The sequence below is a fragment of the Sphingopyxis sp. HIX genome (genome assembly GCF_001468285.1).
Taxonomy (GTDB): Bacteria; Pseudomonadota; Alphaproteobacteria; order Sphingomonadales; family Sphingomonadaceae; genus Sphingopyxis.
Genome location: NZ_LNSB01000023.1, coordinates 1 through 55,553 on the forward strand (window position 1 = coordinate 1; position 55,553 = coordinate 55,553).

At 67.8% G+C, this 55,553-nt stretch carries 57 protein-coding genes (1 of these 57 running past the window's edge); 22 read left to right on the forward strand and 35 right to left on the reverse strand.

From position 1 onward, the window contains the following. The first annotated feature begins 65 nt into the window (after positions 1-65). From ATE62_RS12155 to ATE62_RS12180, 6 genes are all read left to right on the forward strand, one after another. A complete protein-coding gene (locus ATE62_RS12155) occupies positions 66-725 on the forward strand; it encodes a hypothetical protein (RefSeq protein ID WP_058810237.1) in 660 nt (219 codons plus the stop codon). Next, positions 722-1,138 (forward strand): DUF2177 family protein, encoded by a 417-nt coding sequence (locus ATE62_RS12160; RefSeq protein ID WP_058810238.1) that lies wholly within the window; start codon positions 722-724, stop codon positions 1,136-1,138. Before ATE62_RS12155 ends, ATE62_RS12160 begins: the two co-directional genes overlap by 4 nt. A 131-nt stretch (positions 1,139-1,269) precedes the next feature. Next, positions 1,270-1,560 carry a hypothetical protein gene (locus ATE62_RS12165; protein ID WP_058810239.1) on the forward strand — a complete coding sequence of 97 codons (291 nt, stop codon included), beginning with the start codon at positions 1,270-1,272 and terminating at the stop codon, positions 1,558-1,560. Between the two features lie 85 nt (positions 1,561-1,645). Further along, complete coding sequence (gene purL / locus ATE62_RS12170) at positions 1,646-3,901, forward strand: phosphoribosylformylglycinamidine synthase subunit PurL (protein ID WP_058810240.1); 2,256 nt, start codon at positions 1,646-1,648, stop codon at positions 3,899-3,901. A gap of 209 nt (positions 3,902-4,110) precedes the next feature. Then, positions 4,111-4,845: a DUF72 domain-containing protein gene (locus ATE62_RS12175; protein WP_058810241.1), complete on the forward strand. Its 735-nt coding sequence runs from the start codon at positions 4,111-4,113 to the stop codon at positions 4,843-4,845. Then, on the forward strand, positions 4,842-5,243 hold the full coding sequence (locus ATE62_RS12180; RefSeq protein ID WP_058810242.1) for a DUF3052 family protein: 402 nt from the start codon (positions 4,842-4,844) through the stop codon (positions 5,241-5,243). The genes ATE62_RS12175 and ATE62_RS12180 overlap by 4 nt, the downstream gene beginning before the upstream one ends. Positions 5,244-5,314: 71 nt before the next feature. On the opposite strand, the gene ATE62_RS12185 is transcribed toward ATE62_RS12180, so the two are convergent. After that, complete coding sequence (locus tag ATE62_RS12185; protein WP_058810243.1) at positions 5,315-6,112, reverse strand: Coq4 family protein; 798 nt, start codon at positions 6,110-6,112, stop codon at positions 5,315-5,317. A 156-nt stretch (positions 6,113-6,268) separates the two neighbouring features. Here ATE62_RS12185 and ATE62_RS12190 point away from each other — a divergent pair, with 156 nt between their 5' ends. Together ATE62_RS12190 and ATE62_RS12195 are read left to right on the forward strand one after the other, a co-directional pair. Then, positions 6,269-7,513 carry a DUF418 domain-containing protein gene (locus tag ATE62_RS12190; RefSeq protein WP_058810244.1) on the forward strand — a complete coding sequence of 415 codons (1,245 nt, stop codon included), beginning with the start codon at positions 6,269-6,271 and terminating at the stop codon, positions 7,511-7,513. 56 nt (positions 7,514-7,569) lie between these two features. Then, entirely contained in the window at positions 7,570-8,823 is a 1,254-nt protein-coding gene (locus ATE62_RS12195; protein WP_058810245.1) for a DUF418 domain-containing protein, read from the forward strand. Here the strand turns inward: ATE62_RS12195 and ATE62_RS12200 are convergent. The 6 genes from ATE62_RS12200 to panB all read right to left on the reverse strand — a co-directional run bounded on the left by ATE62_RS12200 (position 8,817) and on the right by panB (position 14,074). Continuing rightward, entirely contained in the window at positions 8,817-9,221 is a 405-nt protein-coding gene (locus tag ATE62_RS12200) for an Hpt domain-containing protein (RefSeq protein ID WP_058810246.1), read from the reverse strand. The genes ATE62_RS12195 and ATE62_RS12200 overlap by 7 nt on opposite strands. A gap of 114 nt (positions 9,222-9,335) precedes the next feature. Next, complete coding sequence (locus tag ATE62_RS12205) at positions 9,336-9,569, reverse strand: sulfurtransferase TusA family protein (protein ID WP_058810247.1); 234 nt, start codon at positions 9,567-9,569, stop codon at positions 9,336-9,338. Then, the gene (der, locus tag ATE62_RS12210; RefSeq protein WP_058810248.1) at positions 9,559-10,947 is read right to left on the reverse strand and encodes a ribosome biogenesis GTPase Der; all 1,389 of its coding nucleotides are present in this window, start codon (positions 10,945-10,947) and stop codon (positions 9,559-9,561) included. Before der ends, ATE62_RS12205 begins: the two co-directional genes overlap by 11 nt. 47 nt (positions 10,948-10,994) lie before the next feature. After that, positions 10,995-12,326: an outer membrane protein assembly factor BamB family protein gene (locus ATE62_RS12215; RefSeq protein WP_058810249.1), complete on the reverse strand. Its 1,332-nt coding sequence runs from the start codon at positions 12,324-12,326 to the stop codon at positions 10,995-10,997. Beyond that, a complete protein-coding gene (locus tag ATE62_RS12220; protein WP_058810250.1) occupies positions 12,326-13,099 on the reverse strand; it encodes a tetratricopeptide repeat protein in 774 nt (257 codons plus the stop codon). The genes ATE62_RS12215 and ATE62_RS12220 overlap by 1 nt, the downstream gene beginning before the upstream one ends. 111 nt (positions 13,100-13,210) lie before the next feature. Beyond that, positions 13,211-14,074 carry a 3-methyl-2-oxobutanoate hydroxymethyltransferase gene (gene panB, locus ATE62_RS12225; RefSeq protein ID WP_156420680.1) on the reverse strand — a complete coding sequence of 288 codons (864 nt, stop codon included), beginning with the start codon at positions 14,072-14,074 and terminating at the stop codon, positions 13,211-13,213. A gap of 126 nt (positions 14,075-14,200) precedes the next feature. Here panB and ATE62_RS12230 point away from each other — a divergent pair, with 126 nt between their 5' ends. From ATE62_RS12230 to ATE62_RS12240, 3 genes are read left to right on the forward strand one after another with little or no spacing between them, the layout of a single operon-like run. Then, positions 14,201-14,623, forward strand: a complete 423-nt coding sequence (locus ATE62_RS12230; protein ID WP_058810253.1) for a hypothetical protein — start codon at positions 14,201-14,203, stop codon at positions 14,621-14,623. Positions 14,624-14,626: 3 nt separating this feature from the next. Beyond that, positions 14,627-15,115, forward strand: coding sequence for a hypothetical protein (locus ATE62_RS12235; RefSeq protein WP_231736253.1), 489 nt, complete (start codon positions 14,627-14,629; stop codon positions 15,113-15,115). Continuing rightward, a complete protein-coding gene (locus ATE62_RS12240) occupies positions 15,108-15,329 on the forward strand; it encodes a helix-turn-helix transcriptional regulator (RefSeq protein ID WP_058810251.1) in 222 nt (73 codons plus the stop codon). The genes ATE62_RS12235 and ATE62_RS12240 overlap by 8 nt, the downstream gene beginning before the upstream one ends. Before the next feature lie 299 nt (positions 15,330-15,628). Here the strand turns inward: ATE62_RS12240 and ATE62_RS12245 are convergent, their stop codons facing one another. The 4 genes from ATE62_RS12245 to ATE62_RS12260 are packed head-to-tail and all read right to left on the reverse strand — an operon-like array spanning position 15,629 to position 18,699. Then, positions 15,629-16,567, reverse strand: a complete 939-nt coding sequence (locus ATE62_RS12245) for an aldo/keto reductase (protein WP_058808883.1) — start codon at positions 16,565-16,567, stop codon at positions 15,629-15,631. Further along, entirely contained in the window at positions 16,564-17,634 is a 1,071-nt protein-coding gene (locus ATE62_RS12250; protein WP_058808882.1) for a glycerophosphodiester phosphodiesterase, read from the reverse strand. Before ATE62_RS12250 ends, ATE62_RS12245 begins: the two co-directional genes overlap by 4 nt. Then, entirely contained in the window at positions 17,631-17,978 is a 348-nt protein-coding gene (locus tag ATE62_RS12255) for an ArsC family reductase (protein ID WP_058808881.1), read from the reverse strand. The genes ATE62_RS12250 and ATE62_RS12255 overlap by 4 nt, the downstream gene beginning before the upstream one ends. Before the next feature lie 43 nt (positions 17,979-18,021). Then, a complete protein-coding gene (locus ATE62_RS12260) occupies positions 18,022-18,699 on the reverse strand; it encodes a cyclic nucleotide-binding domain-containing protein (RefSeq protein WP_231736254.1) in 678 nt (225 codons plus the stop codon). Between the two features lie 245 nt (positions 18,700-18,944). Here ATE62_RS12260 and ATE62_RS12265 point away from each other — a divergent pair, with 245 nt between their 5' ends. Continuing rightward, on the forward strand, positions 18,945-20,318 hold the full coding sequence (locus tag ATE62_RS12265; protein ID WP_058808879.1) for a class II 3-deoxy-7-phosphoheptulonate synthase: 1,374 nt from the start codon (positions 18,945-18,947) through the stop codon (positions 20,316-20,318). A 39-nt stretch (positions 20,319-20,357) separates the two neighbouring features. Here ATE62_RS12265 and ATE62_RS12270 read toward each other — a convergent pair whose 3' ends face one another. Continuing rightward, positions 20,358-21,854 (reverse strand): M28 family peptidase, encoded by a 1,497-nt coding sequence (locus ATE62_RS12270; protein WP_231736255.1) that lies wholly within the window; start codon positions 21,852-21,854, stop codon positions 20,358-20,360. Positions 21,855-21,919: 65 nt separating this feature from the next. Then, the gene (locus ATE62_RS12275; protein ID WP_058808877.1) at positions 21,920-22,723 is read right to left on the reverse strand and encodes an HpcH/HpaI aldolase/citrate lyase family protein; all 804 of its coding nucleotides are present in this window, start codon (positions 22,721-22,723) and stop codon (positions 21,920-21,922) included. 79 nt (positions 22,724-22,802) lie between these two features. Here ATE62_RS12275 and ATE62_RS12280 point away from each other — a divergent pair, with 79 nt between their 5' ends. Both ATE62_RS12280 and ATE62_RS12285 read left to right on the forward strand, forming a co-directional pair. Next, positions 22,803-23,723 carry an SPFH domain-containing protein gene (locus ATE62_RS12280; protein ID WP_058808876.1) on the forward strand — a complete coding sequence of 307 codons (921 nt, stop codon included), beginning with the start codon at positions 22,803-22,805 and terminating at the stop codon, positions 23,721-23,723. Between the two features lies 1 nt (position 23,724). Next, positions 23,725-24,174, forward strand: a complete 450-nt coding sequence (locus ATE62_RS12285; RefSeq protein ID WP_058808875.1) for an NfeD family protein — start codon at positions 23,725-23,727, stop codon at positions 24,172-24,174. 96 nt (positions 24,175-24,270) lie between these two features. On the opposite strand, the gene ATE62_RS12290 is transcribed toward ATE62_RS12285, so the two are convergent. Both ATE62_RS12290 and ATE62_RS12295 read right to left on the reverse strand, forming a co-directional pair. Further along, entirely contained in the window at positions 24,271-24,801 is a 531-nt protein-coding gene (locus ATE62_RS12290; RefSeq protein WP_058808890.1) for a GNAT family N-acetyltransferase, read from the reverse strand. A 112-nt stretch (positions 24,802-24,913) separates the two neighbouring features. Further along, positions 24,914-25,819 (reverse strand): metal-dependent hydrolase, encoded by a 906-nt coding sequence (locus ATE62_RS12295; RefSeq protein WP_058808874.1) that lies wholly within the window; start codon positions 25,817-25,819, stop codon positions 24,914-24,916. Between the two features lie 83 nt (positions 25,820-25,902). On the opposite strand from ATE62_RS12295, the gene ATE62_RS12300 reads away from it, so the two are divergent. Next, complete coding sequence (locus ATE62_RS12300; RefSeq protein WP_443028863.1) at positions 25,903-26,508, forward strand: TetR/AcrR family transcriptional regulator; 606 nt, start codon at positions 25,903-25,905, stop codon at positions 26,506-26,508. Positions 26,509-27,076: 568 nt separating this feature from the next. Then, positions 27,077-28,123, forward strand: coding sequence for a GTPase ObgE (obgE, locus tag ATE62_RS12305; RefSeq protein ID WP_058808873.1), 1,047 nt, complete (start codon positions 27,077-27,079; stop codon positions 28,121-28,123). Here obgE and ATE62_RS12310 read toward each other — a convergent pair whose 3' ends face one another. Next, the gene (locus ATE62_RS12310; protein ID WP_231736256.1) at positions 28,124-29,176 is read right to left on the reverse strand and encodes a class I SAM-dependent methyltransferase; all 1,053 of its coding nucleotides are present in this window, start codon (positions 29,174-29,176) and stop codon (positions 28,124-28,126) included. Between the two features lie 208 nt (positions 29,177-29,384). Between ATE62_RS12310 and ATE62_RS12315 the strand changes: the two genes are divergently transcribed. From ATE62_RS12315 to sppA, 4 genes are all read left to right on the forward strand, one after another. Continuing rightward, positions 29,385-30,182 (forward strand): MipA/OmpV family protein, encoded by a 798-nt coding sequence (locus tag ATE62_RS12315; RefSeq protein ID WP_058808871.1) that lies wholly within the window; start codon positions 29,385-29,387, stop codon positions 30,180-30,182. Positions 30,183-30,227: 45 nt separating this feature from the next. Next, positions 30,228-31,331: a glutamate 5-kinase gene (proB, locus tag ATE62_RS12320; RefSeq protein WP_058808888.1), complete on the forward strand. Its 1,104-nt coding sequence runs from the start codon at positions 30,228-30,230 to the stop codon at positions 31,329-31,331. A 17-nt stretch (positions 31,332-31,348) separates the two neighbouring features. Beyond that, positions 31,349-32,248 carry an NAD(P)H-binding protein gene (locus ATE62_RS12325; protein ID WP_058808870.1) on the forward strand — a complete coding sequence of 300 codons (900 nt, stop codon included), beginning with the start codon at positions 31,349-31,351 and terminating at the stop codon, positions 32,246-32,248. Between the two features lie 87 nt (positions 32,249-32,335). Then, complete coding sequence (gene sppA, locus ATE62_RS12330) at positions 32,336-34,318, forward strand: signal peptide peptidase SppA (protein WP_082662781.1); 1,983 nt, start codon at positions 32,336-32,338, stop codon at positions 34,316-34,318. Here sppA and ATE62_RS12335 read toward each other — a convergent pair. The 16 genes from ATE62_RS12335 to ATE62_RS12410 all read right to left on the reverse strand — a co-directional run bounded on the left by ATE62_RS12335 (position 34,315) and on the right by ATE62_RS12410 (position 51,179). Continuing rightward, positions 34,315-35,025: a PepSY domain-containing protein gene (locus tag ATE62_RS12335; protein WP_058808869.1), complete on the reverse strand. Its 711-nt coding sequence runs from the start codon at positions 35,023-35,025 to the stop codon at positions 34,315-34,317. The genes sppA and ATE62_RS12335 overlap by 4 nt on opposite strands. Beyond that, the gene (locus ATE62_RS12340; protein ID WP_058808868.1) at positions 35,022-35,924 is read right to left on the reverse strand and encodes an alpha/beta fold hydrolase; all 903 of its coding nucleotides are present in this window, start codon (positions 35,922-35,924) and stop codon (positions 35,022-35,024) included. The genes ATE62_RS12335 and ATE62_RS12340 overlap by 4 nt, the downstream gene beginning before the upstream one ends. Before the next feature lie 52 nt (positions 35,925-35,976). Beyond that, the gene (locus ATE62_RS12345; RefSeq protein WP_058808867.1) at positions 35,977-37,302 is read right to left on the reverse strand and encodes an oxygenase MpaB family protein; all 1,326 of its coding nucleotides are present in this window, start codon (positions 37,300-37,302) and stop codon (positions 35,977-35,979) included. Positions 37,303-37,348: 46 nt separating this feature from the next. Then, entirely contained in the window at positions 37,349-37,561 is a 213-nt protein-coding gene (locus ATE62_RS12350; protein ID WP_058818520.1) for a hypothetical protein, read from the reverse strand. Between the two features lie 102 nt (positions 37,562-37,663). Further along, positions 37,664-38,290: a trimeric intracellular cation channel family protein gene (locus tag ATE62_RS12355; RefSeq protein ID WP_269433367.1), complete on the reverse strand. Its 627-nt coding sequence runs from the start codon at positions 38,288-38,290 to the stop codon at positions 37,664-37,666. 9 nt (positions 38,291-38,299) lie between these two features. Further along, positions 38,300-39,640, reverse strand: coding sequence for an amidohydrolase (locus ATE62_RS12360; protein WP_231736257.1), 1,341 nt, complete (start codon positions 39,638-39,640; stop codon positions 38,300-38,302). 85 nt (positions 39,641-39,725) lie between these two features. Further along, positions 39,726-40,580 (reverse strand): hypothetical protein, encoded by an 855-nt coding sequence (locus ATE62_RS12365; RefSeq protein ID WP_058808864.1) that lies wholly within the window; start codon positions 40,578-40,580, stop codon positions 39,726-39,728. A gap of 2 nt (positions 40,581-40,582) precedes the next feature. After that, on the reverse strand, positions 40,583-41,980 hold the full coding sequence (gene lpdA / locus ATE62_RS12370; protein WP_058808863.1) for a dihydrolipoyl dehydrogenase: 1,398 nt from the start codon (positions 41,978-41,980) through the stop codon (positions 40,583-40,585). After that, complete coding sequence (locus ATE62_RS12375) at positions 41,980-42,345, reverse strand: gamma-glutamylcyclotransferase family protein (protein WP_058808862.1); 366 nt, start codon at positions 42,343-42,345, stop codon at positions 41,980-41,982. The genes lpdA and ATE62_RS12375 overlap by 1 nt, the downstream gene beginning before the upstream one ends. A 13-nt stretch (positions 42,346-42,358) precedes the next feature. Beyond that, entirely contained in the window at positions 42,359-43,609 is a 1,251-nt protein-coding gene (odhB, locus tag ATE62_RS12380) for a 2-oxoglutarate dehydrogenase complex dihydrolipoyllysine-residue succinyltransferase (RefSeq protein ID WP_058808861.1), read from the reverse strand. A 20-nt stretch (positions 43,610-43,629) separates the two neighbouring features. Beyond that, positions 43,630-46,449 (reverse strand): 2-oxoglutarate dehydrogenase E1 component, encoded by a 2,820-nt coding sequence (locus tag ATE62_RS12385; RefSeq protein ID WP_058808885.1) that lies wholly within the window; start codon positions 46,447-46,449, stop codon positions 43,630-43,632. Positions 46,450-46,532: 83 nt separating this feature from the next. After that, positions 46,533-47,423 (reverse strand): succinate--CoA ligase subunit alpha, encoded by an 891-nt coding sequence (sucD, locus tag ATE62_RS12390; protein ID WP_058808860.1) that lies wholly within the window; start codon positions 47,421-47,423, stop codon positions 46,533-46,535. Positions 47,424-47,470: 47 nt separating this feature from the next. Next, complete coding sequence (locus ATE62_RS12395) at positions 47,471-48,115, reverse strand: hypothetical protein (RefSeq protein ID WP_058808859.1); 645 nt, start codon at positions 48,113-48,115, stop codon at positions 47,471-47,473. Between the two features lie 83 nt (positions 48,116-48,198). After that, positions 48,199-49,161 carry a malate dehydrogenase gene (mdh, locus tag ATE62_RS12400; protein ID WP_058808858.1) on the reverse strand — a complete coding sequence of 321 codons (963 nt, stop codon included), beginning with the start codon at positions 49,159-49,161 and terminating at the stop codon, positions 48,199-48,201. Positions 49,162-49,353: 192 nt separating this feature from the next. Next, complete coding sequence (locus tag ATE62_RS12405) at positions 49,354-49,824, reverse strand: hypothetical protein (RefSeq protein WP_058808857.1); 471 nt, start codon at positions 49,822-49,824, stop codon at positions 49,354-49,356. Continuing rightward, on the reverse strand, positions 49,821-51,179 hold the full coding sequence (locus tag ATE62_RS12410; RefSeq protein WP_058808856.1) for an eCIS core domain-containing protein: 1,359 nt from the start codon (positions 51,177-51,179) through the stop codon (positions 49,821-49,823). The genes ATE62_RS12405 and ATE62_RS12410 overlap by 4 nt, the downstream gene beginning before the upstream one ends. Positions 51,180-51,344: 165 nt before the next feature. Between ATE62_RS12410 and ATE62_RS12415 the strand changes: the two genes are divergently transcribed. Both ATE62_RS12415 and ATE62_RS12420 read left to right on the forward strand, forming a co-directional pair. Then, positions 51,345-51,884: a phosphatase PAP2 family protein gene (locus ATE62_RS12415; RefSeq protein WP_058808855.1), complete on the forward strand. Its 540-nt coding sequence runs from the start codon at positions 51,345-51,347 to the stop codon at positions 51,882-51,884. Between the two features lie 57 nt (positions 51,885-51,941). Continuing rightward, a complete protein-coding gene (locus tag ATE62_RS12420; protein WP_058808854.1) occupies positions 51,942-52,985 on the forward strand; it encodes a polysaccharide deacetylase family protein in 1,044 nt (347 codons plus the stop codon). A 2-nt stretch (positions 52,986-52,987) separates the two neighbouring features. Here the strand turns inward: ATE62_RS12420 and zapE are convergent, their stop codons facing one another. The 3 genes from zapE to ATE62_RS12435 all read right to left on the reverse strand — a co-directional run. Next, a complete protein-coding gene (zapE, locus tag ATE62_RS12425) occupies positions 52,988-54,106 on the reverse strand; it encodes a cell division protein ZapE (protein ID WP_058808853.1) in 1,119 nt (372 codons plus the stop codon). A gap of 99 nt (positions 54,107-54,205) precedes the next feature. Then, on the reverse strand, positions 54,206-54,694 hold the full coding sequence (locus ATE62_RS12430; protein WP_082662782.1) for a PaaI family thioesterase: 489 nt from the start codon (positions 54,692-54,694) through the stop codon (positions 54,206-54,208). Positions 54,695-55,126: 432 nt separating this feature from the next. Then, positions 55,127-55,553, reverse strand: the final stretch of a protein-coding gene (locus ATE62_RS12435) for an MBL fold metallo-hydrolase (protein WP_058808852.1). 554 nt of this gene lie beyond the right edge of the window; the window shows 427 of its 981 coding nt (coding positions 555-981); its start codon lies beyond the right edge, outside the window; it ends in the stop codon at positions 55,127-55,129.

The window sequence follows — 55,553 nt, forward strand, 5'->3', positions numbered from 1 at the left end:
GCCCCCCACCCTCGCGCCATTCATCGCCCCATTGACCCCTGCACCGCTTGGGCTAGGCTCCCGCCATGTTCATCGGCCATTTCGCCCCGGCGCTGGTCGCCGCCGCCCGGCCGAAAGCCGCGGGCCTCGGCACGCTCTTCGTCGCGGCGCAGCTCGTCGACATCGGCTTCGCCGCGCTGCTGGTCCCGGGGATCGAGGCGATGCGGATTGAACCCGGCATCACCGCGATGAACCCGATGGACCTCCATCACATGCCCTATACGCACAGCCTGCTCGGCAGCCTGCTGTGGGCCGCGGCCTTCGGCGCGCTCGTCCTCGCGGCGACGAAGCGCCGCGCCGCGGCGATCGGCGCGGCGCTGGTCGTGCTGTCGCACTGGTTCGTCGACCTCCTCGTCCATATCCCCGACCTCACCCTCTTCGGCGCGCCGCCGAAGCTCGGGCTGGGCCTCTGGAACCATCCCGCGGTCGCGATGCCGCTCGAGCTCGCCTTTATCGGCGCGGCGCTCTTCTATTATGCGCGCCGCACCCAGGCCCCCGCCGGCAACAGGCGCCTCTGGATCCTCGCCGGCCTGCTCGCCTTCGCGCAAGGTATCGACTGGTTCGGGCCGAAGGAGCCCGCCTATTCGCTCGCCATCCCCGCGACGATGCTCTTCGCCTACACCCTGCTCGCCGCCACCGCGGCCTGGGCCGGCGCCAACCGCCAGCTCGCCGGAGCCCCCGCATGACGCTGCACCATGTCGCCGGCTACGGCCTGACCGCGCTGATCTTTGGCATCCTCGACGCGATCTGGCTGACCAAGGTCGGGCCCAAGCTCTACCGCCCCGAAATCGGCGAGCTGCTGATGGACGGCTGGCGCCCCGCGCCGGCGCTGGCCTTCTACGCGCTCTACATGCTCGGCATCCAGATTTTCGCGGTGGCCCCCGCGCTCGAGGCGGGCCGCTGGCAGGTCGCGGCGCTCTACGGCGCGCTGTTCGGCTTCTTCTGCTACATGACCTACGACCTCACCAACCATGCGACGATGAAGATCTGGTCGCTCAAGGTCACCCTCGCCGACATCGCCTGGGGAACTGCCGCGACGGGCCTCGCGGCGGGCGCCGCGGCCTGGCTGGTGCTCGCGCTGCTCCCGCGCAGCGCCTGACCCCTCGCCGCGCCGCGCAATCGCGATTCCATTCTTTGCAATTGCCGCGACTCCGCGGCCCCGCCATGCTGCACCGCACAAGAGAGAGGGGCGTAAAGGCAAGTTTTGTTCAACAAACAAGGACTTGCATCATGAAAAAGATCATCCTCCCCATGCTGACCCTGCTCGCGCTCGTCCCCGCGGCGGCGCATGCCGAAGAGGTCCGCCGCTTCGAGCATGAAGGCCGCATCTACAGCTATACGATCAAGACCGTCGGCGAACGCCGCGTGATCGACGGCGTCGACGAAGCGACCGGCAAGCGCTTCTCGCTGCGCGTCGGCCCGCGCAAGGTGCGCGGCACCGTCGGTTCGCAGCAGGTCGAATTCGCGCTCAAGGACGTCGAGCCGCTCAAGGCCTCGGTCACCGTGCTCGCGGCGCGCTGATCTCAGACCGGAACAGGCCCCATTTATCGCCCGAAAGCGGTCATGGGGTCTGTTCCAATCGCGCGCACCTCGCTAAAGGCGCGCCATGACTCAGACCGCAACCGCGCCCGCCTCCGTCATCACCCCCGAGATCGTCGCCGAACACGGCCTCTCGCCGGAAGAGTATGAGCGCGTCCTCTCCGCCCTCGGGCGCGAGCCGAACCTCGTCGAACTCGGCATCTTCTCGGTCATGTGGTCCGAGCATTGCAGCTACAAAAGCTCGCGCATCCATTTGAAGAAACTGCCTACCGAAGCCCCTTGGGTGATCTGCGGCCCCGGCGAGAATGCCGGCGTCATCGACATCGGCGAAGGGCCCGACGGCAAGAAGCTCGCCGCGATCTTCAAGATGGAGAGCCACAACCACCCGTCGTACATCGAACCCTATCAGGGCGCGGCGACCGGGGTCGGCGGCATCCTCCGCGACGTCTTCACCATGGGTGCGCGCCCCGTCGCCAACCTCAACGCGCTGCGCTTCGGCCGCCCCGATCACCCGAAGATGAAGCATCTCATCTCGGGCGTCGTCCACGGCATCGGCGGTTACGGCAATTGCGTCGGCGTCCCGACGGTCGGCGGCGAGGTCAATTTCCACAAGGCCTATGACGGCAATATCCTCGTCAACGCGATGACCGTCGGCGTCGCCGAGCAGGACAAGATCTTCTATTCGGCCGCATCGGGCGTCGGCAATCCGATCGTCTATGTCGGCTCGAAAACCGGCCGCGACGGCATCCACGGTGCGACCATGGCGAGCGCCGACTTCGGCGAGGATGCCGAGGAAAAGCGCCCCACCGTGCAGGTCGGCGACCCCTTCACCGAAAAACTGCTGATCGAGGCATGCCTCGAACTGATGGCGTCGGACGCGATCGTCGCGATTCAGGACATGGGCGCCGCGGGCCTCACCTCCTCGTCGGTCGAAATGGCGTCGAAGGGCGGCGTCGGCCTCCACCTCAAGATGGACGATGTGCCGCAGCGCGAAACCGGCATGACGGCCTATGAAATGATGCTGTCCGAATCGCAGGAACGCATGTTGATGGTCCTGAAACCCGGCAAGGAAGAGTTCGCGAAGGCGATCTTCCACAAATGGGAGCTCGACTTCGCGGTGATCGGCACCGTCACCGACACCGGCCGCATGGTGCTCGAACATCATGGCGAGATCGTCTGCGATATCCCCCTCGCCCCGCTCGCCGACGACGCGCCGCTCTACGATCGCCCGCACGTGCCGACGCCCAAGCAGGCCGAACTCACTGACGTTCCCGAGACGAAGGACGTCGCCGCCGACCTCAAGACGCTGATAGGCACTCCCGACATCGCCAGCCGCCGCTGGATTTACGAGCAGTACGACAGCCAGGTCGGCGCCGACACGCTGCAGACCGGCGGCGACGCCGCGCTCGTCCGCATCCACGGCACCAACCGCGCGCTCGCGATGAGCACCGACTGCACCCCGCGCTATTGCTACGCCGACCCGGTCGAGGGCGGCAAACAGGCGGTCGCCGAGACGTGGCGCAACATCACCGCGGTAGGCGCGACGCCGCTCGCGATCACCAACTGCCTCAACTTCGCCAACCCGCAGCGCCCCGAGATCATGGGCCAGATCACGGGCTGCCTCGACGGCATGGCAGAGGCGTGCCGCGCGCTCGACTATCCGATCGTCTCGGGCAACGTCAGCCTCTATAACGAGAGCAAGGCGACCGGCGGCGGCAGCGCGATCCTGCCGACCCCCGCGATCGGCGGCGTCGGCGTGATCGAGGATTTGAACCGCGCCGTCGGCATCGGCTTCAAGCGCACCGGCGACATCGTGATGGCGGTCGGCGAACGCGCCGGCCATCTCGGCCAGTCGATATGGCTGCGCGAAATCCACGGCCGCGAGGAAGGCCCGCCGCCGTCGGTGAACCTCCGCTGCGAAAAGCGGACCGGCGACTTCATCCGCACCGCGATCAACGCGGGCTGGATCACCGCGTGCCACGACGTGTCCGACGGCGGCATCGCGGTCGCGCTCGCCGAAATGGCCTTGAAGTCAAACATCGGCGTGCTCGTCAGCGAAGAACAGCCCTTCGGCGTCGCCGAAAGCTTCTTCGGCGAGGATCAGGGCCTTTATCTGGTCACCGTCTGCGACACCTGCCTCGCCGACTTCCTCGACGCCGCGGGCCGCGCCGACGTGCCGGTCGACCCCGTCGGCCGCACGATCAAGGACCGCATCGTCTTCGAACTGCCCGACAGCGACCATCAGGTGACGCTCGCCGAACTGCGCGAAGCCCACGAAGGTTTCTTCCCGAACCTGATGGGCGCCGACGCGGCGCTGGCCTGAGATTCAAGCAAGAAGGACTCGCACAAAGCCACGAAGCCACAAAGAGGGTGCGTAGCTGCGACATCGATATGCGCCGATAGCGCGCAGCGCTATGACGGACGCTCTTGCATGGGGCGATGTACGCCGGATCGGCACGCCCTCTTTGTGGCTTCGTGGCTTCGTGCGAGATAAGGGAACAAGCGCAGCCGTCCGCAGGAGAGAAGCAAGTCATGAGCATCCACATTGGCATCGGCGGCTGGACCTTCGAACCCTGGCGCGGCACCTTCTACCCCGACAAGCATCCGCAGAAGCGCGAGCTCGAATATGCCGGCCAGCATCTCACCGGGATCGAGATCAACGGCACCTATTACAGCAGCCAGAAGCCCGAGACGTTTGCGGGCTGGGCGGCCGCGGTCCCCGACGGTTTCAAGTTCAGCGTCAAGGCCTCGCGCTTCACCACCAACCGCAAGGTGCTGAAAGACGGCGCCGCCTCGATCGAGAAATTCCTGACGCAGGGGCTGACCCGGCTCGGCGATCGGCTCGGCCCGATCCACTGGCAGTTCATGGCGACCAAGAAATTCGACGCCGACGATTTTGCGGGTTTCCTCGACCTGCTCCCCGACACGCAGGATGGCGTCCCGCTCCGCCACGCGATCGAGGTCCGCCACGAAAGCTTCCGCGACCCGGCGTTCCTCGCCATGCTGCGCGAACGCAACATGGCGGTCGTCTACGCCGACAGCGACGAATTCCCGTGCATCGAGGAGCAGACCGCCGACTTCACCTACGCGCGGCTGCAACGCAGCCAGGAGGATGTCGAAACCGGCTATGACGCCGAGGCGCTCGACCGATGGGCCGCCCAAGCCAAGGACTGGGCCAAGGGCGACCGCGACGTCTTCCTCTTCTTCATCTCGGGCGCCAAGGTCCGCAACCCCGCCGCCGCGCAGGCGCTGATCGCACGGCTGTGACCACCGGCTATTCGGGCACCCCGCTAGCGAAGAAACTATCGCTGAAGGACGGCATGACCGCGTGGTTCCACGCGATGCCCGACAGCGTGCGCGAAGAGATCGGGGATGTCGCGCTCGACGAACGCGCCGCGCCCGAAGCGGGCCTGCAGGCCGCGCATATCTTCAGCACCGAGCGCGCCGAACTCACCCGCCTGCTGGCCGAATTGCGGACGCTGATCGATCCCGCGGGCTTCGTCTGGGTGAGCTGGCCCAAGAAAGCCTCGAAGGTCGCGACCGACATCACCGAAGATGTCATCCGCGACATCTGCCTGCCCATGGGCTTGGTCGATGTGAAGGTCTGCGCGGTCGACGCCGTGTGGTCGGGCCTGAAGCTGATGATCCGCAAAGAGCTACGCTGAACTCCGGATCGGCGTATGTTGCCGTTGACCAGATCCTCCCCATCGCTCCGCGAAGGGGAGGATCTATCCGGTCAAGCCGCCACGGCCTGCGCCGCGAGGAAGTTATACGGGTCGATGCCGCGGCTGCGGTACGCCCGGTGCGCTTCCTTGTAGAGCGTCGGCTCGCCGATCCCCAACCGCGCCCGCGCGGTGTCGAGCGGCTCGGCGAGCAGCGCGCGGATATCCTGCTCGATGATCGCCTGCGACGCCTTGCCGTGGCGCTGGCCCTGGCGGATCGCACCCATCACCGGGGCGCCGCCGTCGACGCGGCGCTTGAGCTCGTAACCGCCGGCATAGGCGATGAAGAAATTGCCGTAATTGCCCGTCTGGCCATAGGTGAAGCCGAGCACGCACTGCTCGCCGAGCGCGTCGCGGCCATAGCCGGTCAGGATGTGGAACAGGTCGTGCGTGTCGCGCAGGCGATTGGCATACCACTGGATCTGGTCGTCGAACTTCGGGCGGCCCATCTTGTCGGCCTCGGCGACCAGCCCCGCGGCCGACAGGCCCTCGCGGCGCATGAAGGTCACATAGGCGTGGCCGACCGTGCCCTCGGGCAGTTCGTCGATCCAGCTGTGATCGTCGAGCAGGTCGGGCAGATAGGGCTCGCTCGCCATCAGCTGGCGGCCCTTTTCGCTTTCCACGAAAGCGCGCGCGTCGTCCATGAAGCCCTTGCGCGGCAGATTCTCGAAGATGTGGAACACCTGTTCGGTGTCTTCCTTGTCCTTGATGAGGTTGCGGAAGTGCCGGAGCGCCTTCAGTGGGCGGAACTTCGCGGGCTGGCGGTCGGGGTGGGAGAAGATCGTCGGGATCGTGGCGGTGGTCGCGGTCATGGGGGAGAACCTCGTCTCGAATCGTTGCTGATTGCACCCTAGCATTACTGACATAGATGTCAATAGTTGATGAACGGGGATCCGGTGCCGGAAATAACCGCTCGACGCTGCGCGGGCGGAGCGATAGCTCTACCCCGGTCCTGAGGGGGAACGGGCATGACGAACGGCAGTGCGGCGACACGCTATGAAAGCCTCGACGCGATCCGCGGGGTCGCGGTGATGGGCATTTTGGCGATGAACATCGTCGCCTTCGCGATGCCGATGAGCGCCTATTTCAACCCCGCCGCGGGCGGCGCGCCGAGCGGCAGCGACCTCGCGACCTGGGCGTTCAACTTCGTCTTCGTCGATTCGAAGATGCGCGGGCTCTTCTCGATCCTGTTCGGCGCGAGCACGTTGCTCGTGATCGAAAACGCCACCGCGGGCGGACGCAGCGCCGCGGGCAGCCATTATATGCGCATGCTGTGGCTGCTGCTGTTCGGCCTCGCCCATTATTATTTCATCTGGTTCGGCGACATCCTCTCGCTCTACGCGGTGTGCGGGCTGCTGCTCTTCCTGTTCCGGAACCTCTCGATCCGCGCGCTGCTGATCTGGGCCGGGGTGTTCCTGCTCATCTCGCTCGCCATCCTCGGCTCGACCTGGATTTCCTTCGCCGCGCTCGAGGCGGGCCGCCTGCCCGCCGCCGATGCCGCGGCGATGCGCGAGCAGATGGACCAGTTCAACGCGATGATGGGCCCGAACTCGCCGACCTATGCCAAGGACGTCGCGCATTTCCTCGGCAGCTATGCCCAGATCGCGGGCATGCGCCTGGGCGAAGCCGCGATCGAGCCGCTGATCCAGGTCATGCTCTTCGCGTGGGAGACGATGGCGCTGATGCTGATCGGCATGGCGCTCTACAAGTCGCGCATGCTGACCGGCGAATGGAGCGCCGCGCGCTACGCCAAATGGGCGGGCCTCTGCTTCGCGATCACGGCGCCCGTGCTGGCATGGATGGCGTGGCACAGCATCGAAACGGGCTTTGCGACGATGACGGTCTTTTCGACCAGCCTCGTCTTCTCGCTCCCCTTCGACATCCTGATGGCGGTCGGTTGGGCGGCGCTGATCATGCTGCTGATCCAGACGCGCGCGAGCGACGCGGTGCGCGCCCGCCTCGCCGCGACGGGGCGCATGGCCTTCACCAATTACCTCGTGACGTCGATCGTCATGACGACGATCTTCTACGGCTATGGGCTCGGACTGTTCGGCAGCGTCGGCCGCGCCCCGCTCTATCTCTTCTGCTTCGGCATGTGGGCGGCGATGCTGCTCTGGTCGAAACCGTGGCTCGCGCGCTACCACTACGGCCCGCTCGAATGGCTGTGGCGCAGCCTGTCGCGCCTCAGCCTGCAACCGATGCGCAAGAATTAGGCGCTGGACGCCACGCGCCGCATCTGTATTATATATATAATACAGTGGAGAGCGATATGCGCGAAGATAGAGACATTACGGGCGACCGCCTGATCACCCTCGACGCGCTGCGCGGCTTCGCGGTGATGGGTATCTTGGCGATGAACATCGTCGCCTTCGCGATGCCCGAAATGGCCTATGTCTCGCCCAAGGCCTATGGCGGCGAGACGTCGTCGGACATCGCGGCCTGGGCGATGGGCTTCCTGCTCTTCGACGGCAAGATGCGCGGGCTCTTCTCGATCCTGTTCGGCGCGAGCATGCTCCTCATCATCGACCGCGCCGAGGCGAACGGCCAGAGCCCGCGCGCCGTCCACTATCGTCGCATGGCGTGGCTCGCGGTCTTCGGCCTCTGCCATTTCTTCTTCATCTGGTGGGGCGACATCCTCTTCCTCTACGCGAGCGTCGGCTGCATCGCCTTCGGCTTCCGCAAATGGGAGGCGCGGCGGCTGATCAAATGGGCGATCGGGCTGTTCACGCTGGGCGTGGTGCTGACCTCGCTCTTCTTCGGCGCGCAGCTGTTCATCGCCGCGCAGGCCGACAATCCCGCCTCGCCCATGGCCGAGGCGGGCCGCGACGTGCGCGACGAATATGCCAAGATCGACGCGGAAGTGACCGAGGAACTCGCGCTCTACCGCGGGCCCTATGGTCCCATCCTCGACGAGCGGCTGGGCAGCGCCGCGAACCCCGTCGTCGGCGTGCTGATGACGATGCTCGAAACGCTGCCGCTGATGATGCTGGGCATGGCACTGTTCCGGAGCGGCTTCCTCACCGGGTCATGGACCGCCGAAGCCTATCGCCGCATTGCGCTCCGCTGGTTACCGCCCGGGGTGCTGCTCACCCTGATCGTCGGCTGGCTCCAGTGGCGCTCGGGCTTCGACTATATCGTCGCGGTCAACGCCTTCATGGCCTGGGCGGGTCCGGGGCGGCTGATGATGACGATCGCCTATGCCGCGCTGCTCGTGCTGCTGATCCGCCGCGCGGCGTCGAGCCCCTTCATCGCGCGCGTCGCCGCGGCGGGGCGCGCCGCCTTCTCCAACTATCTCGGCACCAGCATCGTGATGACGACGATCTTCTACGGCTATGGGCTGGGGCTGTTCGGCGACGTCGGGCGCTGGACGCTCTACCTCTATTGCGCCGCGATGTGGGCGGTCATGCTGCTGTGGTCGAAACCCTGGCTCGACCGCTATCGCTACGGCCCGCTCGAATGGCTATGGCGCAGCCTCGCACGCGGGTCGCTCCAGCCGATGAAAAAGGTTGCGCCGGCTCAGTAACCGACGGCGCGCCCGAACCCCGTCGGGCGCCGCTGGACTAGCGGGTTCGCCTCGCGCTCCAGCTCCGCCAGCGTCTTTTCGAACAGCGGGCGCAGTTCGACGACGCGCGGCAGATATTCCTCGGGGCTGATCTGCGCCTCGACGCAGTGGCGCGCGAAGGTTTCGATATCCTCGGCGAGCTCGGCGAGCTTCTCGGCCCCGAACTGGCGCGATTCGCCCTTCAGCGTGTGCGCGGGCATGACGAGGCCGCGGGCGTCGCGGGCGCGCATGGCTTCCTCGATCGCGGCGACCGATTTGGTGCCGTCCTCGCGAAAATAACCCAAAATCCGCACGAAGGCGGCCCCGAGCTGGGTGCGCGTCGCGCGGAATTCATCCCAATCGACCAGGATATCGTCCACTCTTCTGTCCCTTGGCGTTAAAATCGGTCCGTGGTCCCGCGCCCGTCATGCCGCGAACCCGGTAAAAAAGCCGTTACGATTCGCGTGCCCCAGGCGAATGCGGCCCGTTTTGGGTCAGCTGCGGCGGACCAGCCAGCACTCGTCGCTCTCGGCGGCCAGCGACCAGCCGTTCTCGGCCGCCAGCGCCGCGATTTCGCGCCCCGCCTGCGGGTCGTCGGCGAGCAGGATCACCGCGGCATCGCTGCGCATCGCGCGCGCCAGCCGCAACGCGGGCCAAGGACAGCGCATGCCGCGCGTGTCGACGGTTACGACGCTTACCGCGTCGCTCGTCGCCGCGTCACTCGTCATAGGGATTGCGCGAATTGCGGAAATTGAGCCGCACCGGCACGCCCTGGAACCCCAGCTCCTTGCGCATGCCGTTGACCAGATAGCGTTCGTAGCTGCCCGGCAGCGCGTCGGTGCGCGTGCCGAAGACGACGAAGGTCGGCGGCCGCGTCCGCGCCTGGGTGATATAGCGCAGCTTGATCCGCTTGCCGCCCGGCGCCGGCGGCGGATTGGCGTCGACCGCCGCCTCGAACCAGCGGTTGAGCTTCGCGGTCGAGACGCGGTTGGTCCAGATGTCGCGCTGTTCGAAGGCGACGCGCACCAGCGTGTCGATCCCCTTGCCCGTCGCGCCCGAAATGGTGAGCACCGGTACGCCCTTGACCTGGGAGAGCCCGTCGTCGAGCGCGGTGCGCACGCCATTGTACAGCGAAGAGGGATCCTCGGCGACGTCCCACTTGTTGAGCGCGACGATCAGCGCGCGGCCTTCCTGCAGCACCTTGTCGGCGATGCGCAGATCCTGCGCCTCGAGCCCCTTGGTCGCGTCGAGCAGCAGCACCACGACCTCGGCGAAATCGACCGCGTGCAGCGCGTCGGCGACCGACAATTTCTCCAGCTTGTCGACCACCTTGGCGCGCTTGCGCATGCCCGCGGTGTCGAACAGCTGGATCTCGTGGACCTCGCCGTCCTTTTCCCATTGCCAGTCGACGCGGATCGAATCGCGCGTGATCCCCGCCTCGGGCCCGGTGATCAGCCGGTCCTCGCCGATCATGCGGTTGATGAGGGTCGACTTGCCCGCATTCGGCCGCCCGACGATCGCGAGCTTCATCGGGCCGAGCGGCGCGTCCTCATCCTCTTCGCCGCCGAGCGCCGGCGGCGCGGTCGCCGCGGTTTCGGCGTCGAAGCCCTCGACGATCGGGCGCAGCGCGTCGAACAGGTCGACGACGCCCTCGCCATGCTCGGCGCTGAGCGCGATCGGATTGTCGAAGCCGAGCGAATAGCTTTCCATCAGGCCGTTCTCGCCCTGCTTGCCCTCGGCCTTGTTGACCAGCAGGATGATCGGCGTGTCCTCGCTGCGCAGCCAGCGCGCGATTTCCTCGTCGAGCGGGGTCACCCCGGCGCGGCCGTCGATCATGAACAGAGCCGCATCGGCCTCGCGCACCGCTTTCTCTGTCTGTACGCGCATGCGGCCGGGCAAGGTCGCGGCATCCTGATCCTCGAAACCCGCGGTGTCGACGATGCGGAATTCCAGCCCCAGCAGCTTGCCGTCGCCCTCGCGCCGGTCGCGCGTCACCCCGGGCTGGTCGTCGACCAGCGCCAGGCGCTTGCCGACCAGCCGGTTGAACAGCGTCGATTTGCCGACATTGGGCCGGCCGACAATGGCGATCGTTGCGGACCGCGCCATGCGTTTATTCCTGTTCCTGTCGGGACCGCCCCGGCCCCGACTTCAATTCAGCGCCAGGCGGTGATGCGCCCGTCGTCCGCCAAGATATAGAGGACGTTGTTCGCGACGATCGGCGGCTGCGACAGCGGCGTGTCGAAGTCGGTCGTCGCCACCGTCGACCCGTCGGTCGGCGAAAACTCGACGAGCTGGCCCTCGCTGTTCACCGCGATCAGCCGGCCGCCGGCCAGGATCGGGCCGGTCCAGCGGATCGGGTCCTTCTTCTTCTTTTCGGTCTCGACGCGGAAGCGCGACAGCTGCTGCATCCAGCGCACCTTGCCCGTCGCGCGCGCGACGCACAGCAATTTGGCGTCGTCGGTCATCGCATAGACCCACTCGCCGACCACATAAGGCGTCGAGATGCCGGCGATCGAGATCTCCCAGGTACGCTGACCGGTGACGAGCTCATAGCTCGCCATGCGTCCGCCCTGCCCCAGCGCGAAGACGCGGCCGCGGTCGATCACAGGATCGGCGTCGACGTCCGACAGCGTCGACACCGACAGCGCCATCGAGGTGCGCGCCAGCGCGTCTTCCCACAGGTCGCGGCCGTTCTCGTAACGATAGGCCTGCACCTCGCCCGACGAATAGCCCGCGACGATCGTGCCCTGCCCGGCGGCGGGGGAACCCGCGCCGAAGATGCTGCCGGCTTCGAGCGAGGCGGTCGCCTGCCACAGCACCGCGCCATTGGCCGCGTTGAGCGCGATGATCTGATTGTCCTGGCTGATCACATAGACGCCGCCGAAGGCGACCGTCGGTGCGCCGCGCAGCGGGCCTGCGGGCTTCACCTTCCACAGCACCGATCCGTCGGTGGCATTGAGCGCCGCGACGTCGCCGACGCCGCTGGTCGCATAGACGACATTGCCGTCGACCGACGCGCCGCCGCCGAACAGCGAATCCTTGAAATCCTTGCCCTCGCTGCCGATCGACACGCGCCACAGCGCCGCGCCGGTATCGGCCGAAAAGGCATAGACGACGGCGTCGGTGCCGACCGCGAACAGGCGGTTGTCCGACACGACGGGCGCCGAGGCGAGGCGCTGCTTGTTGTTGCCGCCCGCGATGCTCGCCGACCAGATCTGGCTGCGCGACGCGCCGAGCGCGGGGTGGCCCATCGATTTCGAAGCGTTGCCGCCCGACTGCGCCCAGTTCGCGTTGACCGCGGGTTCGGGCAGCACGACCGCGACCGACGCGGTGGCGGCGTCGACCTTGACGCTGTTGTCGTTCGACAGGATCGACACGCGCTCGCCGACGGTCGGGGTCTTCGGCCCGCCGTTGCCCTTGAACACGCCGCAACCGGCGAGCGACAGGGCCATCAGCGCCGCGCCGGCAAATTTCGCATTACGCATTATTTCTTTTCCTCAGCTGCAGCGGCGGTGGCCGCCTTAGGCGCGACCCCGGCTTGCTTGTCCTTGGCGGCGCTTTCGGCCGCGCGATCCTTGACGGTGTCGATACCCAGCATGCCCGCCATCTGCACAGAACGCGACTGCAGCGACTTGGGCAAATTGGGGGCATCGGTGATGCGGCCGTAGAGCGCGCCCGCCTGTTTATACTGGCCGAGCTGGCAATGCGCGATCGCGCTCAGCTCGGCGGCGCTCGAAAAGAAGCTCGACGGCGGGTCCTTGGCGTCGACCATCGGCTTCATCCGCGCGATCACCACCTCGGGCTTCAGCGTGTCGAATTCGAACGCCGTCTGGCGCAGCAGCGCGAGGTCACGCAGCGACTGGTCGAGCTTGGTGTCGGCGGCGGCCTTCGCCATCAGCGCCGCGGCGGCCTTGGTATCGCCGCGCTCGGCCTTCATATTCGCCTGCTGGAACAGCGCCGCGGCGCGATAGGCATCGCCGCCGTCGGCTTCCAGCTTGGTCAGGTCGGTGGTCGCGGCGGTCGGCTGGCCGGCCTTGGCCTTGTCGATCGCGGCGAGCAGCGCCTCGGCATGTTCGCCGCGCGCTTCTTCCTGCCTGTGCCCCCAATAGAGGTAACCGCCGAAGGCGAGCAGCGCCGCGATCACGCCCACGACGATCCAGCGCCCGAACCGCTGCCAGATATTGTCGAGCCGATCCTTGCGGACGGCGTCGTCCACTTCCTGCATCAGGGCCGCATTGTTCGTCGGGCTCAGCGCCACGCATATCCTCCATGTCCGGACCGCGCGACGGCGCGGCCGGTGGTTTCCTTAGCGACGGCGCCCGAAAAGGCCAAGCCTTTCACTCGGCTGGGCACCACCGCTTTGCTCGGCTTATCCAGCGTAGATCTGATCTTCGGTGGGGAATGAACGGGACCTGACTTCGTCCGCATAATGTTTGACCGCGCCGCCGATGACGCCGGCCATATCCTCATATTTCTTCACGAACTTGGGCACGCGTTCGAACATGCCCAGCATGTCGTCGGTGACCAGCACCTGCCCGTCGCACTGCGCCGACGCGCCGATGCCGATCGTGGGGCAGGCCACCTTGTTCGTGATCTCGATCGCGATCGATTCGAGCACGCCCTCGATGACGATCGAAAAAGCGCCCGCCTGCGCGACCGCGACCGCATCCTCGACGATCGAGCGCGCTTCTTCCTCGCTCTTGCCGCGCACGCCATAGCCGCCGAGGATGTTCACCGCCTGCGGGGTCAGCCCGACATGGCCCATCACCGGGATGCCGCGCTGGGTCAGGAATTCGATCGTCGGCGCCAGCACCTTGCCGCCCTCGACCTTGACCGCCGCGGCGCCCGTCTCCTTGAGCAGCCGCGCGGCATTGTCGAACGCCTGCTGCGGGCTGCCTTCATAGCTGCCGAAGGGCATGTCGACGATCACCGCGGCATGATAGCTGCCGCGTACCACCGCGGCGCCGTGCAGCGCCATCATGTCCATCGTCACCCCGACCGTATGCGGCAGGCCATAGATCACCTGCGCCAGCGAATCGCCGACCAGCAGCATGTCGCAATGCGGGTCGAGCAGCTGCGCCTGGCGCACCGTATAGGCGGTGAGCATGACGATCGGCTCGCCGCCCTTGCGCTGGCGAATCCGCGGCACCGTCAGGCGCTTCATCGGCTGCGGCGTCGGGTTGGCGCGGCTCGTCGAGGTGTCGAAGGTGAGCGTTTTGGAGATGGTGGACATGGGTCGGCGGCTTAGCGGCTTCTGCCCGGACGCGAAAGCGGCAAAGCCGGGGCCATGTCATCCCGTCTTGACTTCATGTTAAAAATATTAGACATAGAGTTCGAATCACCTGACATGGAGTTGATAATGGCGTTCCGCGAGAAGATTCACTGGGTCACCTTGGTGACGATGGCCGCCGCGTTCGGCTGGTATTTCCTCGTCTATCCCTGGCAGATCGCCGACAGCCCCGCGGGGGTGTGGGCGACGGCGGGGCTGCTTGTGCCCGTCACCATCGCGATCATCGTCGCGATGACCGTGGCGACGGCCTTCCTCGCGATCCGCAACCGCGCCGAGGTCGACATCAAGGAGGACGAGCGCGACCGCAGCTTCCACATGCGCGGTACGCATTATGCCTATTACCCGCTGGTGGTCGGCATCTGGATCAACATCTTCCTGATCTTCTGGGGCATCAGCCAGGCGCAGCAGCTCAACATGATGATCGCGACGCTCGTCGTCGCCGAGCTCGTGCGCATCGGCACCCAACTCTACCTCTATCGCCGGGGCTATTGAACCATGTCCCCCGCGATCCTCGAATCCGCCCGGCAGCTTGCCGGCGACGACACCGGAGACTCGTCGATGAACTTCCGTGAAAAGACTGCGTGGCTGAACGCCATCGCCCCGCTCGCCGCCTACACCCTCTATTTCGGGCTCATCCTCGCCGGGCATCCCGCCGGGCGCGAGGTGTTCCCGATGCTGTGGCTGTTCGGCTCGATCGCCATCGCACACGCGATCATCGCCATGGTCGGCACCGCCATCCTGTGGGCGCAGGCCCCGAAGTCGGAGCGCGCACGCGCCGACGAGCGCGACCGCGCAATCCACCGCCGCGGGGCGACCATCGCCTATTATGTCCTGCTGGTGGGGACGACGATCGTCGCGGTCTATATGCCCTTCGTCACGAGCGGGGTGCCGCTGGCGAACGCCGGCCTGTTCGCGATCGTCGCCTCCGGGCTGGTGAACAGCGTCGTCGTGCTGATGAGCTACCGGAGGGGCTGGCATGGCTAGTCTCCCCTTCACCAACGACATCCGCACCCTGCGCTTCCTCGCGGGCGAGATGACGCAGGGCGAGCTCGGCGACCGCGTCGGGGTGACCCGCCAGACGATCGCCGCGATCGAACAGGGCAAATATTCGCCGTCGCTCGAAGTCGCCTTCCGCATCGCGCGCTGCTTCGACAAGCCGCTCGAGGCCGTCTTCCAGTGGACCGACGGCAATAGCTGAGACGCGCGGCCGCGCCGGCCCGGCATCAGGCTCTCCCCGGGGCCGATGCCGGGCCGAATATTTGGCCCGTGGGTGGCGGCTTTGGGGTGGGGAGCGGACGTACTTAATCCTCCCTATCGCGAAGCGATGGGGAGGGGGACCATGCGAAGCATGGTGGAGGGGTGCGTGCAGCCGAACTCGGCGTATGACCTCCCGCACCCCTCCACCACCCTGCGGGTGGTCCCCCTCCCCACGGCTTCGCCGCAGGGAGGATTAAGATGTCCGCTATCGCCCGATACCTGCCGTCAGCTGTAACGCGATCAGTCGCGCCCCGCAGCCGTCAGCGCCGCGAGTTGATCCTCGTTCAGCACCAGATCCTCGCTGCCCATGCTCTCGTCGAGCTGCGCGACGCTCGTCGCGCTGGCGATCGGCGCGGTCACGCCCGGCTGCGCCGCGACCCAGGCGAGCGCGATCTGCGACAGGCTCGCGCCGGTCTCGGCCGCGACGGCGTCCATGGCCGCGAGCATCGCCGGGCCCTTGCCCTCGATATAGGGCTTCACCCGCGGACCGCGCGCACGATGGCCGATGTCGTCGAGGCTGCGGTACTTGCCCGATAGATAGCCCGACGCGAGGCTGAAATAGGTGACCACGCCCAGCCCCTCGGCGATGCAGAGATCCTGCAGCGCGCCCTCATATTGCCCGCGGTCGAGCAGGTTGAGTTCGGGCTGCATCGCGGTGAAGCGCGGCAGCCCCTTCTCGTCCGCAACGCGCAGCGCCTCGGCGAGGCGGCCCGCCGAATAATTGGACGCACCGATGGCGCGCACGATGCCCGCATCCATCAGCTCGGCGAAGGCGCCGAGCACCTCGTCCAGCGGCACGTCGGGATCGTCCTTGTGCGCAAAATAGAGGTCGATCGTCTCGACACCGAGCCGCTCCAGCGAGCCCTGCACCGCGTCGCGGATGCGCTCGGGCTTGAGCCCGCCGGGCATCATCCCGACCTTGGTCGCGATCAGCACCTCGTCGCGCGCGCCGCTTTCCTTCAGCCACGCGCCCATCATGCTCTCGGACTCGCCGCCCTTGTGCCCCGGAACCCACGCCGAATAGACGTCGGCGGTGTCGATCATCCCGCCGCCGCGCTCCACGAAGCGGTCGAGCACCGCGAAGCTCGCGTCGCGGCCTGCAGTCATGCCGAAGACATTGCCGCCAAGCACGAAGGGGCGGATCGAGAGGCCGCTGTTGCCGAGGGGGCGTTGAGTCATCTTGCGCCTTTCATCACCGCGGCGGCCTCGCGGCTGTTGTCGCTGAACAACCCGTCGATGCCGGTCTTGAGATAGGCCGAAATCTCGGCCGCCAAGTCGCCATGACCCGCCGGATCGATCCCCGCCTTGTCGCCCAGCGGCAGGAAATAATTCTCGCGGCGGAAGGTCCAGGGATGGACCTTGAGCCCCGCGGCGTGCGCGTCCTTCACCAGGCTGGTCGGGTCGCCGAGCGTGCCGAGCGCGCCGCGCGGGATCACCATCGCCTTGTTCGGGCCGATACCGTCGGCATAGACCGCGACCGCCTTCAAGCCCCCGGACGTCGCCATCGCGGCGTAGCTGGTCTTGGCATCGTCGGCGGGTCCGCCCTCGGCATCCATCAACTGGATCAGCGGCAGGTCGCTCTTCGCACGGATCGCTTTCAGGTTCGCGACCTCGAAGCTCTGGATGAAAACGGGCGCGCTGCGGCCCCTATAGCCATATTTGTCGAGCGCCGCGAGCAGCGCCGCCTCGTGCGGCAGGCCGATCCCGATGAAATAGCTCGGATGCTTGGTCTCGGGATAGACGCCGATCGGAACCTTGCGCCCCTTATTGGCCTCGACCAGCAGATCGAGGATCTCGTCGAAGGTCGGCACGGCGTAGCGCCCGTCATAATCGGTCGAGCGGAGCTGCGGCAGCCGCTCCCTCGCGCGCAGCGTCTTGAGTTCGGCGAGGGTGAAGTCCTCGGTGAACCAGCCGGTAAACTCCTGCCCGTCGATCGTCTTGGTCGCCTTGCGCGACGCGAATTCGGGATGGTCGGCGACGTTCGTCGTTTCCGAAATCTCGTTCTCGTGCCGCGCGACGAGCACGCCGTCCTTGGTCAAGACCAGATCGGGCTCGATATAGTCGGCGCCGAGTTCGATCGCGAGCTTGTACGCCTCCAGCGTATGCTCGGGCCGCTCGCCCGAGGCACCGCGGTGCGCGATCAGGATCGCCGGCTGGCCGTCGAGCGTGGGGGCCTGCGCCGCCATCGGCTCAGCCCCGCACGCCGCGAGCAGCAGCGCGAACAGCGCGGCGGGGCGCCGGATCATGCAAAGCGCTTCTGCCACTCGTCGGCCGAAAAGCCCACGCTCACCCCGTCGTCGGTCTCGACCACCGGCCGCTTGATCATCGCGGGCTGCGCGAGCATCAGCGCCTTGGCCTTGCCCGTGTCGAGCCCCGCCTTGTCGGCGTCGGGCAGTTGGCGAAAGGTCGTCCCGGCCTTGTTGAGCAATTTCTCCCAGCCGATCGCGTCGATCCAGAACTGCAGCTTCGCCGGGTCGAGCCCGTCCTTGCGAAAATCGTGGAACGTATGCGGAACCCCCGCCGCATCGAGCCAGCGCCGCGCCTTTTTCACCGTGTCGCAATTGGGAATTCCGTAGAGAGTCAGTGCCATTAAACCCACGCTAGAAGTTGCCGATGACAAATATGCGGCAATCCTAAGCGATAGGCGGCAAGTCGGCAATGCGGGCGTTGGCACTCGCGAGCTTGCCGCGCAGCGCGCGTGCGAAACCCTCGTGGAGCGCGGCGGCGATGTCGGGATTGGCCCCCAGATAGGCGCGCAGCGCCGCGGCGGGCATGAACCACAGCCGCGCATTGCTCGCGAGCAGCACCGTGCCCGTCGCATGGCTGCCGTCGAGCACCGTCGCTTCGCCGATCAGCGCCCCGCCCGCGAGCGTGCCGACATCGACGCCCTCGCGGCGGATCGTCGCGCTGCCGTCGGCGAGGTAGAAGAGGCTGGGCGCCGCCTGATCCTCGCGGATCAGCACCTCGCCGCGCCGCGCCGAAATCCAGTGGCCATGATCGATCAGGCGGCGCACGTCCGCGGCGCCGAGCTTCTCGAAATGGAGGCGGCGCAGTTCCTGTTCCTCGGGCGTGAAGCGAATCTGGCCCTCGCCGATCCGTCCGCGCACCGCCTGCCCCAGATTGACCGCGAGGATGACGATCAGCAGCAGCGAATAGCCGGCGCCCGGCCAGTGCGAGATCGCGATCGGCAGCGCAAAGACCGATGCGATTGCCAGCCCGATCCGGACATGCACGAGGCGCATGGCAAAGCTGATCGCGAGGATCGCGAGCAGCGCACCGTACCCCAGCCATGCGGGATCCAAACTCGCCATATCCATCTTTTCGTCTTTGCGGCCCCTTGAGCAAGGCCACTAAGTATATAAGGTTACGGATTGCCGAACGGATGGCGGCCGGCCCCCCGGCGCATGCCCCAAAAACCATAGCAAACTATCAGTTTTTGGCGGCAAAGAAAAGCATAGGTGCGCAAAGGCGCCGCCGATGCTAATTTCCTTATCCTTGCCTCCCGCGCGGGTTCGCGCCATGGCGGCGCGCGATTCGGATTTTGGATTTTTTGGTTATGACACAGCAATGGCAGCCGCACAGCTGGCGCTCGCACGAGGCCCGCCAGCTTCCCACCTACAGCGACGACGCGGCGCTCGCCGCCGCCGAGCGCGAGCTGTCGAACTATCCGCCGCTGGTTTTTGCGGGCGAAGCGCGCGACCTGACGCGCGAGCTCGGCCGCGTCGCCGAGGGCAAGGCGTTCCTGCTGCAAGGCGGCGACTGCGCCGAGAGCTTCGCCGAATTCCATCCGAACAATATCCGCGACACCTTCCGCGTGCTGCTCCAGATGGCGGTCGTGCTGACCTTCGCGTCGAAAATGCCCGTGGTGAAGCTCGGCCGCATGGCGGGCCAGTTCGCCAAGCCGCGGTCGGCCGACATGGAGGATGTGAACGGCGTCGAGTTGCCGAGCTATCGCGGCGACATCATCAACGACATCGCCTTCGAGGCCGAGGGCCGCGCCCCCGATCCGCAGCGCATGGTCAAGGCGTATAACCAGTCGGCGGCGACGCTGAACCTGCTGCGCGCTTTCGCCGGCGGCGGTTATGCCAACCTGCACCAGGTCAACGCCTGGACGCACGACTTCATGGACCGCAGCCCCTGGGCCAAGAAATATCAGGAGACCGCGGCGCGCATCTCCGAAGCGCTCGCCTTCATGGAAGCGTGCGGCGTGACGCCCGAGACGGTCCCGCAGATCAAGGGCACCAGCTTCTACACCAGTCATGAGGCGCTGCTGCTCCCCTATGAGCAGGCGCTGACGCGGCAGGACAGCCTGACCGGCGGCTGGTACGACACCTCGGGCCACTTCCTGTGGGTCGGCGACCGCACGCGCTTCGAAGGCTCGGCGCATATCGAGTACCTCCGCGGCATCGGCAATCCGGTCGGCATGAAATGCGGCCCGAGCCTCGAGCCCGACGTGCTGCTGCGCCTGCTCGACACCCTCAACCCCAATCATGTCGCGGGCCGCATGACGCTGATCACGCGCTACGGCCACGACAAGATCGAGGCGCATCTGCCCAAGCTGGTGCGCGCGGTGAAGGAATCGGGCCATCCCGTCGTCTGGTCGTGCGACCCGATGCACGGCAATGTCATCAAGACGCCCAACGGCTACAAGACGCGCCCGTTCGAGCGCATCCTGGCCGAAGTGCGCGGCTTCTTTGCCGTGCACCGCGCCGAGGGCACGCATGGCGGCGGCATCCATATCGAGATGACCGGCCAGAATGTCACCGAATGCACCGGCGGCGCGATGGACGTGACCCAGATGGACCTCGCCGACCGCTATCACACGCATTGCGACCCGCGCCTCAACGCGGGGCAGTCGCTCGAGCTCGCGTTCCTGCTGGCCGAGATGCTCAACCAGGAAATGGCCGAGCGGGCGAAGCAGGCGGCGTAAGCCACAAGATCGCCGCCCCTCTTCGGGGGCGGCGCCTCTTTACTTCTCGGTCCCCGACCAGGTCTTGGTATCGGCAAACGCCCGGCCCAGCGCGACATGCAGGTCGGCGTCCTCGGCCGCGCCGCCGAGCGGGATCGCATCGCTGAAATTGTCGGTCGCGCGGTGGTAATCGCTGCCGAGGAACGCCTCGAGCAATTTCATGTCCGAAAAGCTGCCGCCGACCATCAGCGACGGCACGCCCTTGGCGCCGAGCGCCCAGCCGTCCTGCCGCTGGACGAAGGCGTCGGCCTCGCCATCCTCGTCGAGCTTCCGCCCCAGGTCGGCCGCGACCTTGCGGATCACCGCGTCATAGGCGGGCCGCCCGCGCCCGATCGTCGCGACCGGCGTGCCGCGCGGCGAGATCGCGATGGTGTCGATGTTGAGCGCGACGGTGATGTCGCTCAAGGGCACCACCGGATGGTCGGCGAAATAATAAGCGCCGATCAGCCCTTTCTCTTCCGCCGTGGTCGCCATGAAATAAATGTCGCGGTCGGGGCGCGGGCCCGCGGTCAGGCGCTTCGCCACCGCGCCCAGCACCGCGATGCCGCTCGCATTGTCGACCGCGCCGTTGCAGATGCGGTCGGCGTCGCCTTCCTCGCCGCAGATACCGAGATGGTCCCAATGGCCGAGGAAGAGCACCGCTTTGCCGTCGGGCTTGGCGCCGGGCAGCTTGGCGATGACATTGTGGCTGGCGAAGGGGCGCACCGTGGTGGTCGCCGACAGGTCGGCGGTCAGCGGCAGTGCGAGCCCGCGATAGTCGGCGCTCTTGGCCGCGGTCAGCGCGCCCTCGGCTTGCTTGCCGAGCAAGGTCTGGAGCGCGGGCTGCGCGATGAAACCGCTCGCCTGTGCGCCGGGCTTGGCGCTCGCGAGGCGCACGCTCTTGCTGCCGAGCGAGGCGCGCAGATCCTCCCACGGCAGGCTGTCGGGCGCGACCACGAGCACGCCCGCGGCGCCGGCGTCGGCGAGCATCTGGCGCCGTTCGCGATAGCGCGGCAGCTTCTCGCCGAAGGGCGCATTTTCATAGAGCAGGATCGCGAGCTTGCCCGCGACATCGGCATTGACCTTGCCCGCGCCGTCGACGCCATAGCCGACGAAGACGACGGGCACGTCGGCGAGCGCGAGCGACGGGTCGCGCCCGGTGAGGATCAGGCTGTCGGCGGCAAGCTTGACCTCGCGCCCCTTGCTCTTGAACTTGACGCTGCCGTCGACCGACTGCGTCTCGACCAGCGGCACCGGCTGCAGCCAGGGCGTCGCGCTGCCCGGCACGGGTTCGAGCCCGAGCTTCGCCCATTGGCCGACGATCCAGGCGATGGTGCGATCCTCGCCCTCGGTCCCCGGCGCGCGGCCCTCGAAGGCGTCGCTCGCCAGGACTTTAATGTCGGCGGCCAGCTCGGCCTCGGTGACCGGGGCGTCGAGGGGCTTGGCGTGGACGGCGGGGGCGGCGAAGGCCAGAAGGGCGACGGCCGCGATCGCGGCGCGAAATTTAGTTGCGTGCATGGGCGCGCGGCATGGCACGCTCGCGGGAGCCGGGCAAGGCACGTTCGTCGAAAGCTGCGGGGCGTCTATCGTCCGGCGCGTTCCAGCAGCGCCCTTGCCGCCGCCACATGCATGTCCTCGATCATCCGCCCGTCGTGCCGCTGCGCCCCGCCCGTCGCCGCAGCGACCAATGCCTCTGCCGCAGCGATCTCGCGTGCCGAAGGCGCAAAGGCGGCGTTGCACGGGTCGACCTGCGACGGATGGATCAGCGTCTTCCCGTCGAAACCCAGCCGCCGCCCCTCGCCCGCCTCGGCGGCGAAACCCGCGGCATCGTCGATCGCATTATAGACGCCGTCGAAGCACCACACCCCGCCCGCCCGCGCGCCGAGCACGATCGCCTGTATCGCATGACTCATCGCGCTACGGTCCATGCCGTCAGGCAGCTTCAACTCGTGCGCGAGGTCGTTGAGCCCCGCGATCAGCCCCGCGACCGATGCGTCGGCGGCGACGTCGCGCGCGGCGTAGATCGCGGCCGGCGTCTCGATCATCGCAAGCAGCGGCAGCCCCAGCCCGCGCGCGGGCTCGAGATCGGCGATCGCATCGACCTTGGGCAGCACCACCGCATCGATCGCCAGCCCTGCGACCGCGTTGATGTCCGCCGCCTGATGCTCGCTGCCCGTGCCGTTGATCCGCACCGCGACGCGCTTGCCCGGAAAGCCCGCGATGACCGCCGCGCGCATCGCTTCGCGCGCATCGGCCTTGCGCTCGGCAGGCACCGCATCCTCGAGGTCGACGATCAGCATGTCGGCGGCGAGCCCTCCCGCTTTTTCGAGCGCGCGCGCGTTCGAGCCGGGGACGTAGAGCAGCGAGCGGGGAGCGAAGTCGGCCATGCGCTTTTGTCTGGCGCAAGCGGCCCAAAGCCGCAATAAAGAAGGCGTTGCAGGTGGATATTTGCGGAGGGGACGAACGATGGGTTATGCTGCGATTGCCGTGCTGGTGCTGGCACTGGTGTTCGTATTCTGGGCGCTGACGCCCGTGCGGCAGGGCTATGCCTATACGATCGAGCGCTTCGGCCGCTTCACCCACACCGCCCAGCCGGGGCTCAACTTCATCATGCCGGTGTTCGACCGCGTCGGGCGCAAGGTGAACATGATGGAGCAGGTGCTCGACATCCCGGGCCAGGAAATCATCACCAAGGACAATGCGATGGTCGCGGTCGACGGCGTCGTCTTTTTCCAGGTGCTCGACGCCGCCAAGGCGGCCTATGAGGTCAGCGATCTTTACCTGTCGATCATGAACCTGACGACGACGAACCTGCGCACCGTCATGGGCTCGATGGACCTCGACGAGACCTTGTCGAAGCGCGACGAGATCAACACCCGCCTGCTGCACGTCGTGGACGATGCGACGACGCCCTGGGGGGTCAAGATCACCCGCGTCGAGATCAAGGACATCCGCCCGCCCGCCGACATTTCGAACGCGATGGCGCGGCAGATGAAGGCCGAGCGCGAAAAGCGCGCCAACATCCTCGAGGCCGAGGGCAGCCGGGCGTCGGAAATCCTGCGCGCCGAGGGCCAGAAGCAGAGCCAGATCCTCGAGGCCGAGGGCCGCCGCGAAGCCGCCTTCCGCGACGCCGAAGCGCGCGAACGCGAAGCCGAGGCCGAGGCCAAGGCGACGCAGATGGTGTCGGACGCGATCGCGGGGGGCAACGCGCAGGCGATCAACTATTTCATCGCGCAGAAATATGTCGAGGCGGTCGGCCAGTTCGCGAACAGCCCCAATGCCAAGACGATCCTCTTCCCGGTCGAGGCGACGCAGCTGATCGGCACGCTCGGCGGCATCGGTGAACTCGCCAAGGATGCGCTGGCGAACCGCAACGGGGGGCAGTGACATGCCCGACTGGCTGACCAATCTCGACCCGCACTGGGCGTGGCTCGCGCTCGGCGTGCTGCTCGCCGCCGCCGAGATCGTCGCGCCGGGCTTTTTCCTCGTCTGGATCGGCGCCGCGGCGATCGTCACCGGCCTGCTGACCTGGGTGCTGCCCATCGACAGCATCCCGGTGCAGATGGTCATCTTCGCCGTCCTGTCCTTCGTCGCGCTCTATTCGACGCGCCGCTGGCTGAAGGCGAACCCGATCACCACCACCGACCCGCACCTCAACCAGCGCGGCGCGCGGCTGGTCGGCGAGGTGCTGACGCTGACCCGCGGCATCGAAAACGGCCGCGGCCGCGCAAAAGTCGGCGACGGCGAATGGCCGGTGCGCGGACCCGATGCGGCCGAAGGTGCCAAGGTGCGCGTGGTGAGCGCCGACGGCGGCGTGCTGGTGGTGGAACTGGCCTGACGAGGCCGGTCCGAGAATAAATAGGGACAGTCCCCATTTATTGCCGCACGCCGGTAAACGATCCGTACGCGCTCGCTTGATAAATGGGGACTGTCCCTATTTATTGGCCGCGCGCGCGTAGATATTGACCACCTCGGCCAGCACGTCGCTCTCACCGATCAAGCCAAACCCCAGCTTCGCCGCGACGCGTTCCGATGCGCCATGCCCCGGCTCGATGATGCAACGGATGTCCGCCGCGTCGAGATTGGCGTCCGCCCACGCCAGCACCGCGCCCATCGCCTCGGTCGCGAGACCGCCGCCCCAATGGTCGGCGTCGAACGCCCAGCCCGCCTCGGGCTGGCCCTCGAGCTCGGGGATGCCGCGGCCGAAATAGCTGAGACCGCCCATGCCGATCAGCCTGTCCGTCGCCTTGTCGGCGAACACCCAATAGCCATAACCCATCACCGGCCACAGCCCCGCCGCCGACAGGAATTTGCCCCAGCTGACGTCGGGCGCGCGCGGTTCGCCGCCGATGAAGCGCGTCACGCGTTCGTCGGCCCACATCGCGATATGGTCGGCCTTGTCCGACAGGCGATGTTCGCGCAGGCGCAGGCGGGGGGTCTCGATGATCGGGGGCGATGTGAACATGTGCGCGGGGCTATCAGCGCGCACGCCCTGCGACAAGCCGCCGATCCCGTAAAGGCGGAGCCCCGGATATGGGGAGAGAGAGCCCTTTGGAGGCTCCGCCTTCGCGAGCCCGTCAGGCGGCCGCCGCCGCCAATTCCTCGCGCACCGGCGCCGCTGCCGAGCTGTGCTGCGGCATCACCGCGTCGGCATAATCGCTCTCATAGAGCTTGATCAGCGCGCGGTCGTCGTGGTTCCACGGGTGGAAGCCCGGCAGGAAATAGCTGAGCCAGGGCAGGAAGCTGCGGCGCAGCACCCCGGGCGTGCCCAGGAGATACCACCAGATCCGCGCGGTGACGCGCCAGCCGGTGAGGCCGTCCTGCTTCAGCAGCGCCTTCATCCCCTTCACCCGCTTCGGCCAGAAGCGGCTGGTGACGAGCAGCATCATGATCGACTTGGCGCGCCAGCGCCTGAAGCGGCTCCAGTCTTTCGTCGCGTGCAGCCAGGTGTCGTAGGCGACGCCCTTGTGCTCGATCTCCTCGATCGCGTGCCATTTCCACAGCGCCGCCCATTCGGGCTCGGCCCCCGCGTACATCTTGGGGTCCTTCAGCATCACCGCCGCCATCATCGCGGTATAATGTTCGAGCGCGATCGTCGCCATCAGGTTGACGATCTGCGGGCGCTGCTTGATCAAATCGAGCACCTGGTTGACGTCGTCCTCGAGCTCCGAAAGATCGTAGCCCGCTTCCGCCGCCTTCTTGTTGAAGACGACATGCTCGCGGCTGTGGATCACTTCCTGCTGGGTGAAGGCGCGGATTTCGCGCGCCAATTTGTCGGGCACGCCCTCGCGGTGCGCCTTCACCGCCTCGATGAACATCGCCTCGCCGCGCGGGAAGGTCACCGACAGCGCGGTATGAAACGCCGACGCGATCGGGTCGCCGTTGAGCCACCAGCGCCCCTGCCGGTCGTCGCGGCCGAAGCGCATGTCGCGCGGCGTGATGGCAAGGTCGGCGGGGGTCGGCGAGTGGGAAAGACTGGACATATGGGCTGCACCGTCGAAAAGGAGAGGAAGGACGTGGGGACGTCCTATGGGGTATATGTTAAAGGTTACTTACAGTGGTGTCAATAGTAGCGAAAAAGCGCCTGAGCCCCGAGGAGAGCCGGTCGGCGGCGCTCGAGGCGGCGCGCCAGATATTGATCGAAATGGGGCCCGCGGCGGTGACCTTGAAAGCGGTCGCGGCGCGGATCGACCGCACCCACGCCAACCTGCTGCACCATTTCGGCAGCGCCGCGGGGCTGCAAAAGGCGCTCGCCGCCTATCAGGCCGAAACCGTGTGCGCGACGATCGGCAAGAAGATGGCCGAGTCGCCGCCGGGCGAGCGCAATGTGCGCGAGATCGTCGACCTCGCTTTCGACGCCTTCAACAGCGGCGGCGCGGGCGCGCTCGCGACGTGGATGGCGGCGACGGGCAACGACGACGCGCTCGACCCGATCGTCGAGGCGATCCACCGGCTGATCGACGGCATGGCCCCCGACGCACACGAAAAGCGCCTGATGCACGAGGATACGCTGGCGCTGGTGCTGATGGCGCTCGGCGACGCGCAGATGGGCGGGCCGATGGCCGAGGCGCTCGACCTGCCCCGCGACACCTCGCGCGTGCTCGCGACCGAGCTGATCACCGGCCGAATCGCCAAATTCTGGGCCGAGCATGGGGGGAAGCCCGGAGGCTGACCGAACCGGTACGACCGCTTTCGGGCGGAAGCGGTCATTCTAATCCTCCCTGTCGCGAAGCGATGGGGAGGGGGACCATGCGAAGCATGGTGGAGGGGTGGCTGCCTTGAACCAATGTTTCAGGCATCGCCCCCTCCACCACCCTTCGGGTGGTCCCCCTCCCCACGGCTACGCCGCAGGGAGGATTAAGAGCGTCAGCTCCCCACCCAGAAACCGCCGCCCTCAAAAAAGGCCTTTCCTAATAAATCCGGCTATGCCAGCGTCGATCTCGACTCTCCCGCTCGGCGAATATGGCGGTCTCCGAGGTGTCTATTCGGGAAGCGCATTGGGCTGAACTTTCCTGAACTTTGGAATCAGGCAAAGCCAGCCCCCCACCCCAAGGCCGGCATCAACGGCGCTGGCAATTTTGTTGCGCACGCGCTAAGGGCGCGCCTTCCCCACCCCGTTCGCATCGAGCGAAGTCGAGATGCCCCTCGGCTTGGCGCCATGCTGCGGAGTGTCCCGACTCCGCTCGACACGAGCGGGTTCAGAGGTTTAGTTCCAGCTTCCCGCGCCCAAAGGCCCCGCCATGCATTTCCTCGACCAAGCCAAGATCTTCATCAAGTCCGGCGACGGCGGCCCCGGCGCCGTGTCGTTCCGGCGCGAGAAATATGTCGAATATGGCGGCCCCGACGGCGGCAACGGCGGCAAGGGCGGCGACGTGATCTTCGAAGCCGTCGCGGGGCTCAACACCCTCATCGACTTTCGCTACACCCAGCATTTCAAGGCGAAGCGCGGAACCCCCGGCGCGGGTCGCGACCGCACCGGCGCGGGCGGCCCCGACCTCGTCATCCAGGTGCCGATCGGTACCCAGATCCTCGACGACGACGAGGAGCGCAGCCTGCTCGCCGACCTCACCAAGGAGGGCGAGCGCATCCATTTCCTGCGCGGCGGCGACGGCGGCCGCGGCAATGCGAGCTACAAGACCTCGACCAACCGCGCCCCGCGCCAGCACGGGCCGGGCTGGCCGGGCGAGGAAATGTGGGTGTGGCTGCGGCTGAAATTGCTCGCCGACGCAGGGCTCGTCGGCCTGCCCAACGCCGGCAAGTCGACCTTCATCAACGCGGTGACCAACGCGCAGGCCAAGGTCGGCGCCTATGCCTTCACCACGCTCCGCCCCCAGCTCGGCGTCGTCAGCCACAAGGGCAATGAGTTCGTCGTCGCCGACATCCCCGGGCTGATCGCGGGCGCAGCAGATGGAGCAGGCGTCGGCGACCGCTTCCTCGGCCATATCGAACGCTGCCGCGTCTTGCTCCACCTCGTCGACGCCAATGACGAGGATGTCGCGACCAGCTACCGCATCGTGCGCGACGAATTGGAAGCCTATGGCGCCGACCTGGTCGACAAGCCGGTGATCGTCGCGCTCAACAAGATCGACACGCTCGACGACGAGCTGATCGCGGCGCTCTCGGCCGAGCTCGAAGAAGAAAGCGGCCACCCCGTGATGGCGCTCTCGGGCGCGAGCGGCGCGGGGCTCGAACCGGTGCTCGACAAGTTGCTCGAGATCATCGCCGGCGACAAGGCGGGCGAAGACCCCGAGGATGGCGACGGCGAAAGTGCGTGGTCGCCCGTCTGATCAGCGCGCTTCGAGCACCATGTTGAACGGCCCTTCGGTCGCGCGCCGCACGCTCTCGAACCCGCCCTCGCGAATGACCTCCGACAGGCGCGCTTCGCCCGCCTGCGCGCCCAGCCCCTCGCCGACTTCCTGGTCGAGCGAGGTCGGCACGCAGATCATCGTCGACGCATTGTAATAGAGTCGCCCGACAGGGTTCATATTGTCGGCGGGGCTGTTGCCCGCGACCGGCTCGACGATCATCCACGTCCCGCCGGGCGCGAGGATGCGGCGCATATGACCGGCGCAGCCGCGCGGATCGCCCATGTCGTGCAAACAGTCGTACATGGTGACGAGGTCGAAGCCCTCCTCGGCGATCTCCTTCGCCGCCGCGACCTCGAAGCGCACCCGGTCGCCATAGCCATGGCCCGCCGCGTGGCGCCGCGCTTCTTCGATCGACGGCGCGTGGAAGTCGAAGCCGACGAACTGGCTCTCGGGCCAGGCATCCGCCATGAGCAAGGTCGAGAAGCCGACCCCGCAGCCGACGTCGGCGACCTTCGCCCCCTGCCCCAGCCTGGCCGCGATGCCCTCGAGCGCGGGAATCCAGTTCTGGACGATATTGTTGACATAGCCGGGGCGGAAGAAGGCACCGGTGGCGCAGAACAGGCAGCCCGCATGATCGCCCCAGCGCACTCCGCTGCCGTGGCGGAAACATTCCTCGACCTTCGCCTCGGCCTCGACCATCGCCGCGATCAGCTCGAAGGCGCCCGCCAGATAGACCGGGCTGTCGCGGTTCACGAAGACCATCGCCTGTTCGGGCGAGATGCTGAAGCGCTCCGAAGCGGCATCGTAGTCGACATAGCCGTTCGCCGCCTGCGCCAGCGCCCATTCGCGGACGTAGCGCTCGTGCAGACCCCCGGCGCGCGCGGCGAGTTCGGCCGCGGTCGCGGGCGCTTCGGCCAGCGCGTCGAACAGCCCCAAGCGGAACCCGATGCGCGCCGTCGGCACGCTCATCCCGCCGCCGAGGTCGCCGAGCATCTTGCCCACGAACGCGTGCAGTTTTTCCTCATCGATCATGATGGCCATCCCCTTCGCCAGGTTCGCGACTCCCAGAAGGCTCGGCGCCCGCCATAGCATATCGCCCGCCGATCGGCGCCGCGTTATTCGCATCGGCACCCCCGCGTCGGCGCGAAGATTCGGGGGATGGGCGCGCGGGGGAGCGATCGCCGGCTCCGGAACGATATAGGCAGCAGCGGATTGACCGAGGAACATCAAGGAGTTCCGCATGGCCGTCCGCCGCATCGCCTTCATTCCGCTCGCCGCCCTGCCCCTGATTGTCCTGCCGGTACCCGCGCACGCGCAGGACGGCGAACAACCTCCCAAACGCACCCGCCTCATCCTCGGCCCGCAGCTGGCGCCGTCGTGGCCCGGCGCCGACCGCTATTCGATCGGCCCCTATGTCGACCTGTCGCGCGAGCGCGTGGGCACCGAATTCACCTTCGAGGCGGCCGACGAAAGCTTCGGCGCACCGCTGATCACCAGCGGCAAATTCGCCTTTGGCCCCGCCTTCGGCTTCGTCGGCAAGCGCACCGCCGCCGATGTCGGCGCGAACCTGCCCAAGGTCGGACTGACGATCGAGGCGGGCGGCTTCGTGCAGGCGTCGCCGACGCCGAACTTTCGCCTCCGCGCCGAAGCGCGGCGCGGCCTCGGCGGCCACGACGGCTTCGTCGGCGAGATCAGCGCCGATTATATCGCGCGCGACGGCGACGACTGGCTCTTCTCGATCGGCCCGCGCGTGACGCTCGGCGACGGCAAATATCAGCGCGCCTATTTCGGGGTGAGCCCCGCCGCGGCGGTCACGTCGGGGCTTCCGGCCCATGACATCGACGGCGGCATCCATGCCGTCGGCCTGACCGCAGGCTATCTGCGCCAATTGACCCCGCGCTGGGGCTTCGCCGTCTACGGCCGCTACGACCGGCTGGTCGGCGATGCGGCCCGCTCGCCGATCGTGCGCCAACTCGGCTCGCGCGACCAGCCGTCGGTCGGGGTGGCGCTCAGCTACACCTTCGGCGGCGAGCGCTGAGCAAAGCCATTGGCGCGCGGCGCGGCGCGCGCTATCGGCGGCGGCATGTTGTTCGCGCCCGCCTCCTGCCCCCGCCTGATCGTCAAGATCGGCTCGGCGCTGCTCGTCGATCCGGATGGCGCGGTGCGGCGCGACTGGCTGGCGGGGATCGCCGCGGATATCGGAGAGCGGGCACGCGCAGGGCAGCAGGTCGCCGTCGTCTCGTCGGGCGCGATCGCGCTCGGCGCGCGGCGGCTCGGGCTTGCCAAGGGTGGCCGCGCGACCCTCGAGGATGCGCAGGCCGCCGCCGCGACGGGGCAGATCGCGCTCAGCCAGGTCTGGGCCGAGGTGCTCGGCGCCGAAGGGCTCACCGCGGCGCAGATGCTCGTCACCCTCGACGACCTCGAGCATCGCCGCCGCTATCTCAACGCCGCGGCAACGCTCGACCGGCTGCTCAGCCTCGGCGTCGTGCCGATCATCAACGAGAATGACAGCGTCGCGACCGAGGAAATCCGCTTCGGCGACAACGACAGGCTCGCCGCGCGCGTCGCGCAGGCGGCGGCGGCGAGCGGCGTCATCCTGCTCAGCGACATCGACGGCCTCTACGACCGCAACCCCGCGCAGGCGGGCGCGAACCACATCGCGCGGATCGAGCGCATCGACGCCGCCATCGAGGCGATGGCCGACACCGGATCGGCGTCGGGTATGGGCTCGGGCGGCATGGTGTCGAAGATCGCCGCGGCGCGCATCGCCAACGCCGCGGGCGCGCATCTCGCCATCGCCTCGGGCCGCATCGAGCGGCCGCTGTCTACCGCGGCGCGGCACAGCCTGTTCGTCGCCGAACGCGGCGCGAGCGCGCGCAAGGCGTGGCTCGCGGGCGGGCTGACCGCGAAGGGCCGGCTGACCATCGACGCGGGCGCGGCCAAGGCGCTCCGCGGCGGCGCGAGCCTGCTCGCCGCGGGGGTCACCGCTGCCGCCGGACAGTTCGCGCGCGGCGACATCCTCGACATCGCGGGGCCCGACGGCCGCGTCGTCGCGCGCGGCCTCTCCGAATATCCCGACGCCGATGCGGCCGCGATCCTCGGCCTCGGCCGCGACGCGCAGGAGGCCGCGCTCGGTTACGCCCCGCGCGCCGCGATGGTCCACCGCGACCATATGGTGCTGCTGTGAGCGGCCCCACCCTCGCCATGACCGGCGCGACCGGCTTCGTCGGCGGCGCGACGCTGCGCCATGCGGTGGAGGCGGGCTGGCACGTCCGTGCACTCACCCGCCGCCCGCAGCCCGAGCGCGAAGGCGTCACCTGGATCATGGGCGCGCTCGATCGGCCGGAGAGCCTCGCCGAGATGGCGGCGGGCAGCGACGCGGTGATGCATATCGCGGGCGTCGTGAACGTGCCCACCCGCGCCGCCTTCGAGGCGGGCAACGCCACCGCGACCGGCCATGTCGTCGACGCCGCGCGCGGCGCCGGGATCGCGCGTTTCGTCCATGTCTCGTCGCTCGCCGCGCGCGAGCCCGACATCTCGAACTACAGCTGGTCGAAGGCGCGCGCCGAGACGATCGTCAAGGCGAGCGGGCTCGACTGGACGATCGTCCGCCCGCCCGCAGTCTTCGGCCCCGGCGATACCGAGATGCTCGACCTGTTCCGCATGGCGCGGCGCGGCATCGCGCTGCTGCCCCCCGCGGGGCGCATGTCGGCGATCTACGTCGACGAGCTCGCGCGGTTGCTCGTCGCGCTGGCCGCCGACCGCGACGCCAGCATCGGCCAGACCTACGAACCCGACGACGGCAAGCCGGCCGGCTGGTCTCACCGCAGCTTCGCGCGGATGATCGGCCGCGCGGTCGGACGCAGCCACGTCTCGACGCTGTCGGTGCCCGCCGCGGTGCTCAAGGCGGGCGGGCGGCTCGACAAGCTGGTCCGCCGCGGCCGCGCCAAGCTGACCCCCGACCGCGCGCGTTACATCGCGCATCCCGACTGGGTCGCCGCCACCGGCGCCTGCCCGCCGCCCGAGCTGTGGCGCCCCGGACGCGAGACGAGCGATACGCTCGCCGAGACGGTGCGCTGGTATCGCCGCGAGGGGTGGCTCTGACCGGCGGACGCCGTTCGCCCCCTCCCCGCCGCCCGCCCGTCGAAGCGTGCATTGCCAACGCCGGGCCGCATCCCTAGGTTTGCGGGCATGAGCGACACCACGACCAACAATGATTCCGCCGGCCCCTGGGCGATCCCCGTGCGCCGCCCGCTGCCCGGCGACGACAAGCCGAAAAGCACGACCAGCTTTCCGCGCAAGGTCTGGAACCTGCTCGTCGCGATCAAGGACGGGCTGGCGCTGATCTTCCTCCTGCTTTTCTTCGTCACGCTCTTCGGCCTGCTCGCGGGGCGCCCCAATGCCGGGCTGCCGGTCAGCGAAGGCGCGCTCTTGATCGAGCTCGACGGCATCGTCAGCGAACAGCCCGCCGAAATCGATCCCTTCGCCGCGCTGTCGGGCGGCAACAACCTCAAGGAAGTCCGCGTCCGCGACGTCGTCCACGCGCTCGAAAGCGCCGCCGACGACAGCCGGGTGACCTCGGTCGTGCTCGACCTCGATCGCTTCCTCGGCGGCGGGCAGGTGTCGCTCGCCGAAATCGGCGATGCGATCGACAAGGTACGCGCCAAGAAGAAACCCGTGCTCGCCTTCGCCACCGCCTACACCACCGACAGCTACCAGCTCGCCGCGCACGCGAGCGAGGTCTGGGCCGACCCGATCGGCGGCGTCGCGATCGCCGGGCCGGGCGGATCGCGCCTCTATTACAAGGGGTTGATGGACCGCCTCGGCATCACCGCGAACATCTACCGCGTGGGCACCTTCAAGAGCGCGGTCGAACCCTATCTGCGCGCCGACCAGTCGCCCGAGGCCGAGGCCGCGAACCTCGCCTATGCCGGCGCCTTGTGGGAGCAGTGGCTCGCCGATGTGAAGAAGGCGCGGCCCAAGGCGAAGATCGATCCCTTCATCGCCGACACCGGCGCCGCGGTGCGCGCCGCGGGCAACGACCTCAGCAAGGCGTCGCTCGACGCCGGCCTCATCGACAAGCTCGGCAGCCGCATGGCGTTCGCCAGCCGCGTCGCCGAGATCAGCGGCACCTATGACGACAGCCAGCCGTGGAACTATAACGCGATCCCGCTCGAAAACTGGGTCGCCGCCAATCCGCCCAAGCAGCCGGGCAGCGCGATCGCGGTCGTGCCGGTCGTCGGCGAGATCGTCGACGGCGAGGCGCCGAACGGCGTCGCGGGCGGCGAGACCGTCGCGCAGCATATTCTCGACGCCGCGGCCGACGACAGCATCAAGGCGATCGTGCTGCGCGTCGATTCGCCCGGCGGCTCGGTGCTCGCCTCCGAACAGATCCGCCAGGCGCTGCTCGCGGCGAAGGCGAAGAAGCTGCCCGTCGTCGTCTCGATGGCGAATGTCGCGGCCTCGGGCGGCTACTGGATCTCGACCCCCGCCGACCGCATCTTTGCCGAGCCCGACACGATCACCGGCTCGATCGGCGTCTTCGGCATCCTGCCCAGCTTCGAACAGACGCTCGCCAAGGTCGGGGTGACCACCGACGGCATCGCGACCACGCCGCTGTCGGGCCAGCCCGACATCCTCGGCGGGGTCAATGAGGAGTTCAATCAGCTCGCGCAGGCGAGCGTCGAGGACATCTATGCGCGCTTCACCGGCCTCGTCGCCAAGAGCCGCAAGCAACCGCTCGCCAAGGTCGAGGAAATCGCCGAGGGCCGCGTCTGGGCCGGCGGCACGGCGCGCCAGATCGGCCTCGTCGACCAGTTCGGCGGCCTGCCCGACGCGATCGCCGCCGCGGCGAAGCTCGCCAAGGTCGACGGCGAGGTGCACGCCAAATATTTCGAGAACGAGCCAAGCGAATTTTCGAAGATGCTCGCCAAATGGACCGGCGCCGAGCAGCCCGAAGAGACGGCAGCGCTCCCGCGCGGCTGGTTCGGCATCGCCGCGATGAACCGCCAACTTGTGGAACGTCGCCTGATCCAGGACCTGGCGCTGCTCACCGAGGCGGGGTCGGTGCAGGCGAGCTGCCTCGACTGCCGCGCCTATCTCCCCGCCGTCCCGCGGCCGGGCAAGGCCGAAGCGAAGGGCTTCCTCGCGACGCTGGCGCTGCTGATGCGCTAGGCGACGGGCGGCGCGTCCTTGCGCCGCCGCCGCTGGCGGATGAACAGCATCACGAAGCCGAGCACGACCGTCACCAGGCTGACCCCGGCGAAGCCGACGAGCAGCGGATGATGCGTGTCCTCGCGCGTCTGCAGATCCATGATGTGCAGCCCCCAGAAGAAGTCGTACCCGCGCCACCAGCGCGTCCGGAGCGCGAGCAGTTCGCCGGTATCGGCGTCGACATAGGCGTGCAGCCCATCGGCATAGGCGACCCGCCACGCGGGCCGCTCGCGGCGCAGGTCGAGCGGGTTGGCATCGGCGGCGAAGCGCGTGACCGACACGACCTCGCCGGGCGCCTCGAGCGCGCCGTCGGCGATGCTCCGCGCCTCGACCGCCGTGACCGGCGGCAGTAGCGCGCCCGTGGTTGCATCGGCGGCGCGACTGTCGTCGCCGGCATAGCGCACCAGCCACACCGGCCGTGGCCCGCGCATCGCGAGTTCGAGCTTTTCGACCGGCCGCCCGTCGAGGCGCGGCGGCGCCGCCGCGAGCGTCGCGGGGATCGCCACGGGCTCGCGGCGCAAGTCGCTGCCGCGCACCTCCTCGATCGGCTTGATCACCATGATCAGCCCCGACAGCGTCCAGAGGATCAGCGGCACGCCGACCAGCCATCCGAGCCAGATATGAATGCGCAGCAGCTGCGCGCGCAGCCGCGTCTTCAGCGCGCTCATGCGGCGGCCGCCAGCTCCCGCGCATGCCCCGCCACCGCGTCCGCCAGCGTATCGACGAGCGCGAGCGGCAGGTCGTGCCCCATGCCGGGAATCGTCATCAGCCGCGCGCCGGGAATACTCGCCGCGGTATCCTTGCCTCCCGCCAGCGGCACGAGCGGATCGGCCTCGCCGTGGATCACCAGGGTCGGCGCCTTGATCGTCGCCAGCATCGCGCGCCGGTCGCCGTCGGCGACGATCGCCGCCATCTGGCGCGCGACGCCCTGCGGATACCAGCCGCGCTCGAAATCATGGCGCACGCGGCGCTGCAGCCGCTCCTCGGCCGCGGGATAGGCGGGGCTGCCGATCACCCGCGCGGCGCGGACCGAATAGGCGATCATCGCCTCGGGATCGCCGCTCATCGGGCGGTTGGCGAGCACCGCCATCGCCTCCTTGTTGGCGCGCGGCAGCCGCGGATTGCCCGTGGTCGACATGATCGAGGTCAAAGACAGCACCCGCTCGGGATAGCGCGCCGCGATATGCTGCGAAATCATGCCGCCCATCGACGCGCCGACGATATGCGCCTTGGCGATCCCCAGATGGTCGAGCAGGCCGATGCCGTCGGCCGCCATGTCGGCGAGCGTATAGGCCGGCCGCACCGGCAGTCGCAGCGCCGCCTTCACGAACATCCATTTGAGGTTGGGCACGCCCGCGCTCTCGAAGCGCGTCGACAGCCCGACGTCGCGATTGTCATAACGGATCGTGCGAAAACCGTGCGCGACGAGCGCATCGACGAACTCGTCGGGCCACAGGGTCAGCTGCCCGCCCAGCCCCATCACCAGCAGGATGACGGGCGCGTCCTTCGGCCCCTTGTCCTCAAAGGTGACCTTGATGCCGTTCACCTGCGCTTCGCCGATCGTCATAGATGCGCCCCCATATTGTCCTGATGGCAGTTTGCCGCGCGCCGCGCCCCGGTCAAGCCGTTGCCGGGCGATATTCGGACGCGTCCGAGCGGAACTCGGCATGGCCATAGCCCGCGAGCTGGCGCTCGATGCGGCGGATGAGGTCGCGGTCGGCGAGGCGGCGCACCCCGGGCAGCCGCGACGCTGCGCGATAAGCCGCCATGCGCCCCGCGACGCCGAGCATCGTCGCGCCATAGATCAGGTGGTCGCGCTTGCCGACGGGCACGCCGACGCTCGCCGCGCGTTCCTCGTCGCCGCCCAAGAAGGCCTTGACGAAAAACACCCGGCTCGCCGAGCGCTCGAGCCGCCGCGTGAGGCGCCCGCGCGGCGACTCGTCCTTCGACAACTCGGCCTCCATCGTCGCGCGCAGCAGCCCGCCGCAGATGCGGTCGTCATACTCGTAGCGCAAAGTCGCGCTGCGCGTGCGCCAGATCCGGACGATCTCCTGCGGCGTGTCGGCGAGCAGATCCTCGGGCAGGCCGAGCAGGTAGCAGCGATAGCGCGCGAGCTCGACGCGCCCCTGCTCCTCGCGGTTGAAGCGCGTGCGCCCCTTCGCCAGCACCTCCTGCGACAGGAAATAGATCGGGATCAGCCCCGCGGGCATCTGGTCGAGCTGCGGGATCGGCATGCCGTACGTCTCGACGTCCCACATGCCCGGCCGCGACAGCACGTTGACGCGCACCATCGAATGCATCAGCCGCACCATCGCCGCCGCCTTGAACCCGGGGCCGAAGCGCTCGAGCGCATGCGGCAGCGCGGTGGTGGCGAAGAAGGTCGCGGTTTCCTTGACCCGCCGCGCCGCGGTCGCATGGCCCAGCGTGCCGGTCAGCGCCATCGGCAGCGCCGAATATTTGTTGAGGAAGGTCGCGATGAAGGCGCCGCGGATCAGGAAAGGCGCGAGGTTCGCGGTGGCGTTGCGCTCATAAGCGGCGCCCGCCTCGACCAGTTTCATGTCGAGCCAGTCGGGGACCACCTCCATCTCGGCGATCAGCGCCGCGAGTTCGGGCGGCGCGTCGGCGACCGCGCCGATCCCCTTGTCGCACGCCTCGACCAGCATCGCGACCGTGCGCTGGAAGCCGAGGCTGGGCATCAGCGCCGCATAGGCGTCGCCCGTCCGGTCGCCGAGCATCGTATATTCGCGGATGCGCGCGACGAGGTCGTCGTCGCCCAGATACTCCGCGCGATCGACCCCGCGCACGCGCCCGAGTTCGGTGACGTCCGCCGCCTCCGCCGCCCAGCGTTCGGGGGCGCGGTCGAAGTCAAAGCGGCCGAAGAGGTCGGGCAGCGCGACGGCCTGGTCGCGCACCCGGCGGGCGATGGTGCTGACATCCATGTTCATAAGCCGAACCTGCCACAGATTTGGCATTTGGCAAGCCCGGCGGTTTTCAGGCGGTGGCGGGCGCCGCTTCGGCTTCGGGCAGCAGGCGGTCGACGACCCCGCGCGCCGCCGCCGCGAGCAGCCGGTCGCGCCAGACGACCAGCATCAGGATCGGCGGCATCGCGAGCAGCATCGCCCCGGCGGTGCCCGACGCGTTGCAGTCGGTCGTGCAACCGGCCGGCGCGACCCCCGCGCCGAAGCTGATCAGCAAAATGTCCAAGGCCCCCACGCGCCCCTTTCGCGGCGGGGCTAGGCGGGCCGGGTTAATCCTTTCTGACAGCGACGGCCAGCGCGGGGGGCGTTCGTCCCGAAGCGGGACGGCTCAGCGCGCGAGGTCGCGGTACGCCGGCAGCGCGAGCGACCAGCGGATCGCTGCGCCGCGCAGGATGAAACCCGCGAGCGCGCCGCATACCGCCGCGATCGGGGTGCCGACCCCGGCCCACAGCAGCAGCAGGTACAGACCCGAGGCGAGCGCCGCGGCGGTGACGTAGATTTCGGGCCGCACGATGATCGACGGCACGCCCGCCAATATGTCGCGGATCGTGCCGCCGACGCATCCGGTGATCACGCCCATCAGCAGCGCCGGAACCGGCGGTACGCCCCAGGCGAGCGCCTTCGCCGTGCCGAACACGGCATAGGCCGCGAGCCCCACCGCGTCCGCCCATTCCAGAAGCTGCCCTTGCCACCAGCGCTCGGGAGTGACCCAGACGATCAGCGCGATCGCGATGCACACCGCGGCGATCGCGCCGTCCTGCACCCAGAACACCGGCGCGCCGATGAGCAGATCGCGCACGCTGCCGCCGCCGACCCCGGTGACGAGCGCGAAGAACATCGCGGTCACCAGCGTCTGGCGCAGCCGCACCGCCATCAGCGCCCCCGACAGCGCGAACACCCCGATGCCGACAAGGTCGAGCAGCCGGACGAGCAGCAGATTGTCGAGGCCGAGCACCGGCAGTCGCTATTTCGCCGCGGGGCGGACGCCGCCGATGATCGACAGCGTGATCGCGGTGACCGCATTGCGGATCGCCGGACCCGCCTGCGGCGCGAAGAAGGGCGAATGGTTGGTCGGCGCGGGTTCGCCCTTCGCCTTCAATTCGGCGAGCAGCGCGGGATCGTAACCGCCGATGCCGAAGAAGAGCGACGGCACGCCCGCCTCGACGAACTCCGAATAATCCTCGCTGCCCGACATCGGCGCCGCGCTCGCGGGGGCGAAGACCAGCCCCTTGCCGAACACCGGGGTCAGCGCGTCGACCGCGGCCTTCGCCATCGTCTCGTCGTTGGTCAGCACCCCGGTGCCGGCGAGATAGCGGATCGTCGGTTCGGGGGCATTGCCCATCGCCGCCGCCGATTTGGCGACGCGCGCGGTGCCGTCCTGCAGCAATTTGCGCACCTCTGGCGACTGCGAGCGGAGGTTGACCTTCACCTCGGCGCTGTCGGGGATGATGTTGGGCGCGCTGCCCGCGTTGATCGCGCCGATCGTCAGCACGCCGAACGCCGCGGGATCCTTTTCGCGGCTGATCACCACCTGCGTGTCGGTGACGAAGCGCGCGGCGATCGGGATCGGGTCGATCGTCGCCGCGGGCATCGAGCCGTGCCCGCCGCGGCCGTGGAAGGTGATCGAATAGCTGTCGGACGCCGACGACCCTGCCCCCGCCTTGATCGCGACGACCCCCGACGGCAGGTTCGAGACATGCGCGGCAAAGCCGAAGTCGGGTTTCGGAAAGCGCGTGAACAGGCCATCGCCCAGCATCGCGCGCGCACCGGTCAGCGTCTCCTCGGCGGGCTGGCCGATGAGCATGACGGTGCCCGACCAGCTGTCGCGCATCGCCGACAGCGCCTGCGCGACCCCGATCAGATAGGCGACATGCGTGTCGTGGCCGCAGGCGTGCATCACGGGAACGTCGCGGCCCTCATAGGTCGCGCGCGCCTTGCTCGCCCAGGCGAGCCCGGTCTTTTCCTCCATCGGCAGCGCGTCCATGTCGGCGCGCACGAGGATCGTCGGCCCCTCGCCGTTCCTGAGGATCGCGACGACGCCGGTACCGCCGACCTTCTCGGTCACGGTGAAGCCCGCCGCACGCAGCTGCTTCGCGAGGATGCCCGCGGTGCGCACCTCCTGCATGCCCAATTCGGGGTTGGCGTGGAGGTCCTTGTAGACCGCCTCCAGCGCCGGATAATTTTTGTCGAGGATCGCGGTCAGGCGCGCGCTCGCCGCTGCCATGTCGGGCGCCGCCTGCGCGCTTGTCGCTGACAGCGAGAGGGCGAGCGAAGCCGCTGCCCAGATCCCGTGCTTCGCCATCATCCTCGTCTCCTCGTTCATGCGCCAGATGCGGACCGGCGTTCGGATGTCCGGGGTTTGCGACCCGCCGCCGCCCGCGCGAGCGCTATCATTCCGCCCTGGAGGGCACAACGGGCATGCGCAGAAGGGCAAGAGCCAGCGCATAGCCAAGGATCGGCGACGCGCCGTAGCCGCCGAGGGGGACGGGATAGGCGCCGATTACCGACGCAAGCATAAAGCCCCCGATCACCCCGGCCAGGGCCCTGACCGCCCGGGGATTGCCGCTACGCGCGAATAGGGGTGCGGCGCAGGCAAAAAGGAGCGCGGCGCCGATCAGAAGCGCGAGCATCGCGTTGGCCGCGAAAGCGTCGGGTACCACCCGCTCGACGAATTTTACGGCAACGAGCGGGTCGGGCCGAAACAGCGTTGTCGCAATCGCGGTCATCGACGCGGCCACGCCGATCCCGGTGACGAGACGTTCCTGCCGGCCGGGGCGGGACAAGATAAAGCCCGCAGCCAGCGCGAGCGCCGCCGCAAAGTCGGGCTGCACGGCAAAGACAGTCGCCAGGGCGATCACAGCGGCGAGCTGGATGCGACCGGAAAGATACGGCATCAGGACGGCGATCGCCGGCAGAAACAGCATCGCCGCATGCAGGCGAACCGGACCAAGCGGAAGCCAGCGCCTTATGCCTTCAAGGTCGAATCCGCTCACCAGCGTCGCCGCGATGCCGGTCACGCCGAGCACGACGGCGCATATGGCCGCGCGTTCGTTCATCCGGCCCGCCGGAAATGCGACGACGAGGACCAGCCCCAGCAGGAGCGCCAGTCCATTCAACGCGATATAGGCCGGCGGTGCGCCGCCGAGCAGGAAGAAGAGCATCCCGCTCGCGGTCGCGACGACGAGCGCTGCCACGCCGACCCAGGGCACCGGCCGCGTTTCGGTCGCCGGCGTCGCGAAGGTCATCGTCAGATGTGGATCGGCTTGCCGGTCACCGCCATCGCCGCTTCCTTCACCGCTTCGCTGTGCGTCGGGTGGGCGTGGCAGGTGTAGGCGATGTCTTCCGACGTCGCGCCGAATTCCATCGCCTGCGCGGCCTGCGCGATCATCGTGCCCGCGACGCTGGCGATGATCCACACGCCCAGCACGCGGTCGCTGTTCGCGTCGGCGATCACCTTCACGAAGCCGTCGGGTTCGTGGTTGGTCTTGGCGCGGCTGTTGCCCGCCATCGGGAATTTGCCGACCTTGACCTCGCCCTTTTCCTTCGCCTGCTCTTCGGTCAGGCCGACGCCGGCGATTTCGGGCATGGTATAGACGACCGACGGGATGACGTCGTGGTTCACGATGCCGGTCAGCCCGGCGATATTCTCGGCGACCGCAATGCCCTCGTCCTCGGCCTTGTGCGCGAGCATCGGGCCCGGGATGACGTCGCCGATCGCCCAGATGCCGGGGACCTGCGTGCCGAAATCATGGTCGGTCTCGATCTGGCCGCGCGCATTGACCGCGAGCCCCGCCTTGTCGAGCCCCAGCCCGTCGGTGTTCGGGCGGCGCCCGATCGACACCAGCACGACATCGGCCTCCAGCGTCTCGGCCTCGCCGCCGGCGGCGGGCTCGAGCGTCAGCACGGCTTTCTTGCCCTTCACTTCGGCCTTGGTGACCTTGGTCTTGAGCTTGAATTCGATGCCCTGTTTCTTGAAGATGCGGTTGGCATCCTTGCGCACATCGGCATCCATGCCGGGCAGGATCTGGTCGAGGAACTCGACGCAGGTGACCTTGGCGCCCAGGCGGCGCCACACGCTGCCGAGTTCGAGTCCGATCACGCCGCCGCCGATCACGACCATATGGCCGGGGACCTTGGCGAGTTCGAGCGCGCCGGTCGAATCGACGATCACCTGCTTGTCGTTATCGACCGCGACGCCGGGAAGCGGGGTGACCGACGAGCCGGTGGCGATGACGATATTCTTGGCGCGGTAGGTCTTGCCCGCGACTTCCACACTGTCCTTGCCGGTGAACTGCGCATAGCCCTTCAGCCAGTCGACCTTGTTCTTCTTGAACAGGAATTCGATGCCGCCGGTCAGCCCCTTGACCGCGTCGACGCGCTGGCCGTGCATCGCGGGCAGGTTGAGCTTGGGGGTCACGTCGATCCCCATCTTGGCCATCGCGCCATTGGCGGCGGCGTCGAAATATTCGGACGCGTGGAGCATCGCCTTCGACGGAATGCAGCCGACGTTGAGGCAAGTGCCACCGAGCGTCTCGCGCCCCTCGGCGCAGGCGGTCTTCAGCCCCAGCTGCGCCGCGCGGATCGCCGCGACATAACCGCCGGGGCCGGCACCAATGACGAGGACGTCGTAGTCGTAATCAGCCATCATTCACTCCATCTCGAGCCCGGCGCGGCGACGTAGACCCAGGCACTTTCGCCCGATTCCAGTGCAACGCGCCGCCGCTCATAATCTTCGGCCTCATAGATATCGGCCTCCTCGAGTTCTTCCCTGGTAAGCCAATATAGGGTGCCCGTGACCCGCTGCGAACCTTCGTCGTCGGGAACGAGCACCGGATAATGGCTTTCACCGCTTATCCGTACCACTTCGGGGTCGGCGTTGACGATCCGGCGGAGCCGGAAGCCGGTCAGCGCGTCGGCGCTGCCGCCGAGCAACCGGCCGAAATGCTCGCGCTGCACGTCCGGACATTGGAGCGTGCCATAGGCGAACAGGGCTTCGGTCGCGTCGCTCACGCCGCTTGTCCCGTCAGAGGTCGATCAGCAGCCGCGTCGGATCCTCGATCGCTTCCTTGATCGTCTTGAGGAAGGTCACCGCCTCGCGGCCGTCGATCAGGCGGTGGTCGTAGCTCATCGCGAGGTACATCATCGGGCGGATCACGATCTCGCCGTTCCGGACGACCGGACGGTCCTCGATGCGGTGGAGGCCGAGCACCGCCGACTGCGGCGGGTTGATGATCGGGGTCGACATCAGGCCGCCGAACACGCCGCCGTTCGAGATGGTGAAGGTGCCGCCGGTCATATCGTCCATCGTGAGCGTGCCTTCCTTGGCGCGCTTGCCGAGGTCGGCGATCGCCTTTTCGATTTCGGCGAACGACATGCTGTCGGCGTTGCGCACCACCGGCACGACGAGCCCGTTGGGCGCGCTCACCGCGACCGAGACGTCGAGATAATTATGATAGACGATCTCGTCGCCCTCGATACGCGCGTTCACCGCGGGGATGTCGTGCGCGGCGAGCGCGACCGCCTTGGTGAAGAAGCTCATGAAGCCGAGGCGCACGCCATGCTTCTTTTCGAAGCTCTCGCGATATTTGTCGCGCGTCGCCATCACCGCCGACATGTCGACGTCGTTGAAGGTCGTCAGCATCGCCGCAGTGTCCTGCGCGGCCTTCAGGCGCTTGGCGATCGTCTGACGCAGGCGCGTCATCTTGACGCGTTCTTCCTGGCGGCCGGGCGCCGATGCGGCGGCGGCCGGAGCAGCAACTGCCGGAGCCGGGGCGGGCGCCGCGGCCGGGGCATTGTTCGCGGCGGCGAGCACATCTTCCTTGGTCAGGCGGCCGTCCTTGCCCGTGCCCTTGATCTTGCTAGGGTCGAGACCATGCTCGAGCACCAGGCGGCGCACCGCGGGCGACAGCGTGGTGACGCCGTCGCCGGTTTCCTCGGCCGCCGGGGCGGGCGCGCTGGCGGCCGGCGCGGGCGCCGCGGCTTCGGCCTTGGCGGGAGCGGGCGCCGGAGCCGCAGCCGCGGGCACAGCGGCCGCGCCGCCGGCCTCGACCGTCGCGATCGTCGCGCCGACATTGACCGTATCGCCGACCGCGGCGAGCTGCTGGCCCATCACGCCGGCGACCGGCGACGGCACTTCGACCGCGACCTTGTCGGTCTCGAGGCTGGCGATCGGCTCGTCGAGCGCGACGGCCTCGCCGGGCTTCTTCAGCCACTCGCCGATCGTCGCTTCGGTGACGCTTTCGCCCAGCGTCGGGACTTTGACTTCGGTGCTCATCACTCTTTCCTTTGGGGCGCTTATTTATTCTTGGTACGGCGGATTTCGGCGCGGACGCTGAGGCCCAGCGCATCGGCGACCAGCGCCGACTGTTCGGTCTGGTGGCGGCTCATCAGGCCCGTCGCGGGCGACGCCGCGGCGGCACGACCGGCATAGCGCGGACGCATGCCCTTGTGCCCGGCATTGACCAGCGCCTCCTCGACGAAGGGCTCGACGAAAGACCAGCTGCCGTTGTTGCGCGGCTCTTCCTGCGCCCAGACGACCTCTTCGAGTTTCGGCATGCGCTTCAGGCGCACCGTCAGCGGTTCGCCCGGGAAGGGGTAGAGCTGCTCGAGGCGGATCACCGTCGTGTCGGTCAGCCCCGCGGCATCGCGCGCCTCGATCAGGTCGTAGCCGACCTTGCCCGAGCAGAGCACGACACGCTTGATGTCGGCGTCGGCGGGCGGCGTGCGGTCCGACATGATGCGGCGGAAATGCGCGTCGCCGATGAAGTCCGAACGCTGCGACACCGCGAGCTTGTGGCGGAGCAGCGATTTGGGCGTCATGATGATCAGCGGCTTGCGGAACGGGCGCAGCATCTGGCGGCGCAGGACGTGGAAATAGTTCGACGGGGTCGAAATATTGCACACCTGGATATTGTCGCCGGCGCAGAGTTGCAGGAAACGTTCGAGGCGCGCCGAACTATGCTCGGGACCTTGGCCTTCGTAACCGTGCGGCAGCAGCATCACGAGGCCGTTGGCGCGCAGCCATTTGGCTTCGCCCGACGCGATGAACTGGTCGATCATGATCTGCGCGCCGTTGGCGAAGTCGCCGAACTGCGCTTCCCAGAGCACCAGGCTCTTCGGGTCGGCCATCGCATAGCCATATTCGAAGCCGAGCACGCCATATTCGGAGAGCGGGCTGTCGAGCACCTCGAAGCGGCCGTGCGGGACGGTGGTCAGCGGCACATATTTGCGCTCGTCCTTCTGGTCGACCCAGACGGCGTGGCGCTGGCTGAAGGTGCCGCGGCCCGAATCCTGCCCCGACAGGCGAACCTGATACCCTTCGCTGAGCAGGGTGCCGAAGGCGAGGCTCTCGGCGGTTGCCCAGTCGAACACTTCCTTGTCGCTCTTGTCGGCGAACATCGCGGCGCGCGCGTCGATCACGCGGCGCAGCGTCTTGTGCACTTCCAGATCGTCGGGGACGGTCGTCATGATCCGCCCGATCGAGTCGAACAATTTCTCGCTCACCCCGGTCGCGATGTTGCGGCGGGCATTTTCGGGATCGGCGGGGGCGTGCAGCCCCGACCAGCGCCCGGCGAACCAGTCGGCCTTGTTCGGCTTGTAGCTCTTCGCCGCCTCGAAATCGCCTTCGAGGCGCGCGGTGAATTCGGCGCGGCGCGCGTCGGCCCAGCCGGCGTCGATCACGCCCTCGCCCTCGAGTTTGGCGGCGCAGATCTGCGACACCGGCGGATGCTGGCGGATGATGCCGTACATGAGCGGCTGGGTGAAGGAAGGCTCGTCGCCCTCGTTATGGCCAAAGCGGCGATAGCACCACATGTCGATCACGACGTCGCGCTTGAAACGCTGGCGGAAGTCGATCGCGAGCTTGCAGGCAAAGGTCACCGCCTCGGGATCGTCGCCGTTGACGTGCAGGATCGGCGCCATCACGCCCTTCGCGACGTCCGACGGATAGGGCGACGAGCGCGCGAACTGCGGGCTGGTGGTGAAGCCGATCTGGTTGTTGACGATGAAGTGGATGCAGCCGCCGGTGTTGTAGCCGCGAATGCCCGAGAAGCCGAGGCATTCCCAGACGATGCCCTGCCCCGCGAAGGCCGCGTCGCCGTGGATCAGCACGGGCAGCACCTGCTCATGCTTTTCGAGGTCGTCGCGCACCACCTGTTGCGCGCGCACCTTGCCGAGCACGACCGGGTCGACCGCCTCGAGGTGCGAGGGGTTCGGAACCAGCGACATATGCACCGACGCGCCGCCGAACTCGCGGTCGGTCGAGGTGCCGAGGTGATATTTGACGTCGCCCGAGCCGCCGACATCGTCGGGGTTGGCGCTGCCGCCGGCGAATTCGTGGAAGATGATCTTGTACGGCTTCGCCATGACGTTCGCGAGCATGTTGAGGCGCCCGCGGTGCGCCATGCCATAGACGATTTCCTTCACGCCGTACTGGCCGCCATATTTGATGATGGCTTCCATCGCGGGGATCATCGATTCGCCGCCGTCGAGCCCGAAACGCTTGGTCCCGACATATTTGCGCGCGAGGAATTTCTCCCATTCCTCGGCCTCGATCACCTTGTTCAGGATGGCGCGTTTGCCCTCGACCGAAAATTCGATGATCTTGTCGGCGCCTTCCATCCGCTCCTGCAGGAACTGGCGCTCCTCGATATCGGCGATATGCATATATTCGAGGCCGACATTGCCGCAATAATTGGCACGCAGGATCGCCACGATCTCGCGGATCGTGGCCTTCTCGAGCCCCAGCGCGCCGCCGAGCCACACCGGACGGTCGAGGTCGGCGCCCGAAAAGCCATGATATTCGGGCGTGAGATCGGCGGGCAGCTCGCGCGTGCTGAGCCCCAGCGGATCGAGGTTCGCGGCGAGGTGACCGCGCACGCGATAGGTGCGGATCAGCATCATCGCGCGGATCGAATCATTCGCCGCGCGTTCGACCTCGGCGTTCGACAGCGGCGCGCCGGCCTTCGCGGCGGCCGCCTTCACCGCGACCTGCATCTGCTGCGGGTCGAGCGCGGCGGTCAGGTCGTCGCTGTCGATCTGCGGCCAGTTCTTCGGCGCCCAGCTGGGGCCGGCCTGCGGCTCGTCGATATCGAAGCTCTGTCTCTCGAGGTTCATCTGCTTTTCCACGGGGAGGTAGGGGGTGATCATTATATGGGAGCGGGAGGCCCGCCGGCAAAGGGTGCCGGCGGGCCGTCCGATCAGACGCGTTCCTTCAGCACTTCGACCAGCGTCGTGCCGAGTTCGGACGGGCTCGCCGACACCTTGATGCCGGCGGCTTCCATCGCCGCGATCTTGCTTTCGGCGTCGCCCTTGCCGCCCGAGACGATTGCCCCCGCATGCCCCATGCGGCGGCCCGGAGGCGCGGTGCGGCCCGCGATGAAGCCGGCCATCGGCTTCTTGCGGCCGCGCTTGGCTTCGTCGATCAGGAACTGCGCGGCCTGCTCCTCGGCGTCGCCGCCGATTTCGCCGATCATGATGATCGACTTGGTCGCTTCGTCCGCCAGGAAGAGTTCGAGCACGTCGATGAAGTTGGTGCCGTTGACCGGGTCACCGCCGATGCCGACCGCGGTGGTCTGGCCGAGGCCCGCATTGGTGGTCTGGAACACGGCTTCATAGGTGAGCGTGCCCGAGCGCGAGACGACGCCGACGCTGCCCTTCGAAAAGATGCTGCCGGGCATGATGCCGATCTTGCACTCGCCCGGGGTCAGCACGCCGGGGCAGTTCGGGCCGATCAGGCGCGACTTCGAGCCCGACAGCGCGCGCTTCACCTTGACCATGTCGAGCACCGGGATGCCCTCGGTGATGCAGACGATCAGCTCCATCTCGGCGTCGATCGCCTCGAGGATCGAGTCTGCGGCGAACGGCGGCGGGACATAGATGCAGCTCGCGGTCGCGCCGGTCGCGGCCTTCGCTTCTTCGACGGTGTTGAAGTTCGGCAGGCCGATGTGCGTCGTGCCGCCCTTGCCGGGGGTCACGCCGCCGACCATCTGGGTGCCGTAGGCGAGCGCCTGTTCGGTGTGGAAGGTCCCCGTGGCGCCGGTCATGCCTTGCGTGATGACCTTGGTATTCTTGTCGACGAGAATGGACATTGTTCAGTTAACTCCGTGGGTTTGGCCACAGGGACGGCCAGGGTTGGTCAGGACGCCTTCTTTCTTTCGAGAAGGGCCAGGTGAATGCGATGCTCGCTGCCACGCGACAGCGAACGGGCGAAAAGGACGCGCTCGTGCGCCGGCGAGGAGCCGGCGAAGAGCCAATAGGGCCGGGTGTTGTCGTTGGGCTTGCCGTCGGGGCCGAACATCTCGGCATAGTTGGCGGGGTTGCCGTACCGCGCCGCCAGCACCGGGAAGAGCTCGACCGCGGGATAATGCGTCACGGTCGATACCGTCAGCACGCATTGCGGATTGGGCGAGAAAAAGACGTCCTTCGCCAGCCCAAGCGAATGATCGTCGCCCTGCCAGCCGCCGAGGTCGACCTCGCCCGATGCCATCGCCATCATGCTGGGCATGTAGGCGCCGCCCCAATCAGCCGAGCGCGCGATGACGGGGTTGACCTTCAGTTTATCGAAGTCGGTCTTCATGCACAGCATGTCGAACCCGTCGACGATCTGCTGCGGCGTACGGGGCCCCGCCTTCAACGCCTCGACGCGCGCGCCCTCGACCGCGAGCCCCGACAGGCCGCCGCCGGGATTGACCCACATGATGTCGGGCGCCGCAAGCGCGGGCGACGCAAAGGCGAGCAGCGCGGCACCGGCCGCGAGGGTGCGGATGACAGAGACGTTCATGACCACTCCTTTCCCGCGACCCACTTGTTTGCGACCCTGGGCGAACCGGCCGGCGCCTCTAAAAGGCACCGGCCGAAAGGAAATCAGGCGAGGCTCGGGTCCAGGCCCTTGCACGCTTCGAGCAGTTCCTTGACCGCGTCGACCGAGACCTGCAGGCCGGCCTTGTCCTCGGCATCGAGTTCGATCTCGACGATCTTCTCGACCCCGCCGGCGCCGATCAGCACCGGCACGCCGACATAGAGCCCGTCGAGGCCGTACTGGCCGTCGACATAGGCGGCGCAGGGCAGGATGCGCTTCTGGTCGCCGAGATAGGCTTCGGCCATCGCGATGCCGCTCGCGGCCGGCGCGTAGAAGGCCGAACCGGTGCCCAGCAGCGCGACGATCTCGCCGCCGCCGCCGCGGGTGCGCTTGACGATCGCGTCGATCTTGTCCTGCGACGACAGGCCCATCTTGACGAGGTCGGGAACGGGGATGCCGTTGACGGTCGAATAGCGGACGACGGGAACCATCGTGTCGCCATGGCCGCCGAGCACGAAGGTGTTCACATCCTTCACCGACACGTCGAATTCGTCGGCGATGAAGCGGCTGAAGCGCGCCGAATCGAGCACGCCGGCCATGCCGACGACCTTGCTGTGCGGGAGGCCCGAGAATTCGCGCAGCGCCCAGACCATCGCGTCGAGCGGGTTGGTGATGCAGATGACGAAGGCGTCGGGAGCGTTCGCCTTGATCCCTTCGCCGACGGCCTTCATGACCTTGAGGTTGATGCCGAGCAGGTCGTCGCGGCTCATGCCCGGCTTGCGCGCCACACCCGCGGTGACGATGATGACGTCGGCGCCGGCGATGTCCTTATAGTCGTTCGAGCCGGTGATCTTCGCATCGAAACCCGCGATCGGGCCGACCTGCGACAGGTCGAGCGCCTTGCCCTGCGGCACGCCTTCGACCACGTCGAACAGCACCACGTCGCCGAGTTCCTTCTGCGCCGCGAGCAGGGCCAGCGTTCCGCCGATATTCCCGGCTCCGATCAATGCGATTTTCTTGCGTCCCATGGCGCGCGGCACTCCCTTCGTGGCAAGCCCGGCAATGAAGCACAAAACCGGCCGGCGCACGGGCTAAAGCGCAGGCTGGTCCCTAGACTGGGCGCCGCCCTACGCCGATTCCCTTAAGGAAACAACCGCGAAAAAGCGCGAATTATCGGGTTTTTTTGCAATCAGTTCGCAATAGCAATAGAAGCATCGGCGTCAGGATGCGGGGACATCGATCGCCAAGGTCACGGCGCCGCTGACGCATGATTTCTGCCAGCGGAGCACGGCATCCTCGATAGGGCCCTCGTCGTCCGGCGCGGGAGGTGTTTCGCTGTCGGCATAGCCGACCTCGACGCGCACGCCATAATCACCCGGCGGCAGCCGGACCTCGCCCATCGCGTTCCACAACCGGCTGAGCCGCAGCGGCCAGTCGAGTTCGACGTCGCGGCGCAGGCTTTCGCCGGGACCGAGCCTCGCCACCACGGGCGCAAAATAACCGAAGGGTATCGCGCCCGGCGTCACCGGCGCGCGCGCGAACGACAGGCAGATATCGCGTCCGCGGCGGCGAAAGGCGAGGAAGCCGTCGTCGTTGATCCACACCGGTGCGGCGCCGCGATTGACGACCTCATAGGTCAGCGACCAATGCGACGCGCGCGCCGCCGCGGCGACGATCTCCACCGCGATCACGGGATCTTGTCGCTGATCTTGTATTTTTTGCCATAGGTCTTCTCGCGCCATAGACGGCAGCGTTCGAGCGAGGACGACCAATTGGTCGTCCCGGGCGCGGCCTTGTCCTTCCAGAAGGACTCGCCGCAATAGGGATCCTTGAAACCGCCGCGGTTCTCGAGCCCATGCTCGTCGCGAAGCAGATTTTCGCGCCCCACCGTCTCCTGATGACCGCCCTCGCCGCGGTTGTCGTTGCTGTCGGGCAGCCCCTTTTCCGACAGCCAGGCGTGACCGCATAATTCGTGACCCAGCACGAGCCAGGGATCGATCGGCATTTCCTTGCCGCTTTTCGACGCGGCGCCCCAGATCTTGTCCGAATTGGGCGACGGTGTCGTCACCACCGTGTCGTCGGTGCCCCACATCAGCGTGCCCAGGATCGGCATGCGGACCGCGGTCGGCAGTTCGGTGTGCGGCCAGTCGCCGTCGTCGATCCGGATGATGTAGTTCCGGGTCGAATTGATGATGTCGCACAGACAGCCGCAGCCCGTCGGCGTCGACGACAAGTCGGCGGGCGACGGCGCGGGCGGCCCGACGAAGTCGGCGGGATAGGGTTTGGGACAGAAATCGGCGGTCGCAGCACTAACGATACCGCTCGCGGTGTCGACGGTGATCCCTCCGGCGGCGCACAGCTTCTGCAAATAGTCTTCGCCCGTTTTCGCGTTGGTCTGGTCGAGGCCCTTGCCCGTCGGATTGGCGATCTTGGCGGCCGGATTCTCGACCAGCAGCTTGCGGCGCACCACCGCGCCGCCACTGTCCTGCATGACATGCGCGATCTCGTGCGCCAGCAAATGGCGGCCTTCGCTGGTCCCCGGCCGATATTCACCCGCCGCAAAGCCGATGTCGGTGCCGAGCGTGAAGGCGCGCGCCGCGATCGCCCGCGACGCCGCCGCGCCCGCGCCGTCGGCGTGCACGCGGATCTTCGACAGGTCGGCGCCGAAGCGCGGTTCGAAAAAGGCGCGCTCGGCCGCGGGGAGCGGCGCCCCTGCGCCGAGCCCCGACAATGCATTCCGCGCTCGCGGCCCGGCGGCCGTCGCGCCTCCCGCGCTCCCGCCCGCTGCCTCGCGCCGGACCGTGCCGACCGACGATGCACCTGCTATCGCCGGCACCGTCGCCGTGCCCGTGCCCATGACCCGCTCGGCGGCGGCATCGGCCGCGCGCTCGGCGGGGTCGTTGGCCGCCCCGATGACCAGCGGCTCGCGCGATGGCACCCCGGCGAGCGAGCTCAAAGGCGACCAGGCGGCGCGGAGCGGCGCCGGTTGCGGCGCGACGGCCCCACCGCTGATACGCTGTTTGCGCCGGATCGCGCGTCGGTACATGGCACTTCGCCTTTCGACTCGACGGACAGATTGCACGGCAAATATAGCTGCGATTGCGGCGCAAGGCATTGGACCGTTCCGCCAAAGTCGCCATGGACGCAGGTTTGCGTTATGCAGCTGTCATCGGGGCGTCACAAACGCCCGCAGCAAAGGCGAGGCAAATCCATGCATTACCCCCTGACCCTCACCGGCGCCGCGCTCGCGCTGGCCCTCGCCTCCCCCGCGCAAGCGAGCGAAAAGGGCTGGGACGACGCCGGCACCGTCGCCAAGAACGCACTCGTCGTCGTCGCCTTCGGCGTGCCCGCGGTGCAGGGCGACTGGGAAGGCGTGCTCGAGGCGGGGGGCAGCATCGGCGGCACGATCCTGATCACCCAGGGCCTGAAGGAAGCCTTCCCCTCGCGGCGCCCCGACGGCAGCGACAACAAGAGCTTCCCCTCGGGCCACACCTCGACCAGCTTCGCCGCGGCGGCGACCTTGCACAACCGCTACGGCTGGGAAGCCGGCCTCCCCGCCTATGTCGTCGCCTCCTTCGTCGGCCTCAGCCGCGTCGAGGCGAAGAAGCACCGCGTCGGCGACGTGCTCGTCGGCGCCGCGATCGGCACCGCGACGGGGCATCTGATCACCACCAAGGCCGACGACCGGGTGCAGATCTTCCCGTGGGGCAGCACCAACAGCGCCGGGGTCGACGTCACCCTGCGCTTCTGAGCGCGGCCGGGCGGCGATTAACCCTCCCTATACCCTGCGCCTGCTAGGCTCGCGGGGATGACGCGGGCAATCATCAGTTTCGACACCGAATTGTCGGCGGGCCTCTATCAACGGGGCGCCGACGCGCGCGCCAATTTCGAAAGCTCGATCCTCGGCCGCTGCCGCGAGGGCGACTACGGCATCCACTTCCAGATGGACATGCTCGAACGCCACGGGCTGACCGGCGTCTATTTCGTCGATCCGATGCCCGCGCTGGTCTATGGCCCCGAAATTATCGACCGCATCGTCGAACCGATCCTCGCGCGCGGGCACGAGGTACAGCTCCACATCCACACCGAATGGCTGGCCTTCGCGCGCTTCAACCCCGTCGGGCGCCACACCGGCCGCAACATCGGCGACTTCCCGCTCGCCGCGCAGAAGAAGCTGATCGGGCTCGCGCGCGATATCCTCGTCGGCGCCGGCGCACCCAAACCCACCGCCTTTCGCGCGGGCAATTTCGGCGCCAACGACGACACGCTGCGCGCGCTCGCGGCGCTCGGCTTCCGCTTCGACAGCAGCTTCAACGGCGCTTGGCTGGGACATGGCTGCGCCATCGCGCTCGACCCCGGCAACCTCGCGATGCGCGAATATGCGGGGGTGGTCGAGGTCCCGGTGAGCGGGCTGATGGACCGCGTGGGCAGCTTCCGTCCGGCGCAGCTCTGCGCCATGTCCGAAGAGGAAATGCGCGACGCGCTCGATCACAGCGCGGCGAGCGGCGCGGTGCAATTCTCGGCCTTCAGCCACAGTTTCGAACTCCTGAGCCGCGACCGCGCCGCGCCCAACTGGCTCGCGATCGCACGCATGGAGGCTTTGTGCCGCGCCGTTGCCGGCGACGTCCGCGTGACCAGCGGCGGCTTTGCCACCCTGCCCGCGCCGCCGGCGCGTGTCGCGCGCATCGGCCTCGCCGCGCCCAAGCCGCTGCGCACGCTGCGCCGCACGATCGAGCAGGCGGTCGGCCACGCCGTACACGAAGTCCGCTATGTCCGCGACCTGATCACGGTGACGATCAACTCGTCGCGCTGGGGCAAGATCACCGGCGGCGTGCTGCTGGTATTCGCCTGAGCCTAGGCTTCGTGCTGGCCGTGGCCCAGCGCCAGATAATCGTCGGACTGCATTTCGGAGAGGCGGCTTGCCGTCCGCTCGAACTCGAACGCGCCGTCGCCCGCCACATATAGGGCATCGGGCTCGGCCGCCGCGCTCGCGAGCAATTTGACCTTATATTCGTAGAGTGCGTCGACCAGCGTCACGAAGCGCGCCGCCTCGTTGCGGTTCTCGGGGCCCATGCGCGGGATGCCGACCAGGATCACCGTGTGGAAATGGCGCGCGACCGCCAGATAGTCCGACGCCCCCCGCGCCTCGCCGCAGAGCTTTTTGAACGAAAAGACCGCGACGCCCTTCAGCGCCTTGGGCACGTGCAGCAGGCGCCCGCCGCCGACATCGAGGTCCAGCGTCGGCACATGCGCGCGGTCCTCGGGCGGATAGTCGGTCAGGCGGAAGAAGGCGGCCGATAGCGCCGCGCTCGCCGCATCGTCGGCGGGCACGAACCAGCGCGCGCCGTCGCCCAGCCGGTCGCGGCGGTAATCGGTCGGGCCATTGAGCCCCATGACGTCGAGCTTCGCCTCGACCAGCGCGATGAAGGGCAGGAAATGCTCGCGGTTGAGCCCGTCCTTGTAGAGATCCTTCGGCGGCCGGTTCGAGGTCGCGACCACGGTCACGCCCTTGTCGATCAGCGCGGTGAACAGCCGCGACAGGATCATCGCGTCGGCGCTGTTATTGACCACCATCTCGTCGAAGGCGAGGCAGCGGACGTCCTGGGTCAGCGCCGCGGCGACCTGCGGGATCGGATCGCCGCTCTCGGTTTTCCGGACCTCGCGCATCCGCGCATGGACGTCGATCATGAAGGCGTGGAAATGGACGCGCCGCTTCCGCTCGATCGCGAGCTGGTCGTAGAAGAGGTCCATCAGCATCGACTTGCCGCGCCCGACCGCGCCCCACAGATAGACGCCGCGCGGCGCCTCGGGCTTGCGCCCCGCGATGCGCCACAGCAGGCTGCCGCGCGGCGGCACCGCCTCGAGTTCCTCCTGCAGCTTGTTCAGCCGCTCGGCGGCGGCGCGCTGCTCGGCATCGGGTTTCAGCTCGCCGCCCGCGACCAGCGCGTCATATTCGGAGAGCACGCTACCCATAAATAGGGACAGTCCCTATTTTTCGGACACATGCGGCCGGCTCCATCGCGGTGCGACGGGAAAAATAGGGACTGTCCCTATTTATGATCGCCGGCGGCGTCATTTGCTCGCCTTGCGGATCGTGCCCGCGAAGGTCAGCACGATATGCTCGTCCGCCGCACCCTGGACGACCAGCCCGCGCAGGAAGATCAGCCGACCCGTCTCGCGCACCAGCTCGACGATGGCATCGAGCGGCTCGCCGAGGCGTCCCGCGCCCACGAACTGCGTCGACAGGTCGAGCGTCACCGAATGGCCGGCGTTGAGCGAGCCGAACTGGTGCGAGGCTGCAAACAGCGCGATATCGACCAGCGCCAGCGTCACCGCGCCATGGACATTGTCGCCGAGGTTGCTGTGCTTGCGCCCGGGTACCATCCGCACCCGCGCCTGCGGGCGGCCGTCGGGGGTGTCGGGCTCGACGCGCACCGACAAGGGCTCGATGAAGGCGTTGAAGCGGCTCGGGTCCTTGAGGTTCCAGCTGACCCAGCCGCCTTCCAGTTCCTCGGCGCTGAAATTGTCGCGGCGCTTGGGTTCCTCGATGCCGTCGTTCATGCCCGCCCTATCCGTCCCGTTGCCCGCGCCGATCCGCCCCGCATAATGGCCGCGGCCGCGCTGTCAAATATGGGGGCCGCATCCAGTATCGTGCGTGTAAAATCAGGCTCGCCCCAAGATCATGAAATAATATTGCATTCCTATTTGACGCTAGGTCCGCAATGCATCTTGGTTGTGAATGAGTAGCGTTTGCCTTATGCTTCGCCTCCGTTTGAGGAGAATCGAAGGGAAGAAAAGTCATGGCATCCGTTCCGAGCGACAATCCGTCACCGAGCCCCGATCCAAGCCCCAGCCCGCAGCCGAGTCCCAGCCCCGTTCCGAGCCCCAGCCCGGACCCGAGTCCGAGCCCCGACCCCAGCCCGAAGCCGTGGCACGACCCCGACACGACGTCGGTCCCGCCAACCCCGGTCACACCCTGAACAGGCTCGCCGGTCAGGCTTGGCAATAGGCGTCGAGCTTTCCGCTGCGGATCAGATCGCCATAATAAGCCGCCATCGCCCCGGCACGCGAGGTATCGGGACCGATCCAACGCACGGCGCCCTTCAGCCAGCCGGCCGAACAGGCCTCAAGCGCGCCCGACCCGCGTGCGCAGGCAACAAAATCGGTGAAGGCGCTTTTCCACGCGCCGAATTCGGCCATGTCCATGATCGGGCCGTGGCCGGGGACGACGTATTCGGCGCCCGACGCCGCGACCGCGTCGAGCGCCCTCAGCCACCCCTCGGGGCAGGCGGTATCGAGGAACGGCACCGGCACGGTGACGAGGTCGCCGACGATCGCGCGCTTTTCGGCGGCATCGTAGATCCAGAGGTCGCGCTCGGTGACCGCGCGGTGCACGACGCGCAGCGACAACGGCCGCCCG

Excerpts from the sequence above, each read along its gene's own strand:
- ATE62_RS12155 (WP_058810237.1), top strand. The coding sequence starts at position 66 with ATGTTCATCGGCCATTTCGCCCCGGCGCTGGTCGCCGCCGCCCGGCCG.
- ATE62_RS12160 (WP_058810238.1), top strand. The coding sequence starts at position 722 with ATGACGCTGCACCATGTCGCCGGCTACGGCCTGACCGCGCTGATCTTT.
- ATE62_RS12165 (WP_058810239.1), top strand. The coding sequence starts at position 1,270 with ATGAAAAAGATCATCCTCCCCATGCTGACCCTGCTCGCGCTCGTCCCC.
- purL (WP_058810240.1), top strand. The coding sequence starts at position 1,646 with ATGACTCAGACCGCAACCGCGCCCGCCTCCGTCATCACCCCCGAGATC.
- ATE62_RS12175 (WP_058810241.1), top strand. The coding sequence starts at position 4,111 with ATGAGCATCCACATTGGCATCGGCGGCTGGACCTTCGAACCCTGGCGC.
- ATE62_RS12185 (WP_058810243.1), bottom strand. The coding sequence starts at position 6,112 with ATGACCGCGACCACCGCCACGATCCCGACGATCTTCTCCCACCCCGAC.
- ATE62_RS12190 (WP_058810244.1), top strand. The coding sequence starts at position 6,269 with ATGACGAACGGCAGTGCGGCGACACGCTATGAAAGCCTCGACGCGATC.
- ATE62_RS12195 (WP_058810245.1), top strand. The coding sequence starts at position 7,570 with ATGCGCGAAGATAGAGACATTACGGGCGACCGCCTGATCACCCTCGAC.
- ATE62_RS12205 (WP_058810247.1), bottom strand. The coding sequence starts at position 9,569 with ATGACGAGTGACGCGGCGACGAGCGACGCGGTAAGCGTCGTAACCGTC.
- der (WP_058810248.1), bottom strand. The coding sequence starts at position 10,947 with ATGGCGCGGTCCGCAACGATCGCCATTGTCGGCCGGCCCAATGTCGGC.
- ATE62_RS12215 (WP_058810249.1), bottom strand. The coding sequence starts at position 12,326 with ATGCGTAATGCGAAATTTGCCGGCGCGGCGCTGATGGCCCTGTCGCTC.
- panB (WP_156420680.1), bottom strand. The coding sequence starts at position 14,074 with ATGTCCACCATCTCCAAAACGCTCACCTTCGACACCTCGACGAGCCGC.
- ATE62_RS12230 (WP_058810253.1), top strand. The coding sequence starts at position 14,201 with ATGGCGTTCCGCGAGAAGATTCACTGGGTCACCTTGGTGACGATGGCC.
- ATE62_RS12235 (WP_231736253.1), top strand. The coding sequence starts at position 14,627 with ATGTCCCCCGCGATCCTCGAATCCGCCCGGCAGCTTGCCGGCGACGAC.
- ATE62_RS12240 (WP_058810251.1), top strand. The coding sequence starts at position 15,108 with ATGGCTAGTCTCCCCTTCACCAACGACATCCGCACCCTGCGCTTCCTC.
- ATE62_RS12245 (WP_058808883.1), bottom strand. The coding sequence starts at position 16,567 with ATGACTCAACGCCCCCTCGGCAACAGCGGCCTCTCGATCCGCCCCTTC.
- ATE62_RS12250 (WP_058808882.1), bottom strand. The coding sequence starts at position 17,634 with ATGATCCGGCGCCCCGCCGCGCTGTTCGCGCTGCTGCTCGCGGCGTGC.
- ATE62_RS12255 (WP_058808881.1), bottom strand. The coding sequence starts at position 17,978 with ATGGCACTGACTCTCTACGGAATTCCCAATTGCGACACGGTGAAAAAG.
- ATE62_RS12260 (WP_231736254.1), bottom strand. The coding sequence starts at position 18,699 with ATGGCGAGTTTGGATCCCGCATGGCTGGGGTACGGTGCGCTGCTCGCG.
- ATE62_RS12265 (WP_058808879.1), top strand. The coding sequence starts at position 18,945 with ATGACACAGCAATGGCAGCCGCACAGCTGGCGCTCGCACGAGGCCCGC.
- ATE62_RS12270 (WP_231736255.1), bottom strand. The coding sequence starts at position 21,854 with ATGCACGCAACTAAATTTCGCGCCGCGATCGCGGCCGTCGCCCTTCTG.
- ATE62_RS12275 (WP_058808877.1), bottom strand. The coding sequence starts at position 22,723 with ATGGCCGACTTCGCTCCCCGCTCGCTGCTCTACGTCCCCGGCTCGAAC.
- ATE62_RS12280 (WP_058808876.1), top strand. The coding sequence starts at position 22,803 with ATGGGTTATGCTGCGATTGCCGTGCTGGTGCTGGCACTGGTGTTCGTA.
- ATE62_RS12285 (WP_058808875.1), top strand. The coding sequence starts at position 23,725 with ATGCCCGACTGGCTGACCAATCTCGACCCGCACTGGGCGTGGCTCGCG.
- ATE62_RS12290 (WP_058808890.1), bottom strand. The coding sequence starts at position 24,801 with ATGTTCACATCGCCCCCGATCATCGAGACCCCCCGCCTGCGCCTGCGC.
- ATE62_RS12295 (WP_058808874.1), bottom strand. The coding sequence starts at position 25,819 with ATGTCCAGTCTTTCCCACTCGCCGACCCCCGCCGACCTTGCCATCACG.
- obgE (WP_058808873.1), top strand. The coding sequence starts at position 27,077 with ATGCATTTCCTCGACCAAGCCAAGATCTTCATCAAGTCCGGCGACGGC.
- ATE62_RS12310 (WP_231736256.1), bottom strand. The coding sequence starts at position 29,176 with ATGATCGATGAGGAAAAACTGCACGCGTTCGTGGGCAAGATGCTCGGC.
- ATE62_RS12315 (WP_058808871.1), top strand. The coding sequence starts at position 29,385 with ATGGCCGTCCGCCGCATCGCCTTCATTCCGCTCGCCGCCCTGCCCCTG.
- proB (WP_058808888.1), top strand. The coding sequence starts at position 30,228 with ATGTTGTTCGCGCCCGCCTCCTGCCCCCGCCTGATCGTCAAGATCGGC.
- ATE62_RS12325 (WP_058808870.1), top strand. The coding sequence starts at position 31,349 with ATGACCGGCGCGACCGGCTTCGTCGGCGGCGCGACGCTGCGCCATGCG.
- sppA (WP_082662781.1), top strand. The coding sequence starts at position 32,336 with ATGAGCGACACCACGACCAACAATGATTCCGCCGGCCCCTGGGCGATC.
- ATE62_RS12335 (WP_058808869.1), bottom strand. The coding sequence starts at position 35,025 with ATGAGCGCGCTGAAGACGCGGCTGCGCGCGCAGCTGCTGCGCATTCAT.
- ATE62_RS12340 (WP_058808868.1), bottom strand. The coding sequence starts at position 35,924 with ATGACGATCGGCGAAGCGCAGGTGAACGGCATCAAGGTCACCTTTGAG.
- ATE62_RS12345 (WP_058808867.1), bottom strand. The coding sequence starts at position 37,302 with ATGAACATGGATGTCAGCACCATCGCCCGCCGGGTGCGCGACCAGGCC.
- ATE62_RS12360 (WP_231736257.1), bottom strand. The coding sequence starts at position 39,640 with ATGATGGCGAAGCACGGGATCTGGGCAGCGGCTTCGCTCGCCCTCTCG.
- ATE62_RS12365 (WP_058808864.1), bottom strand. The coding sequence starts at position 40,580 with ATGACCTTCGCGACGCCGGCGACCGAAACGCGGCCGGTGCCCTGGGTC.
- lpdA (WP_058808863.1), bottom strand. The coding sequence starts at position 41,980 with ATGGCTGATTACGACTACGACGTCCTCGTCATTGGTGCCGGCCCCGGC.
- odhB (WP_058808861.1), bottom strand. The coding sequence starts at position 43,609 with ATGAGCACCGAAGTCAAAGTCCCGACGCTGGGCGAAAGCGTCACCGAA.
- ATE62_RS12385 (WP_058808885.1), bottom strand. The coding sequence starts at position 46,449 with ATGAACCTCGAGAGACAGAGCTTCGATATCGACGAGCCGCAGGCCGGC.
- sucD (WP_058808860.1), bottom strand. The coding sequence starts at position 47,423 with ATGTCCATTCTCGTCGACAAGAATACCAAGGTCATCACGCAAGGCATG.
- ATE62_RS12395 (WP_058808859.1), bottom strand. The coding sequence starts at position 48,115 with ATGAACGTCTCTGTCATCCGCACCCTCGCGGCCGGTGCCGCGCTGCTC.
- mdh (WP_058808858.1), bottom strand. The coding sequence starts at position 49,161 with ATGGGACGCAAGAAAATCGCATTGATCGGAGCCGGGAATATCGGCGGA.
- ATE62_RS12410 (WP_058808856.1), bottom strand. The coding sequence starts at position 51,179 with ATGTACCGACGCGCGATCCGGCGCAAACAGCGTATCAGCGGTGGGGCC.
- ATE62_RS12415 (WP_058808855.1), top strand. The coding sequence starts at position 51,345 with ATGCATTACCCCCTGACCCTCACCGGCGCCGCGCTCGCGCTGGCCCTC.
- ATE62_RS12420 (WP_058808854.1), top strand. The coding sequence starts at position 51,942 with ATGACGCGGGCAATCATCAGTTTCGACACCGAATTGTCGGCGGGCCTC.
- zapE (WP_058808853.1), bottom strand. The coding sequence starts at position 54,106 with ATGGGTAGCGTGCTCTCCGAATATGACGCGCTGGTCGCGGGCGGCGAG.
- ATE62_RS12430 (WP_082662782.1), bottom strand. The coding sequence starts at position 54,694 with ATGAACGACGGCATCGAGGAACCCAAGCGCCGCGACAATTTCAGCGCC.